Below are 56,405 nucleotides of genomic sequence, written 5' to 3'. Positions count from 1 at the left end.
AAAAACTCTGGTCTCTAATCCGGATGCTTTGACCAACAGCTGCACCAGAAGGGAAGAGCTTGTCACGAAGATCTGGACCAATCACCACAACAGTCTTCGCGCTCAGATCATCCTCGGAACTGATGAATCGACCACGGGCAACCTCAAAACTACGCACCGGTAAAAACGCTGCTGTTACCCCTGAGATCGAGGCGCTCGTACTCCTCGCTCCCGCCTGCACCACTTCATTGGCTGAGATCTGAGGAGCGACCCGTTTGACACTTGGAACTTGAGAAGCAATGGCAGTGGCATCGTCCAGCACCAAGGTTCGCGGAAATGCCACCCCCTGCCTTCGCGTGTCATTGCTCCCAGGAACCACAAACAACACGTTGGCTCCAAGACTGCTGAGCTGATTCTCCGCCAAATTTTGGGCACCTCGACCCACACCAACCAGCGTGATGACGGAGGCATTACCAATCACGATGCCAAGCATCGTGAGCAAACTACGTAAGCGATTTGCCTTGAGTGTGGTGAGAGCCATGCCGACGGTGTCGGCAAGAGGCAGCTTGCTAGCCATGAACGGTTAGGGACCTAACTCAGAGCATGGTGTCTAATTTCATCGCCACGTTGCTGCCGGTACCCCGATGAACCAAACCATCTTTCACGTGCAAGGTGACAACTTCGCCTTCTCTAAGGTCTTGCGTGGCATTGACCACCCCTGTGATCACTGGAACGCCCAGACGTTTGGCGATGACCGCAGCGTGAGAATCCTCTCCAGGTTGTTCTGTGATGACAGCTGCAGCTTCACGAATGCCGTCGAGGTAGTCAGCTGTCGTTTCACGAGCCACAAGGATGTCTCCTGGTTCGAGTCGGGCGCAATCACTTGCAGACATCGCTATGCGTACTTTTCCGCTAACAGAGCCACTTCCAAAGCCCGTACCTCGACCAAGAACAGCACTCACAATCCCCACTTTGATCAAATCTGTAGAGCCACTAATTCCAGCCAGTGTTCCCGCTGTTTGCACGCAAAGATCACCGTCTTTCACCACACCAAGCTCTTGGGCGTAAGCCATCGCCAAGGTGAAGGTCGCGGTGGTGCTCTTCTGGGTTTCAATCAACAGTGGTGACACACCCCAAACCAATTGAAGTTTGCGCGCCACATTGACCTCGCTGGTGATCGCAAGGATGGGAGTAGAGGGCCGGAATTTACTGACGTTATGAGCGGTGGCACCACTTTTGGTTAAGGGCAAAATCGCCGCGGCATTGAGCTGGCGAGCAATGCTGCTCACTGCCCCACTGATCGCATTCGGAATCGTGCTCGGCAGATGGGTATCAATGGGCCGTTGGGGATAATCGCGTTCGATCCGTCTGGCGATCGTCGCCATCGTCTCAACGGCCTCAACAGGAAAGTCACCTACGGCAGTTTCATTGGACAGCATCACGGCATCAGTGCCATCAAGGATGGCGTTGGCAACGTCACTCACCTCGGCACGCGTAGGTCTAGGGCTCGAAGCCATGGAATCGAGCATCTGAGTGGCCGTAATGATCGGAATCCCGAGGCTGTTGGCTTTGTGGATCAGATCTTTTTGAAGAAGAGGAACCTCTTCTGCGGGCATTTCAACCCCTAGATCTCCACGGGCAACCATCACGCCATCACAAAGCGGCAAGATCGCGTCAATTTGATCAATCGCTTCGAACTTTTCGATTTTTGCGACCACAGGAGTGGTGTAACCGTGCTTACGAATCAGTTCTCTGATCTCCTGCATGTCAGAGGGGTTGCGCACGAAGCTCAGCGCGACCCAGTCCACACCCTGCTGAAGACCAAAGGCGAGATCCTGACGATCTTTTGTGGTGAGAGCTCTTACAGAGAGCTGCACATCAGGGAAATTCACCCCTTTGTTGTTGGACAACACGCCAGGAACCGTGACCGAGCAGTGAAGGGTCTGGTCGACAGCATCGACGCGCTCAACCTTCATTTCAACGCGACCGTCATCAAGAAGGATGCGACTTCCAGCAGACACTTCTTCGGCCAGCTTGTCGTAGGTGACCGTTGCAACCGTCTGATTGCAACGCACCTGCTTAGCCGTGAGTGCGAATTGATCACCTTTCGCGAGCGTGATCGGACCTTCTTCGAACCGACCTAAGCGGATCTTTGGACCCTGAAGATCCTGAAGGATGCCGATGTGGGCTCCCAATTCGTGGGCCACCTGTCGAATCGTGGCGATCCTTTCAGCGTGCTCGCTGTGATCTCCATGGGAGAAGTTCAGTCGAAACGTGGTCGCTCCGGCTTGAATCAGTTCACGGATCCTTTCAGGGCTTTCCGTTGCGGGCCCAATGGTGGCCACGATCTTGGTTCTACGGGTTAGATCGATCTGGGCCATCCACAGGTCTTGAAGCTTGCGGAATCTACCGTCTTGCCCTTTTGGACTCGACAACTTGTTGGATGATGACTCTCTTCAACATGTTTCGTATGGACCTGAATGCCTATCAGGCCGCTGCACGGCTCACCGCTCTGTACCCAGATGCTGGCAGCAATCCCATCTATCCAACCCTCGGACTGACTGGTGAGGCGGGGGAGGTCGCAGACAAAGTGAAAAAGGTGCTACGCGATCGAGCAGGACACTTTGACGATGAGGTAAAAGCTGAGATCGCCCTGGAGCTGGGTGATGTGCTCTGGTACGTCGCTCAACTAGCCAGCGAACTTGGGTATGAGCTGGAGGATGTGGCCAACCAAAACCTCAGCAAATTGCGTAATCGTTCAGCGCGTGGGCAGCTGAAAGGGAGCGGCGATCATCGCTGAGGCCCTTGACTCAAATTGTCCATACTCAAAACGCCCTTAGCCGTAGTTGCCAAAGCCACCGGCAAACGCGTAGCTGGCGGACACCAGGAGCTGCTGCATCAAGCTCAGGGCAACGAAGGCGAGAATGGCAGAAAGATCCAGCCCTCCTAGTGGAGGGATCAGGCCCCGAAAGGCATTGAGGTAGGGGTCGGTAATCGAACTCACGGTGCTAAGCACTGGGTTCCCCATATCCACATTCGGGAACCAGGTAAGAAGCACTCGAACGATTAAGACAAACGAATAAATCTGTAGCGTCTGGGCAATGATCTGAAGAAAGGTGGAAACAAAACTCAAATCCATTGGTGCTTCTTAAGCGTGAGTAATAGGAGAACTTTATGCAGCCTGGTCTGGTTCTGAGATCCCTCTATCAGGAAGCACAGAAAATGTGCGATGAAACTTTTCAGAAAGGCTGAGCCAATACGAGCGCCCCTCGCTTTGGCGTTTGCGTTCAATGAAGTTCTGACTGAGCAGCTCTTTGATGTGGTCGTAGGCGCCTGACCCCCTTAATTCAACGAGCTCCGACTGAAGAATTCGTCGTTTCAAGGCAATCGTTGCAAGCGTTCTCAGCGTTGCGGTGGACAGATTGACCGGTAGAAGATTACGAACCAGTTCTCCAAGACCAGCCCGAAGCTGAAGGCTGTAACGTCCGCTGTTTTCATGAATTTCTAAAGCCGTATCCCGTTGGGCATAACCAGCGACCAACGCGAGTAAGCCCTGTTCTGCTTCTTTTTCACTGGCGTCAGCTAGCTCAGCCAACTCCGAAAGGGAGAGGGCTTTTCCCTTCAGGTAGAGGATGGCCTCCAAGCGAGCTGGAAGAGAGAGATTGAACTCCTGCATGTTGCTTCGCTCCAATCCTTGTGCCATTACCTCCCCATACGAACCGGTTTCAAAGTAACGCTGGTGCAGGTTTTAGCCATTCACACCGCCTCATCCACCAAGAAAGAGTTGGTATGCCGGATTACTTGTTTCTTCCCAACTGCTGTAACCAAGGTCACGTAGAAAGGATTGCCAGGCCTTGAGATCATCGGTGCTAACAAGAACACCGACCACAATCCGACCAACATCAGCTCCATGATTTCTGTAGTGGAAAATGCTGATGCTCCAGTCGCGATGCAAGGCCGTCACGAAGCGCATTAAGGCCCCTGGGCGCTCTGGAAACTCAAAGCGATAAAGCAGCTCCTGAACATTGCTGGCCGATGAACTCGCGGGGAGTCGACCTCCAACCATGTGCCGGAGATGCACCTTCGAGAGTTCATCGTCACTGAGATCTAGGCAGGCATAACCGTGCGCTTTGAGATGGTCGATCAAAGACACTCTGTCATCGGGCCCGCTCACCTGAACGCCCATGAAAATGTGGGCCTGATCACCAGCCCCCATTCGATAGGAAAATTCAGTAAGACTCCGGTCTGCCAGCAATTCACATAGGCAGCGAAGACTTCCCGGACGCTCGGGGATTTCTACAGCAAGCATCGCTTCACGTTCCTCACCTAATTCGGCACGCTCAGCAACGAAGCGCAGGCGCGCGAAATTGATGTTCGCTCCACAGGCAACAGCAACAAGGTTTTGATTCTGAAGCGACCGCCGGCTTACATCAGCCTTGAGTCCCGCAATAGCGAGGGCACCTGCCGGTTCGAGAATCGAACGGGTGTCTTCAAAAACATCTTTGATGGCTGCACAAATTTCATCGGTGCTCACCGTGACGATGTCATCAACGTACTTCTGGGCCAAAGCAAAGGTGTGCTCACCCACCTCACGGACAGCGACTCCATCTGCAAATAGACCCACCTGTGGCAATCGAATGCGTTCACCGGCCTCTAACGACAGCGTCATGGCGGCAGCGTCGTGGGGTTCAACACCAATGATTTGAACGTCAGGCCAGAGACTTTTCACGTACACGGCGATTCCGCCGATCAAACCACCACCACCCACAGCCACATAAATCGCATCGGGTGGCTGATGGCACTGTCGGAGGATCTCCATGCCCACCGTTCCCTGTCCAGCAATCACCTCCGGATCGTCAAACGGATGGATAAAGCAAAGTTGTTCCGCTTCGCTGCGTGACCTGGCCTCCGCATAGGCCTCGTCGTAAGTCTCACCATGCAGGACCACCTCTGCTCCCAACTGGCGGACAGCATCAACTTTCACGCCAGGGGTGGTGACCGGCATCACGATCACGGCTCTACAACCGAGGTGAGATGCACTAAGTGCCACTCCTTGTGCATGATTTCCAGCACTTGAGGCGATCACCCCGAGTTTCAGCTCAGCTTCAGAAAGTTGAGCCATTCGGTTGTATGCACCACGCAACTTGAAGGAGAAGACGGGTTGAAGGTCTTCCCGTTTCAACCAAACGCTGTTGCCCAACCTTCGGCTCAGGTTGTTGGCAAGTTCTAAAGGGGTTTCCCTGGCCACGTCATAGACGCGGGCGCGCAGGATCCTCGGCAAATAATGATCCATCACTGCAGTCTGACAACCACTCACCATCGCGAAGGGTCGGGGAGGCTCGTAGATTGACTGAATCGGTCTTGGGATGGGTATGCATCTGAGCGAATTAACCCATCCCAATCAGCTGCACGGACTGTCCGCGGCGCAGCTTGAAGAGGTGGCCAAGCAAATTCGTGAACGCCATTTAGAAGTGGTGTCAAACAGCGGCGGACATCTTGGCCCTGGATTAGGCGTTGTTGAATTAACCCTGGCCCTCTACCAAACCCTTGATCTGGACCAGGACAAAGTGGTTTGGGATGTAGGGCATCAGGCCTATCCACACAAATTAATTACCGGACGCTATGGAAGCTTCGACTCTCTGCGTCAGCAGGGAGGAGTGGCCGGTTATTTAAAACGAACAGAAAGTCGTTTTGACCATTTTGGAGCAGGGCACGCCAGCACATCCATCTCAGCAGCCCTCGGAATGGCCATGGCCCGTGATCGGCAAGGTCTTGATTACAAATGTGTTGCCGTCATTGGTGATGGTGCCTTAACCGGTGGCATGGCCTTGGAAGCGATCAACCATGCCGGTCATCTGCCATCCACCCCACTACTCGTTGTTTTAAACGACAACGACATGTCGATCTCTCCACCGGTTGGAGCGCTGTCGACCTACCTCAACCGGATGCGATTAAGCCCGCCCCTTCAATTTTTGTCTGGAAGCGTTGAAGAAAGCGTGCGCCATCTCCCCTTTATGGGGGGAGAAATTCCACCAGAGCTGAATCGTCTCAAAGAGAGCATGCGCCGCCTCGCTGTTCCCAAAGTCGGTGCCGTTTTTGAAGAGCTTGGATTCACCTATATGGGTCCAATTGATGGTCATGACATTGCTGAAATGACACGATCATTCCAGGCCGCACATCGCGTTGGCGGGCCGGTCATGGTTCATGTTGTTACAAAAAAAGGAAAGGGGTATCCCTACGCAGAAGCCGATCAAGTTGGTTATCACGCACAGTCAGCTTTCAATCTCAGTACTGGTAAAGCAAGACCCAGCAAAACCCCAAAACCACCGAGCTACAGCAAGGTATTTGGACAAACCCTGGTCAAACTCTGCGAACAGAATCCAAAGGTTGTTGGCATCACAGCTGCCATGGCGACTGGAACTGGCCTGGACATCCTGCAAAAAGCACTTCCCGACCAATACATCGATGTTGGCATTGCTGAGCAGCATGCAGTCACCCTCTCCGCTGGCATGGCTTGCGATGGACTCAGGCCAGTGGTGGCCATCTACAGCACGTTTTTACAGAGAGCTTTTGATCAACTGATCCACGATGTTGGCATCCAAAAACTGCCCGTAACCTTTGTTTTGGATCGAGCCGGAATTGTCGGAGCTGATGGTCCAACCCACCAAGGTCAATACGACATCAGCTACATGCGTGCGATTCCTAATTTCACCGTGATGGCTCCCAAAGATGAAGCTGAGCTTCAGAGGATGCTGGTGACCTGTCTCCATCACGATGGCCCTACAGCTCTAAGAATCCCTCGTGGCCCAGGTGAAGGTGTTCCCCTAATGGAGGAAGGCTGGGAAGCTCTTCCCATTGGCTGTGGTGAAGTCGTGCGTGAAGGTAACGATGTATTGATCGTTGCCTACGGCGCCATGGTGCCGAAGGCCGTAGCCACAGCAAAGTGTTTATCTGCAGTTGGCGTTGAGGCAACAGTGATTAATGCACGTTTCTTACGGCCGTTGGATGAAGCACTCATTCATCCCATGGCCCAAAAGATCGGCAAGATCATCACGATGGAAGAGGGAGCGTTGCCAGGTGGCTTCGGTTCGGCTGTTCTTGAATCGCTCCAGGAGAAGGGGTTAGCGATTCCGATGCTGCGCATAGGTATTCCTGACAGGCTTGTGGACCATGCAACTCCTCAACAAAGTTTTGAAGCCCTGGGTTTAACTCCGGATCAGATGGCAGTGAGGATCAAAAATCATTTCGTGCTTCCAACCACGGGTTTCTTAAAAATCGAAGAAAAATCACCAGCTGAAGTCTCATCAGCTGGCTGAGGTTGGTTGATTTGAGGCAGCTGTGCTGCCTCAAATCGAGAACAGCGAAGGGAACTTAAAGCACGCCTCGAGCTGCGAGACCTTGGATTGCGCCAATACCAATCATGTGACCCAGGCTTGTGGTGGCAAGCATGCTGCCGTGACTCATACCTCCAAAGAAATTGGCGCCGGGCAGTTTGAGGCCAACGTTTTGATGCTTAATCGTGGCTTTGCCAATCCCGATGGCGATGACATTGCAGACCACCATCACAAGGGCAACCTTGGGTGACCAGGAAACGGTGGCAGGAGCAATAGCCAGAAGAGGAATAAACATGCAGCGCAACAAGCGACACCTCATCTTCCGATTTCATTGCCCCAAGATCTCCTCCTCGTAAGAGTTATTTACTGGCTGCTGGGATTTGGATCGGAGCAGACCAGCAACAATGCAGGCATTGCTCAGTGTTAGAAACGCTTCAGCCCCACCGTGAAGCCAATCCACAGCCACCAATTCAGAGTCGTAGCGAACCAGCGCAAACACAGCAGCAGCGATGGTGACGGCAACAAACAGAAGCGTGAGCTGAAACCCGAGAACAGTTAATTTTGGAAGCTGCCGGCTTCTCCCAAGGTGATAGAGGAACACCAGGTAAGGAATTAAGGACAGCGCAAAGAGAGGAGCTGGATCAAAGTTGGCCATCATCCTTTCACCGTGGCGTCGCGTTGCAGGTTCCAGGCGGCACAAGCCAACGTGATGTTCCCAAGCAAGGTTGTACTGGCTTGCAGAGTGACGAGCCAACGAAGGCTCTCAGCATTGTCGTACAGGTGCCAAGTGCATGCAGCCATGGCACTGATCAATGCAGGAATCATGGCTGCTGAGAGCCAGATCATGCTCGTCTGAGAGCGGAGTGATCCGCGTTGCGCGATCAACACCATGGCTAACAACCACTCGAAAACAGACGCCACATGAATCCACCATGTACCGAGCGAAAGAGCATGCATGCATCACAACCAAGTGATTCACCAACGTAGGCGCCCTAAGCGCAGATAATGAAGGCCCACATAAGGTCCAAAATGTCTGGAATGCCTCCGTCTTCCTCACCGAGGCGCATTCTCCTCTGTGGCTATTACGGAGAACACAACCTGGGAGATGACGCTCTCCTTGAGGTCTTAAGCGGACAGTTGCCCCAGGGTTGGCAACCATGGATTACGGGCCATGATGCATCAGCTATTCGAGCGATCATTCCAAATGGAAAGGTAGTGAATAGGAGGTCATTGAGAAGTGTTCTGAAAAGCATCAAACAAGTGGAAGTGGTGGTGCTTGGAGGAGGAAGCCTGCTGCAAGACAGCACAAGTTTTCGAAGCCTTGTGTATTACATAATTGTGATTCTGGTGGCGCTAGGCAGACGCAAACCTGTTTTGCTATGGGGGCAAGGACTCGGTCCGTTAAGGCATGCGAGCAGTCGTTTTCTCGTGAGTTGCATTTTGAACGGTGCAACGTCCATTACCTGGAGAGATACTGCATCAATGCAACTAGCCAAACGGATCGGAATCAAAACATTGATGTCGGCAGCCCCTGATCCTGTCTGGACACATCAGATGAATGAATATCAAGGAGGTGGAAATATTGTGCTGTGCTGGCGTCCGACCCGCTTATTGACAACGAACAGTTGGTCACTATTGCTACAAGCCGTTGATCAACTGAGCGAAAGCAGCGGACGATCGGTAACTTGGTTTGCTTTTCATACCAACCAAGATGTTAACTTACTAGAGACCTTAGAGAGAAAAGGATTGGTTCCTAAAAGGCTTGCGTCGAAATCAAACACTATTATCGCTAAAAATATTGACCATGCACAAGAAATTTTTAGTAGTGCTGGCCTCGTTATTGCAATGCGATTGCATGCACTCATATTATCAATCGTAAGTCAATGTCCGACAACGGGACTGAGTTATGACCCAAAAGTTGAGGCAGCAGCAGAAACAGCCAATGTGCCTTGGCTTGACTTAAGCCATCTCCCTAGCCTTGGTAAAGTTTTAGAACAATGGAGAGAATGTATGTCCCAGCCACCATCAGAGAAACGCCTTCAACATATTCAAGAACAAGCCTACGAACATGAACGCATACTCAGGTTAACACTAGCAAGATTAATCAAATAGTTCTATCGAAAACATACAAAAATATCTAAAAACTTTACTTAAAAGTCATATCAACAAACGATATAATGTTTAGGTAACCCTCAGGCCAGATAAAGCATCAAAGCGATGCTCATCGAAAGCATTCCATGACACGTGGATGACTTCAGGAATATCAACAGAAGTCGAACAAGACAATCTAAGAGTACCTTCAGGAGAATCGAGATAAAGAAGCTGCGAGCTACCTAACCATTCACGTGATATTAATTTGCAGGGAAGCCCCTCGTGAGAAAAGAATAGTGACTCTGGCCTTAAAGCACAAATAACACCATTCTTTGGGCGAAAGCAGTTGATCTGAGGACGTCCAATAAATTTGGCAATAAACAAAGTTTCAGGATATTGATAAAGCACTTCTGGAGTAGCAACCTGTTGAATACGTCCGGCATACAAAACGGCAATGCGGTCAGCAATCGCCATAGCCTCATGCTGATCATGAGTCACGTGGATCACGGGTTTGTGCTGGTCAAGTACAAGACGACGAAGCTCAGGCCTTAACTCTTCACGTAGTTGGGCATCTAAATTACTCATGGGTTCATCGAGCAAATAGACATCTGGATCCCTCAGCAAAGCCCTTGCTAAGGCCACCCGTTGCCTTTGACCCCCAGACAACTGAGCCGGTAATACTTCCGCACGATCTTGTAACTGCACAAGTTGAAGCATGGCTTGAATCCGCTGTTGCCGATCGGTTGGACGAACTCCTCGAACATGCAGACCAAGTTCCAAATTGGCAAAGACACTCAAATGTGGAAGTAAGGCATAACTTTGAAACACCATTCCTATAGCTCTAAGAGCTGCCCTGGCATGTGTAACGTTCACCTGATTGAGGATAATCTCACCCTCTGAGACCTTATCAAGCCCAGCAATCAACCTTAGGGTACTACTCTTACCACAGCCAGAGGGACCCACTAATGCAACACATTCTCCATCATTAATTTGAAGGTTTAAATGCCTAACAATCCATTGTTGGCCCAAACGACGACCTAGATTTCGGATATGAAGAGTCATCCCTTTACAGCTCCGCTAGTAAGGCCAGAGATAATTGGTTTTTGAAAGATCAAAACAAGCAGTACCAAGGGGATTGAACCAAGAACTGTTGCTGCAGCATAAGCACCAAAAGGCACAGCAAACACTGATGAGCCGGCAATTCTTGCCATAGCTACAGGCAGTGTCAATTTATTAGAGTCACTGATCCAAGTCAATGCAATGGGGTACTCATTCCAACAAAAAAGAAAGACTAATATTGCAGTACTTGCGGTAGCCGGTGCTATGAGTGGAATCAAAACCCAGCGAAGACGCTGCCAAAGATCGAGGCCCTCAAGCTTTGCTGCATCTTCCAACTCATTAGGAATATTATTAAAAGCACTACTCAACAAAAGGATAGCAAGAGGCTGAGAAAGTGCTGCATAAGGAATGCTTAAAGCTAATAAATTATTGCCTAAGTTAAAATCACGAGCAATCTCTAAGAGCGCTAAAAATAGTAATACATAAGGAAATAGTGCTGCACCTGCTAGCGACAAACGGCTAGCCCAAGCCAATTTTCTGGGTATTAAGTTTAACGCATAAGACGCAGGTATCGCTAATATGAGACAAAGAGCAGTAGAAACAAAACCAACCACAAGACTATTAAACAAGTAAAGCCAAAAAGATGGATTAGCATTTAATATACTTCGATAATGTATTAATGTCCAACGTTGAGAAACAGGTGCAAATGGTTGTACAAGAGCTTGATCAGTACTAAAAGACGTATACAATTGCCAAAACAATGGTCCAAGAGACCAAATCAAAAGCAATACTATTAATAATCGCTTATTCATGATTCAGCTCCAGGCCTGACAACTAAATGCTGCGGAAAGAAAACCTTGACAACGTAATAAGCAAATAGGCAGACGAAACAGATTATAATAAAACTACAAATTATTAGAGTAGAACTGTAGCCAAAATCCAAGAATCGCAGAGCATTTAAATAAGCATATAAAGCAATACTCTCAGTGCTACCAGCTGGACCTCCACCTGTTAAAATCTGTATTAAATCAAACACACCAAAAGCTTGTGCCAATCTAAACAATAGTGCCAACAGAATGTATGGACGTAGTAAAGGCAGTGTGATGCGCTTAAGACAAGTCATTGAGTTAGCACCCTCAAGGTGTATTGCTTCATAAAGATCTGAAGGTATTGTCTGAAGGCCTGCAACGAGTATTAATGCTGCGAAAGGAGTTGTTTTCCAGACATCAGCCAAAACCGTAGCCACCCACGCCAAACTTGGCTCACCAAGAATATTGAGTGATCCAAGGCCAACCAAATTCGTAAAATGGTCTATTGGGCCGAACGGAGTATTAAAGATCCATCGCCAGCCAAGTGCCATAACTGTGGTTGGCAAAGCCCAAGGGATAAGACTTAAGGCACGAACGACATCACGTCCTCGCCAACGTTGATCGAGAAGAAGTGCAATGATCAATGCCAACATCAATTCTAAGCTAACGGAAACGCCAGAGAATCGAAATGTCTGGCTTAAGGCCTGCCAATACCTTTCATCCTGGACTAATCTGCTCCAGTTAGCTCCATAATTAGGTATGGCGACTAAACCTGTAATTACAGAGTCTGCATGAAAGCTTAACCATAAATAGCGAAATAATGGCACAACAAAAACAATAATAAGTAAAAGAAATGATGGTATTAATAAAAACGCAATCATGGTTTCACCCCAGCCGAAATTAAAATCTGTTCTGTATTATTTGTTGCACGGACCATTCCAGTCTCAGGGTTCTGTTGTGTTGTTATGACACTGCTTAATTGGCGTTGTAGTACATCGCTAATTTGGGCATATAGCGGAGTCTCAGGCCTTGGTTTAGTTACATTTAATGCAAGACCAAGCTCACGTATGATTGGGGCCTTTAAGTATAGATCAGTGTCTTCAAAGACACTATTCATTGTTGGTGTATATCCGTATTTGAGAAAGAGAAAATTCTGAGAATCTTCGCTTGTTAGATAGCGTATTGCCTTAATTGTTGAGTCAATATGACGAGAATTCTTCATGACTGTAAGACCCCAGCTTCCTAGTGTAGCTGTTGCATAACCAGGATTAGCAACCATAGTTGTGACTCCCACATTCCCTTTGACCAAACTGTCTTCTTTCTGTAATTCAGCCCAAGCGTAAGGCCAATTTCGCATAAATGCAGAGTCACCAGCTCTGAAACTTTGCAAAGCCTCTTGTTCTGCAAAATTTGTAACAGCCTCAGGGCTAACACCATCCGTTATCAATGATTTTAACCAAGAGGCCGCCTCAACACCTGGTATTTGATCCAAGCCGATGAGGTTACTCTTTGCATTTAACCAATAACCACCAAATCCCTCAATCATTTCTAGAAAAACACAACTCAAACCTTCATATTGTCTCCCTTGCCAAACGTATCCCCATTCCACTTTATTTTCCTTCTGTAGATTCTTACTTATTGAAACTAGTTCATCTGGAGTCTTCGGGGGTACATCCATTAAATCAGTCCTCCAGTAGAGCAAGCCCATATCAGCGACAAGAGGCCAACGATATAAGTGATTGTTAAAGTTATTCCCCTCGCGTGCTCCAGCTGCTAATGAAGACACATCCATGTCATTAAAATATGACTCAAGTGGTTCCAACCACCCAGCCTCAGCATATTTAGGTAACCATGTAACATCCATAAGTAAGCCATCAAATGGGGCTCTACCGAGCAGTAAACTACTAATGGCTAAATCAGACATTGCATCTGTTGCTAATGGACCTCGAATAATTTTAAGATTAATTTTTCCACGATTCTCATGATTAAATTGTTTTGCCAACTCTTTTGTAGAATCAGCGAATGAAGCAGGCATCAATATAGACACTGTTTCAATTCCTTGAGCACGAGAAAAGCCAATTCCAGAACACAAAAGAACAAACACCACCAAAGAAATGAAAACTCTTTTTATAAATGATATATGTTTCATGGTTATTCGCAGATTCATGCTTCTAATGCGTCCATTTGTTCGCTTACCCAATCACTCACGGTAAAGCTTTCAACAGCACTACTCATTCTACTCATTCTTTTAAGTTGTTCATCTTCCGGCATCTCCAATGCACGTTCAATGGCCTCATCCATCTGTCGATGTGAATAAGGGTTGGTCAAGATTGCTCCATCAAGAACAACAGAAGCACCAGTAAACTCAGAGAGAACTAGTACACCACCTCGATCCTTACGAGCTGCTGCATATTCCTTCGCCACTAAGTTCAATCCATCGCGCAGTGGTGTAATCCAACAGATGTCCGAACGAGTAAACCAAGCAACCATTTCTTCATAAGGTATGCGTCGTGTAGAAAAACGAATAGGAACCCAATCAATCAAACTAAATCGTCCGTTAATTCGACCTGCGGTTTCTTCAATGGTGCGTTGTGTTTCTTCGTAGATTTTCATGCCACTTGCAGCGGCAACACAAGCAAGCATAAGAACTACTTTTCCATGCCAATCAGGTCGATGCTCAAGTAGCCGTTCAAAGGCAAGCAAGAGCTCTTCATTGCCCTTGGTGTAATCAACACGGCTAGCAGAAAGGATGAGTTTTCTACCCTTCTTGGTGTCATCATCTATCTGATCGGCTAATTCTTGAACATCAGCACGTGCTGCAAGCTCTTGGATTACATCGGGTGATGTCCCAACAGGAGATGACAAGAGCTGTATCTTTCGTCCCTTGTAATGTAAATAAGGAGTTTCAGATGGCTCTGTTAAAGCGGAACCGGTTGGAGCGAATCTTGAATTGACAGGTATCTTGGATCCTTTCTTTGCACCTAATAAACAATTGGCAGCTCGCGCAAAGTTTTCGGTATAACGCGGAATATGAAACCCCACTACATCGCAACTAAGGAGGCTTTCAAGAATCTGTTCACGCCAAGGTAAAATCGCAAAGACATCATTTCCAGGGAATGGTGTGTGATGGAAAAATGCAATCTTTAGGTCAGGCCTTAATTCTCTGATATAACCAGGAACAAGCCACAAATTGTAGTCATGAACCCATACAGTTGCTGAATCTGCGGCTTGATGACAAGCAGCTTTAGCAAAACGTAGATTAACTTCTTCAAAGATTCCCCAGTCAGCGTTATTAACATTAAAATGGGTTGGAAAGGTATGAAGTATGGGCCAAAAAGATTCTTTTGATGTGACATGATAAAAACTCGATATCTGATTATCTTCTAACGGAATTCTGCACAATGTAAATGGTTTCGGATCAGACATCGCGATACTTTCATCAGCTGAATCCTCAACATTGTCTACTTTTCTCCAAGCAATCCATGTCCCATTTTTTCGCGTACGAAATAAATTTCTAAGCGTTGGGATTATTCCGTTTGGACTTTTCTGATCACACCAAATTCTGTTGCCCTTTTCATCTTTCCCTTCATCAAATGGCGTGCGATGGTACAGAAGAATGAAAGGACTTTGTCCCTTTGTAACCGCCATGCTTCACCTCTCTTTACTAGCTCTGCCGAGCCATGGTCAACATCCCATCTCTAACACGCGCAGAGGACTTACCCGGTTTGTAACTCCTTGAGACGGCTGAGCACCTCGTTGGCATGGCCAACTGGTCGAACTCCTGTCCAAGCAGCTTGAAGCACAGACTGTGGATCGATAAGGAATGTATGGCGCATCGAGTATGGCGCCATCCAAGAGCCGTAAGCCTTGCTTACAACACCATCAGGATCTGAAAGTAAAGGGAACTTCAGCTCCTCAGAACTACAAAAGGATTCATGGTCGCTTACTGAGTCAGCACTGATAGCAACAACCTCTGCTCCTTGCTTTTTGAACTCTGGCAATGCTTTCTGAAAGCCATGGGCTTCGATGGTGCAACCAGAGGTAAAATCTCTCGGATAAAAATAAACGACAAGCCAACGTCCTTGAAGGTTTGTCAAACTCCAGTGGTTTTGATCTGGATTGACACTACTGAAACCCAAAAGATCGAAATCAGGAGCTTTGATTCCGATTTCGGGAGACGTACCACCTAAAGCCCTTACACGAGCGGGTGCCAATAAAAAAATCCCTGCTCCAAGCATTGCTGTCTGGAGAAGGGATCGTCTTTTCATGAAACCTTTATTGATTTCGAAATTCTAGTGAGGCTTCAGAGCTTTCCGAGATCAACGCCCAGTGAACGTGCGTAGGCACCCAACCCTTTCTTCTGGATGGTCTTAAGCGCACGTGTCGTGATGCGGATGTTGATCCAACGCTTTCCCTCAGCCCACCAAAGACGACGCTGCTGCAGATTGGCCTGCTGCAGCTTCTTTGTGCGTATATGCGAGTGACTCACAGCCATGCCGTTGTTGGCGCGAGTACCTGTGAGCTGACACACCCGTGACATAACGGCGTCCTTAAGAAAGCGGTGGCCAATGGCCGAATCAATAGTTTAGCAAAGTGTCTGCTTAGAAACCTCGTTCCATCAATTGCGACATCAGCTTCAAATTTTTGTTTTGGAAGTTTGCAAGCTCCTTGGGATCCAAACCTCCCACTGACAGCTTTGCAGTGTCATAAAGATGTTGAGCAAGGTCACGTGCAAGCATTTCGCTTGGTGATTGCCCCGCATTACCAACAATGACACCCCCGGATTGAAGTCTGAGCAGACCCTCCACAAGGGGGTGCTTTTGATTGACCAACAACACGTGGTAATCGGGTAAACCCGGCAGTCGTTGATCCATTAATGCGCCAATATCGTTCATACGACGCATTTGTTCTGGAAGCAAAATCAGAGCGGCAGGCCCGTTTGATCCAGATTTGAGCGCTTGAACCTGAATGGTGACTTTATCGTTGGACAATGCATCTTTAATCAATTTGCGTAAACTTTCACTCTTCGTTTCCCCATCACCATCACTCAATTCGGGTGTTTCTTCCTTGAGTGATGCATCCAATTCAGCATCAACACGCTGAAATTTCAATTCTTCATGTCGTGATTCAAGCCAGGGGAGGAATTGACTATCAATCACCGTATCGGCGAACAACACTTCACGCTCTTGAGAAGTCCATAGGTTGAGCGCTGCAGATTGTGATATTTCGTCGGTGCAATACAAAATTATTTTTTCATCCTTAGGAAGCCTTCCGCGATACCCATCAAGTGTGGTGAAGTTGCGCTCGTTACCTCCAATTGGATCAGATGTATCGTCAGTGGAGATTGAAGCATTGGTAGCGAACATCACCAGTTCTTCTACCTGTTCAGCAAATTTATCATCTTCAATAGCTCCAATTTTTACGAAAGGCGCAAGAGACTCCCAAGCTTCTGCATAGGCTTGCGGATCTTCTTTTTTAAGACTACGAAGACGGTCAGAGACTTTTTTGGCAACGAAATTACCAATAGAGCGCACACGTCGATCCGTCTGCAGTGCACTTCTGCTTACATTTAATGGGATATCTGGAGAATCAATCACTCCCCTTAATGGTAGAAGATAACGTGGAACAACTTCCTTAATAGAATCGCTCACAAACACTTGATTGCAATAGAGCTTAATTTCTCCTTTCTCCCAATCTGCCCTACCGGTTTGCTTGGGAAAAAAGAGAATTCCTTGTAGGTTATATGGATAATCAGTATTTAGGTGCACCCAAAGCAAGGGGTCGCCTTGAAATGGATAGAGATAATTATAAAGATCAATATAATCTTGATCCGAAAGTTCTCGAGAATTCTTACGCCATGGAGCGACCATTTTGTTAACTGTTTCCCCTTCAAGCTGAACAGGTACTGACATAAAATCGCAGTACGTATTGATGAGTGTCCTAATCCTTGCAGGTTCTATATATTCCAATTCCTCTTCCATAAGATGCAGAATCACATCGGTTCCTGCACCTGAGCGTTCTGCACCTGTGAGATTGAAATTGGGAGACCCGTCGCAGGACCAACGAACGGCCTCATGGTCGGGTTTGGCAGATTGGGTAAGCAATTCAACGCGCTCCGCCACCATGAAGCTCGAATAAAAACCTAAACCAAAATGTCCGATAATGGCATCATCTTCTTGCTTATATTTCTCAAGAAAGTCTTCAGCGCTCGAAAATGCAACCTGATTGATATAGCGCTTTACTTCATCTGCCGTCATACCAATTCCGTTATCGGAAATGGTCAGAGTTTTAGCCTCTCGATCGACGTTAATTTTGATAGTGCCGTTTTCTCCCTCACTACAGTCACCAGCCATTGCGGCCATTCGACGCTTGTTGATGGCATCAACGCCATTGCTAACAAGCTCACGCAGGAATACCTCGTGGCCGGAGTAAACAGCCTTCTTGATAATCGGGAAGATGTTTTCGGTGTGGATCTGAATTTGACCCTGCTCGTCCAACACCGCCATGACAACAACTTTAAAAACCGAATCTTAGAGATAGAACCCATGAGAACACAACAGCCTATTGAGGGGGTTCTCCGAACCTCCGATCAAACACTGTGTTCATTTGGACGCACAAACATTCATCAGACGAGGGATCGTCGCATAGAATCTTCTTCTAAATAATATGAATAACCCGTTAAATCTTCTGAGTGCAAAAATTGATTGTTAGTTGGCTATGATTAAAGATAACAAGTATGTTGAAAGCCTGCAACCCACTAATCTATTGATGAATATAAGTGATTAGCTATCAGCCAGGTAATTGTAGATCTGCCCTCTCTTCTGGAAGGATTGCATTAGCCACGGGGCAAACTTGGAGACAAATACCACAATCAATACAGGTATCGAAGTCAATCCAATAAAAGTCCGTTCCTTTTTTGTTTTTGCCATTCCCTGGATTGATACAGGCAACGGGACAAGCATCAACACAGTCAGCCACGCCCTCGCAGATGTCGGTGACAATGGTGTGTGCCATAGATGTTGGTAACTCTCGCCATCAATCTAGTCAGAGAGCCAGTCGATGGTGTTACAACCAGAAGTCTTGAGACGCTGTTCAGCTTCTTCGCGATTGGAACAAGGCTTGAGATCACATTGAGCGACTTGTCCTTGTGCATGCCAGCTCGTCTGTTTCAAGAGTGCTTTTTCAAGACTTGAGTGATCGCTCCAGCAGATTAAGACTGTGGATTCTAGTTTGGGATTCTCGGAACTCGAGCCAGGTAGATCACGAATATCATCCAGGCAAAAACTAAATCCCACACCCCCAGCATTTGCTTCGCTCTCTCCGCATCGCTCTACTAGTCCGTCATATCGCCCTCCACGGGCAATGACCACCGGAGCTGAAACCCCCTGACAAACGAGCTGAAAGACCAAGCCGTCATACAACTCATGATGAGGGTGAAAGGTTGGATCCAATTGCAGTGTCAGCGATTGTTGTTGAGCAAGGGGACTGAGATGCACAAATAATCGCTTTAATTCATGCAGAACAGGTTGTGAGCCAAAGCTTTCTGCCAATCGATCAAGAATGGTCGCGGGTGTACCACGACAGTCCAAAAGCATCACGAGTCGCGCAAGATCCGTCGCTTCAAGATCCATCGCTTCAAGTCCAAGCCGGTCGTACTGAATTAAGCAGTTGCGGATGTCATCCCGTTTTGGTTGCTCAAATGGTGCCAACACCAATTCCATCAACGCGGTATGGCCTATCAAGAGTTGGGGCTGATGCTCTTCCAGCAGCGAGAGAGCACTCATTGCCTCTATGAGGAGGGTCAAAAGTTCAAGTTCTGCTGCTAGATCTTTCACGCCAAAGAGCTCAACACCGCTGTGCAGTTTTTCTTCGATGCACAGCCCCCCCTCTTCTGCCGCACGGCTTTCGAAAATGGTTCCGCAAGCACAAAGGCGCAGCGGCCTAGGTCGATCCTTCAGTCTTGTGCAGGCTGCTCTAGCAATCGAGGCTGTCATCTCTGGCCGAAGACCCAGCGGGTCATCGGCCACAAGTCGAACCACGTCATGGCTTGCAATGGCACCACCGGCCATGAGTGTGTCGAGCCGTTCCACCTGTGGTGGAGAAACCTCGTCGTATCCCCAGTGGCGATACACCGTCGCCAGCTGCTCCCTTAGATGCTGATTTTGTTGGACTTGCTTCGGATTCAGATCTCGAGCGCCCGTGGCGGGTTGCAGGGCCATCCAGCTAGTCAACAAAACACGAACAACGATCCTATGACTGCCGAACCTCAAGCTCCATAAAGCTTGGGTGGGAAGGCGGTCACGCAAGCAAGCTCTTGCTTCAGTGGGAGGTGAAGTCCTGGTGAAGTCGCAAGAATTCTTCCATTCACCACATCAAACGCAGAGTTTTTGTAGTCACCAACGGAACCACCAGCACAAGCCACCAATGCAGCGCCTGCGGCAAGATCCCAAGGTGCCAAACCACGCTCCCAGTAACCGTCCAGTCGCCCTGTGGCCACAAAAGCAAGATCAACGGCGGCGGCCCCACCGCGACGAACACCACGACAACGATGGGTTAACCAACAAAACTCGGCGTAGTTGTTATCGATAAGCTCGTGCCTGTCGTATGCAAATCCCGTCACAAGAAGGCTGTCTTGCAAGCTGCTGCAGTCACTGACGTGAATCGGGTTGTCGTTGACAAAGCTCCCTTGGTTGGGAGAACACCAATAGGTCTCGTTTAGGAATGGCACTGACACTGAACCCAACAGTGGTTGCCCCTTCCAGATCAAACCAACGGATGTGGCAAAAAAGGGATAACCGTGGGCAAAATTCGTCGTTCCGTCGAGAGGATCCACGCACCAGCAAAGAGCGCCTGGTGTCCCACTGGACCCGGTTTCTTCGGCAAGAATTGCAATGGCCGGAGTCTGTTCTCTCAGATACGCGAGAACGACTTTTTCAGCGGCAAGATCGGCGTTGGTGACCAAGTCGCCTATGCGACCCTTACTTTCGATGCTGCTGAGGCGGCCGTAATGCTGCATGAGCACGGCAGCTCCAAGGTTTGAAGCCGTTTTGGCTACCTCAGCAAGCTGTTTCTGGCTTGATGCGTCGAGGGCAGCATCAAAGGCAACTTTCCGGCAATCAAGTGCTGAAGTCATCATTCCTCATCCAAAGGAAGGCCAGGACGCACCTGACCACGTCCGAAATGTCGTCCGAACTGCAGTTCATAAACCTCATCCTCATCTTGCGTCACCGCTTCGAGAGGACCGATAGCTCTTGCAACACAAAGCAATCCGTAACCCTGTTGTCTGAGCTCTCTTGAGAGTCCCATGGCCTCAGCCTGATCGAGCTGTCCCCGTTGAACTCTCACTGCGCAGGACGTACAGCAACCGTTACGGCAAGAGAAAGGCAGCGGGTCGCCCTGCTGCTCAAAGCTCTGGAGGATGTACTCCCCCTCGGGGACTTGATGGGTGATCGTTCGTCCAGCTTTGGGCCAATGAATTGTGACGGTGTGACTTGGTCTCAAATCAGGTCCTCAGGAAACGCCCTGCTACATTCTCACTTCAGCCACTGGAGAGGTGGCCGAGTGGTCGAAGGCGCAGCACTGGAAATGCTGTATAGGGGCAACTCTATCGAGGGTTCGAATCCCTCCCTCTCCGTTAGCTAACCCTCAAACCCCTGGATCACAAGGGGTTTTTTATTGGAAAGTATTTACCGACAAAGTGATAGGAGCCTAAAATAAACATAGAGTCAGTTTTAGTCGAGCAATTAATACGAATAACACGCACAAATTTCTACACAAAAAACTTAGATGGAATCAGGCTCAAGGCATTAAGTTTTAAGGAGTAACTGCAGAATGATCTGTTCAAACAGGTTGTTTAATTATCCAAAGCGGCCTGAAACGTAATCCCGGGTGGCCTGTTGAGATGGCGCATTAAAAATTTTGTCGGTCTCATTGAATTCAACGAGGTAACCAACTTTTCCTGACCCCCCTTCAACAGCTTCCGCATTAAAGAAAGCTGTCATATCACTCACACGTACGGCCTGCTGCATGTTATGAGTCACAATCACGATTGTGAAACTCTTCTTCAGCTCATGGATGGTTTCTTCGATCTTCAAGGTGGAGATGGGATCAAGTGCAGAACAGGGTTCATCCATCAAAATCACTTCAGGCTCAATGGCAATGGTGCGTGCAATGCAAAGGCGCTGCTGTTGACCACCTGAAAGTGAGTTTCCACTCTCTTTGAGCTTGTCTTTGCATTCATCCCACACAGCTGCCTGACGCAGTGACCGCTCCACTAATTCATCCATATCGCCGTTATAGCCATTAATACGTGCACCAAAGGCGATATTTTCATAAATGCTCTTCGGAAAAGGATTAGGTTGCTGAAAAACCATTCCTATACGACGGCGAACTTCAACTGGATCAACATCAGGAGCATATAAATCAGCACCATCAAAAAGAATTCTTCCCTTAAGAAAACATCCCTCAATAAGATCATTCATCCTATTAATGGCTCGTAAAATTGTGGACTTGCCACAACCTGAAGGCCCAATAAAAGCTGTGACCTGCCCTCTTGGGATGTCACAAAAAACATTTTTTAACGCCTCAAAACCTCCATAGCTAATGGTTGCATTTTGAATAGATAGGCAAATATCTAAATTAGATGGAACTGATTCAGCGGTTGATGTAGCTGTCATGACTGGAGAAAATCAGTGGCGGCAAGAATGGGGATTTACACCTTTGAAGGTGATGATCATTTGCTAGCAAATCGGCCAAGCCAGCGAGCAAGCAGATTAAGAGCTAATATGAATACGACAAGAATGAAGGATGCTGACCAAGCGAGCTGATTTTGAAGATCATAAGGCTGGGCAGCAAAATTATAAATTAAGACCGATAAAGTTGCAATGGGATCAAAGATCCCGTTTGGCCAAAACGGGGAAAATAGTGCAGTAAAAATCAAAGGAGCAGTTTCACCAGCCGCTCTAGCGATTGACAACACCACACCAGTTGCAATTGGGGTAAAAGCCTTAGGAAGAGTGATTTGGCTCACTGTCACGAAACGCGATGCACCCACTCCGAGTGCTGCGCGCCTCAGGTCGTTGGAAACAAGCTTCAAGCCTTCATCAGTTGTCTTAACAACAGTGGGCAGCATCAACACCGAGAGAGCTGTTCCTCCTGCAATCGCACTGAAGGTATTGCCAAAAAGAATACGCGTAGAAACAATCACTCCATAAACGAAAACACCAGCAATGATGGATGGAACGCCAGCAAGAACATTGGTTCCGAAACGAATGAACTGCGAAAAACCACGACCTGTGGAGTATTCGGCTAAGTAAATTCCCCCTCCAACACCAATAGGAATCGCAATTAGCGTCGCAATTGTTGTGACCACAATACTGCCAATAATTGCATTGCCGAAACCACCACCTTCCCCACCTGGAGGTGGTGGAAGTTGAGTAAAAAGATCTAAGCTAAAGGTTGACATTCCTTTTATTAAGATATAAGCAAGAACCGCAACCAGTGGCAAAACACATAGGAATGAAAATACCCCTGCCAATATTGACAAGAGCCGACTAACAAGATTGCGCTTTTCCCAAATTTTATAGCTGAGGTCAGGAATGTTATCTGCCGACCTTGCAAGTGAATGATATTTCATGATTAATACTTAAGACTCAGTCGTTTCACAAGCCACTGCGCAACAACATTAACCAATAAGGTCAGGACCATTAAAACAAAAGCTGCATACATAAGGGAGGAGAGTTGACTTACATCTGCCTCTCCAAACTGATTGGCTAGCATGGCTGAAATGGTATTTCCTGGGGCCAACAATGACCAGCTAAATACATTTGAATTCCCAATAATCATCGTGACAGCCATGGTTTCTCCCATTGCTCTTCCGAGGGCAAGCATCACTCCGCCCACAATTCCCGATATGGCTGCAGGCAAGATGACATTCAAAATAGCTCCCCAACGTGTTGCCCCAACGCCATAAGCAGCTTGGCGAAGTCTCATCGGAACTTGGTTTAACGAATCACGGGCAATGGCAGTAATGATCGGTAAAATCATCACAACCAAAATCAAGATAGCTGGAGCCATTCCGGGACCCAAAGGTTCAGTGCTAAAAATAGGAATCCAACCAAAATCCTCATATAAGAACATAAGGAATGGTCGAATAAGAGGCTCTAAAATAAAGATTGCCCACAATCCTAAAACGACTGAGGGAATAGCCGCCAACAGCTCCACCATCAATCCTATGATATTTCTAACTTTGAGCGGAATAATATTTTCTGTAATGAATATTGCAGTACCTACACCCAAAGGAACAGCAATCACAAGTGCCAATAGAGAGGTCACGAGCGTTCCATAGATCGCCGTGAAGGCACCGTATTCGTCATCAACAGGGTTCCAGTTGGACGTGAACAAAAAATTCAGTCCATAGCGCCCCATCGACTCCAAGGATCCCCAAAACACAACCACAAGGATGGAGATGAGGATCAGCGCAACCATCGAGGCCATGACCACGACCAATTTCTGGAAACTGCCATCAACGAACTTTTCCGCTGGTGGTCTGCTTCGAAGTAGGTATTGAGCCTTGAATTCGGTCACTCTGCAGGCAGACAGATTGCCGAACCGTACCCGTATGCCTGCTGTATTGCATGTAAGCGCAAGAACACCACAGGATTCCTGCACAGAAGAGCTTGGAGATTGGAGTTTGGCCCGTTAGCTTGGAGGCACCAAATACGCGGTTATGGGCCGGATCGTCGGAATCGACCTGGGAACCACGAACTCCGTCGTCGCCGTGCTCGAGGCGGGTCGACCGGTGGTGATTGCCAACGCGGAAGGAACGAGGACAACTCCATCGGTCGTTGGTTACACGAAAGAAGACGAGCTTCTGGTCGGACAGCCCGCTAGGCGCCAACTTGTCCTCAACCCTCGCAACACGTTTTCCAATCTCAAGCGTTTTGTCGGGCGCGCCTGGGATGAACTCGACGACAACACACTCACCGTTCCTTACACGGTGCGTGCAAACAACCAAGGCAACGTTCGTGTTGCTTGTCCGCAAACCGAAAGGGAATATGCCCCTGAAGAGCTTGTCTCGAGCATCCTGCGCAAGCTGGTCGATGACGCCAGTACTTATTTAGGCGAAACGGTCGATGCAGCCGTTCTCACGGTTCCGGCTTACTTCAATGATGCCCAACGTCAGGCCACTCGAGACGCGGGACGTCTTGCGGGCTTGTCGATTGAGCGGATTCTCAATGAGCCCACAGCAGCTGCCCTCGCCTATGGCTTTGATCGCAGTGCTGTTCGTCGGGTCCTTGTGTTCGATCTTGGTGGTGGAACCTTTGATGTCTCGCTCCTTCGGATCGCAAATGGTGTCTTCGATGTGAAGTCCACCAACGGTGATACCCAACTAGGTGGCAATGACTTCGATCAACTCATCGTTGATTGGCTTGCTGATGCCTTTCTCCAGCAACATCAAATTGATCTGCGCAGGGATCGTCAAGCGCTTCAACGTCTCACGGAAGCGGCTGAAAAAGCCAAACAAGAACTCTCAGGCGTTTCCACCACACCGATCTCCCTTCCTTTTATTGCAACCGGTCAGGAAGGCCCTCTTCACATCGAGACCACCCTCGATCGCAAAACATTTGAAAGCCTTTGTCCTGATTTACTTGATCGACTGCTCACTCCCGTTCAGGCTGCATTGCGAGACTCAGGCTGGCTTGCAGAAGACATTGACGACGTTGTGCTCGTAGGTGGTAGCACAAGAATGCCGATGGTGATGCAGCTCGTGAGGACGTTGATTCCTCATGACCCCTGTCAATCCGTTAATCCAGATGAAGTTGTCGCTGTGGGTGCAGCCGTTCAGGCAGGAATCATCACTGGTGAGCTAAGGGATCTGCTGCTGAATGACGTCACACCCCTGTCCCTTGGCTTGGAAACTGTGGGTGGCCTGATGAAAGTGTTAATTCCTCGGAATACCCCGATTCCAGTGCGTCAATCCGACGTGTTCAGCACTTCCGGTGCCAATCAATCGTCTGTGGAAATTCACGTTTGGCAAGGTGAGCGTCAAATGGCTCAAGACAACAAGTCATTAGGCCGTTTCCGTTTATCAGGTATTCCGCCTGCCCCACGTGGTGTGCCTCAGATTCAGGTGGCTTTTGATATCGACGCCAACGGGATTCTTCAAGTCAGTGCGACAGATCGAACCACGGGCCGAAAGCAATCCGTCACGATTCAGGGAGGGTCGAATCTCAATGAAGACGAATTGCAGGCACTCCTCGCCGAAGCGGAAGCGCGCTCTGATGAAGACCGCCGCCGCCGTGCTGCGATTGAGCGGCGCAATTCAGCCCTCACCTTGGTATCGCAAGCGGAGCGACGCTTACGTGATGCTGCCCTTGAGCTCGGTCCCTACGGTGCCGAACGGCAGCAAAGAGCTGTTGAAATGGCCATGCGTGATGTCCAGGATCTTCTTGAACAGGATGATCCTCAGCAATTAGAGATGGGCGTAAGCGGCCTTCAAGAAGCTCTCTTCGGTTTGAACCGCCGCCTTTCAGCAGAACGAAGCAGCGATGCAGGTCCTCTTCAGGGCATTCGCAGCACGCTGGGAACGCTCAAAGACGAACTGTTCGCAGACGATGATTGGGAGGATGACCCCTGGTCCACGGGTAACAGCCGTTCCGACGAACGCATGAGAAGTGGACGTCGCGGAATCGATCCTTGGGATGATGACTTCTATCGCTGAGCCCGATTATTGGGCCCTTCTAGGTCTCGATCCAGGCAGTGACGGGGATTCACTGAAACGTGCGTTCAGGCGTGAAGCAAGGCGCTGGCACCCCGATCTCAACGGAAACGATCGCCAGGCTGAAGAGCGCTTCAAACTCGTCAATGAGGCCTATGCCGTCCTCAGTGATCACGACAGGCGCGTCGCCTGGGAGCGCGGTCGCACCGGTCGAAGTCTTAACCAAGACCCGTTTGCTTCAGGGTTCCCTGATTTCGAGGAGTATCTCGCCGTCGTTCTTGGTATTGGTCATTCTCCAGAGCCTGATCGCCCTGAAGACACCCACGAGGACGATGACTCGCCATCAGAACGCAGACCCACCCCATCTCCCCAACCTCCACCTCCTGTTCGCTCACAAGACAATCTCGAAACAACCGTTGTCTTGACTCCCGACCAGGCCCTTCACGGCACAGCGGTGAATTTGGAGCTCTCCGATGGAACTGTGATCGAGGTGGATACGCCTCCATTCGCAGGGGATGGCTGGCGCCTCCGTTTGGAGGGGGTCGCACCTGGTGGACGTGATCATTTTTTGCAGTTGCAGGTTGTAACCGCTGAAGGCCTCCGCATTGATGGATTGCGCGTGTTGTACCGCTTGGAACTATTTCCGCCCGATGCGGCCCTTGGATGCGCAGTGGATGTTCCAACACTGTCCGGTTCCGTCACCCTTCAAGTGCCTCCAGGGTCATCAAGTGGCCGCCTGCTGCGACTACGAGAACGCGGCCTGGTTTGGAATGACCGACAAGGTGATCAGCTGGTTGAAGTTGTCATCGTGATTCCTGCCCATCTGAACGATGACGAACAAGCCCTCTACCAGAGGCTTCAGGAGCTGAGTCTGGATCAAGGTCGGATCTAAGCAAGGACTTTCGATGAGAGACTGAAAGCGACCTCGAACATCTCATGCTCGTTCACGTCCTTCTTTACGACGCCGGTCAGGACAGTGAGGGCATTCATTCCCTTGAGCTCTCTGGCCAGACCGTGGTTTTGATGTTTGAAAACTGCGACGATGCCGAACGGTATGCAGGCCTGCTAGAGGCCCAGGATTTCCCCACTCCGACTGTTGAGGCTCTCGATCAACACGAGGTGGAACTCTTCTGTACTGAGGCTGGATATGAAGCGCGACTCGTCGAAACTGGCTTCGTACCCAAATCAGATGACGAGCGCTTAATGCTGGCTCCTCCCACTGCCAATCGTGACGTCAGCAATTGGCAAACCGAGGATCAATCACTCGATAGCGTGCAGCCATCAAGCCCAAGTGATGGTCTGGATGACGTCCGTCGTCGCTTGGAAGGTTTGCTATGAATCCATCTGAAAATCGGGGCTACCTCACAACAGAGCAATCGAATCCCCGCAGTGCCGATTTGGACATACTGTCCACAGTCGATCTCGTGAAGCTGTTCATCGATGAAGATCGCAAACCGCAGTTAGCTGTTGAAGGTGCTTCAGAAGCGCTCAGTGCTGCAGTTGATGCCGTAGCAGTGAGATTAAGCAAAGGCGGGAGACTGTTTTACATAGGGGCAGGAACCTCGGGTCGTCTTGGTGTTTTGGATGCCGCTGAATGTCCTCCCACCTTTTGCAGCCCACCAGAACTGGTACAAGGTGTTTTAGCTGGAGGTGCTCCGGCCCTGTTACGCAGTTCAGAGGGTCTTGAAGATCTTGAGACAGCAGGCGTAGACGACCTCAAAGAACATCAATTCGGCGCAAAGGATTGCTTAGTAGGCATTGCCGCTGGAGGCACCACGCCCTATGTACGCGGTGCACTCCAATACGCCGTGGATTTACAGGCCTTGGCTATTGCAATGGCCTGCGTTCCCGCAGAACAAGCACCCATGCCCTGCCATTTGGACATCCGCTTGATCACCGGACCAGAACTGCTGACTGGATCGACGCGTTTGAAGGCGGGAACCGCTACCAAAATGGCTCTCAACATCCTCTCCACCGGGGTGATGGTGAAATTGGGAAAGGTGTATGGCAACCGCATGGTTGATGTCGCTGCTAGCAATAGCAAGCTTGTCGACCGCTCACTGAGAATTTTGACCGATCTCGTTGGCATATCACGCGAGCAAGGCCTTCCCCTACTCAACGAAGCCAAGGGCTCGGTCAAACGAGCCTTAGTGATGGCGGCTGGATCCATGGATCTTCCAGAAGCTCAAACCCTGTTGTCCGATCACAACGGCAACCTACGACTAGCCCTTGGTTCGATCGGAATCACCCTGAATGCAACGCCTCATTGAACTGGAGCGGTTGCGGGTCCCCAATAAGCACTCGTAAATAAATCCAGGCGATGCCTGGTAGCCGCAGGAACAGCATCAGGAGGCGTCATTAGTGCATCTTTGAGAGCGTCATGGGCATGGGAAGAAGGACGTTCACGGCCTAATTTCTCCATGAGAGCGAAGAGGATTGGCCCCGTTGCAGTGGCATTGGCTTTGAGGTTGCCAATAATCATCTCAACGGTCACGGCATCATGTTCTTGATGCCAACAATCAAAATCGGTCACCATGCTCAGGGAGGCATAGGCGATTTCGGCCTCTCTCGCTAAACGGGCTTCCGTGTGATTCGTCATGCCGATCACATCACAACCCCAATGGCGATACAGCTCGCTTTCCGCTCTTGTGGAAAACGCTGGGCCTTCCATGCACAGATAGGTGCCACCACGATGCAGCCGATGTCCGGACGGCATTTCTGTCGATGCTGCAGAGGCAAGCAGATCACTCAACCGCTCGCAAAACGGATCAGCAAGGCTGACGTGGGCAACGCAGCCATCGCCAAAAAAAGATTGAGGCCTCTGCACCGTTCTGTCGATGAACTGGTTTGGAACAACCATGTCGCGGGGGCGAAGATGTTCCTGAAGAGATCCAACGGCTGAAACCGATATCAGCCAGCGAACCCCCAAGGACCTCATGGCCCAGATATTGGCCCGATAGGGAACTTCGCTTGGGAGCAGGTGATGTGAGCGTCCATGGCGGGCAAGAAACACCACCTCAACTCCATTGAGTTGACCGACGCGCAAACAATCAGAAGGAACACCGAATGGCGTGTCCAACGTGACTTCTTCAACAGATTCGAGTCCATCGATCGCATACAAACCACTACCACCGATCACACCAACTCGAGCGTCTTGGAGGGAGGAATGGACTGTGGTCATGGCTTAAAACAGCGCGCATTGACACTCATCTTGCTCGCTTGCCTAAGATCAGTTTTTGCTTTTGGTGCCTTGACGACAGTCCTGATGAAAACGGATGCCGGCCAGATCAAGCTGGAAATGTTCGATCAAGATGCGCCGAACACCGTCGCCAATTTTGTGAAGCTCGCGCGTGAAGGCTTCTACGACGGTCTTGCCTTCCATCGCGTCATCGATGGTTTTATGGCTCAGGGTGGATGCCCAAACAGCCGTGAAGGCGCAAAAGGAATGCCTGGAACAGGCGGTCCTGGCTACACGATTAATTGCGAGATCAATAGTAAGAAGCATGCCCCTGGCATTCTTTCAATGGCCCATGCCGGTAAGAACACGGGCGGAAGCCAGTTCTTCATCGTTCATGAAGCTCAGCCCCACCTCGATGGTGTTCACACGGTGTTTGGACAAACCGGTGACATGGATGTCGTTCTCGCCTTGAAAAATGGCAGTCGCATTGAAAGCGTCACAGTGAGTGATTGATCGGCTAGGACCAGTGAATCAAAATCGGCTGGTCAGCTTGGTCTGTCCAGCCATTTTTTTTGTCGATTAACAAGGAAGCCAAGTCTCTGTCTTCGCGATTGAGTTGCAATGAAGGATGGAGACGCTGTTCTGCTTTCGCCGTTTTCAAGAAGCCAAGCCTTTTTGTTTCCGTCCAAGACGCCAAAGTTTTAAGAAATTGCTCAATTGCGGAATTGTCACCTGAAATAGTCCAAACAAACTGAGGACGCTCCCAAAGTGCAAGCAGTCTTGGTGTTTGTTCTGGTTGCAAACTCAGGTTTAATTCTGAAGCCCACATCTCAGCCCTATTTAAAAGATCTGGGAGCTTCGCGATCAGATCTTCGCCACAATCCCAGGCTAGAGTGACAACATCGTTAGAGCTATTCTCATTGAATAGATGACCTAATTTATCTCTTTTTGTGGCTAGATAATTAGCATTATGATCGCCTGGATTAATGATGAGTGGGATTCGACTCACAACTTCCAAGCCGTACCCCCCGAGTCCTGCAATTTTGCGAGGGTTATTGGTTAAGAGCCTGAGGCGATGAATACCAAGATCACCGAGAATCTGAGCCCCCACTCCGTAATTGCGGAGATCTGCTCCAAATCCCAGCTTTTCATTCGCTTCAACGGTGTCGAGTCCTCCATCTTGAAGGCTGTAAGCCTTCAATTTATTGATCAGACCAATGCCACGCCCTTCTTGCCGTAAATAAACAACAACCCCTTCACCTTCTTGCTCGATTTGCGACAAAGCGGCCTCAAGTTGTGGCCTGCAGTCACAACGAAGAGAACCAAATGCATCTCCCGTCAGGCACTCTGAATGCATCCGAACCAAAACGGGTTCTTGCAGTTGCCCGGGAATACCTTTCACCAGGGCAACATGCTCACTGTTATCAAGTTCATTGCGAAATCCAATCGCCTGAAACTGTCCGAACTGACTAGGCATGACTGCCTGAGCATGACGACGAACAAAACGCTCGTTCTGAAGCCTGTAGCTGATGAGGTCAGCAATGCTGATCAGCCGTAAGCCAAATTGTTTGGCGTAGTCCTGAAGTTCTGGCAGACGAGCCATCGACCCATCGGAATTCTGTATTTCACAAATCACCCCCGAGGGGATGAGTCCGGCGAGCTGGGCGAGATCAACAGCAGCTTCAGTATGTCCAGCACGTTTGAGCACCCCTCCAGAACGGGCTCGTAGCGGAAACACGTGCCCTGGACGCCTTAAATCGGATGGTTTGGCATCGGCCTGAAGCACAACCTGAATCGTTCGAGAGCGGTCTTCTGCTGAAATTCCAGTCGAGACACCATGCTCAGGGCCGGCATCAATACTCACCGTGAAAGCTGTTTGATTTTCATCGGTGTTGCGATCAACCATCAAGGGGAGGTCGAGGGCATCAAGACGATCTCCTTCGATGGCAAGACAGATCAAGCCACGGGCCTCTTTGGCCATGAAATTGATCTGCTCTGGCGTCGCAAACTGCGAAGCACAAATTAAATCTCCTTCGTTTTCACGGCGCTCGTCATCGACGACAACAACGCACTCGCCATTACGAATGGCGTTTAGGGCATCAGGGATGGAATCAAAGATCGGATCCATGTCCTCGGCAGCTGCGGCTGAATGGCTCAGCGTTCTAGGTATCCAACAAGCTCTCATCATGATCGACGCCAGTACGATCAGCCGATCATTCTGCTCAGTGCATGGCGATCAAACGAGTTGCGGTCATCGGAGCATCCGGTTATGGGGGCTTGCAAAGCCTGAGGCTGTTGCAGTCCCATCCAAGTTTTGAGATCAGCCTGCTCGGCGGAGAACGCAGTGCTGGCAAGCGTTGGAGCGAGCTCTGTCCGTTTTTGCCCCTACCGGATGATCCCCTGGTGGAGAGTCCTGAGCCCACAAGAATTGCCGAGCGGGCAGATGTGGCCTTACTCAGCCTCCCCAATGGATTGGCGAGTGGCCTGGTGCCTGGGCTTCTGGATCGAGGCGTTCGCGTTGTCGATCTCTCCGCTGATTACCGCTACCGCTCGCTCGACCAGTGGTCGAGCGTCTACGCCCAGGAGGCTCTCTCGTGCAAGCGCACAGATGCCGATCTTTGTGCTGAAGCCATATACGGATTACCTGAGTGGAATGCTTCTGCTATTGCAACAGCGCGATTGGTAGCTGCGCCCGGCTGCTTTCCCACCGCAAGCTTGCTTCCTTTGTTGCCCTTTCTCAAGCAGGGATTAATCGAACAAGACGGCGTGATTATCGATGCAAAGACGGGCACATCCGGTGGAGGACGCGCAGCAAAAGAACATCTTTTGCTGGCGGAAGCCTCTGAATCCATTAGTCCCTACGGCGTTGTAGGCCATCGCCACACCTCTGAAATTGAGCAGATGGCCAGTGAGGTTGCCGGATGTGGAATCCAGTTGCAGTTCACACCCCATCTGGTTCCCATGGTGCGCGGGCTGCTCTCAACCGTGTATGCCAGATTGCGCGATCCGGGACTCACTGCCGAAGACTGCACCACCGTTTTAGAAAGTTTTTACCGCCATCACACCTGTGTCACGGTGTTGCCGGTGGGAACTTATCCAGCAACCAAATGGGCTAAACACACCAACCGGGCCTTTTTATCCGTCCAAGTCGACAATCGAACCGGACGTCTTGTCCTGATGAGTGCCGTTGACAACTTGATGAAAGGACAGGCCGCACAGGCCATTCAATGCCTCAACCTGATGGCAGGACTATCGGGCGAAACAGGTTTACCTCTCGTGCCCTTTTATCCCTGATCTTTGCTGGAAGGAGGTGCCAAGGTCTGCCGCCATTGCATACCGGCAAGAGCGATAGCCCAGGGCAAGATGCGATGTTCTTGGGCTTGGATACGCAGGGCCAAGGACTCTGGACTGTCATCCTGAAGCACTGGAACAGCCGCCTGGGCGATGACGGGGCCGGTATCCACATCCGCCTGGACAAGATGTGCAGTGCAACCACTGATCCGCACAGACGCTTGAAGAGCTTGACCAACCGCATCGAGGCCTTTGAAGCTGGGTAGAAGTGATGGGTGGATATTGAGCAATCTGTTCGGGAAAGCTTCAATCAGCACTGGAGTCACAATCCTCATCCATCCAGCCATCACAATCAGATCCACATCAGCCTCAAGAAACGCATTCACAAGGGCGTGATCAAGACGTTCTCTCGTCTCAAACTGACGATGATCGAACAACTCACAAGGAATATTCAGACGCTCCGCTCGTTGTTCAGCTCCACAGCCTTGGTTGTTGACCACTAAAAGGCGAATGTCGGCATGCAGCGCTTTGGCAGAAATCGAGCTTTGAATCGCCTCGAAATTGCTTCCGTTGCCAGAAGCCATCACTCCCAATCGCAACGCTGGCTCAAACTGTGGCCATTGCTGAATCGACGGGGAAATCAGCTCGAGACCTGAATCGAGTGAATTCGCAGCACAGTGGCTAAGGTTCAAAGGCGCAGGCATCATGTGCTCATGTCCCATCTGACCATCCTGCCAACCGTCATCACAGACCTCGAGCTTCTTGAGGAAACTCTGTTAGCGGAGCACTACCTCGTCCAACGTCCAGGCCTGATCAAAGCGTTTGGCCAGGATATTTATCCAGCTGAATTGGTAGCCACAGACAGCAGCGGGCTCCAAATGGGCTGGAGGTGGGATGCCGATGGATCGTTGGCGTTGATGCTGGATCTTGGTCAAACCAGAAATTCTGCAGGACACAAAACGCATCTCAAAACCATTTTGCGGGCCTATGCCCTGAGGTCGGCCCTGCGCTCTGCAGATGAAGTCAGCTTGGATCCATCCGTTTCAACAACAGGTCAGCAGGGAGCTGAGCGAGCCATCTGCTGATGGATGGCGTGAGGATTTCGATTGATCTCTGCGAGCCTGCACGTCAGCAACTCAAGGTAAAACTCGAGTGGACACCTCGAGTACACCATCAATCCTGGCTGATGCCGAGTTGGACGCCTGGGTCTTATACCGTTCGCGATCACGCGCAGCATCTGCACAGCCTTCAGCTTCAGCAATCAGGTCGCGCGATTAGATGCAAGCGAGTAGCGCCCTCGGGCTGGACAGCCGAGCTCCTGAACCTCGATCCCGTGTGCTTGACCTACACGCTGGAAGCGCGTCAACTCACGGTGCGTACCAATCATTTAGATCCAGATTTCGCATCCCTGTGCCTCCCCGCGGTGGTCATGCTGATCGATGGGGAACGCTGGAATCCGCATCATCTCCAACTGTGTTTGCCTAACGGTTGGTTAGGACATCTCCCCCTGCCACGTGTTGACGATGGCTATGAAGCAAAAGACTTTGACCATCTCGTTGATGCACCCGTACACGCCGGTCCCTTTGATTCTCGTCCGTTCACAGTTTGTGGGCATCAGCATGAGTTGCTAACAATCGGCGAGCCACCGATGGGTTGGCCTCTCAGCCTTCAAGCCGATATCGAGGCGATCTGTGAAGCAGCTTGCACGCTGATGGGTACCCCACCACCGGCTGGTGATTGTTATCAATTAGTGATTCAGCTGCTCGATCAAGGTTATGGCGGTTTAGAGCATGATCATTCTTCAGTGCTTCAGTTTTCCTGGGAAGCTCTCACTAAAAAAGATGGCTATCGACAGCTCCTACAGCTCATAGGCCACGAATACTTTCACCAATGGAATGTACGTAGACTCCGACCAGGCGCCTACGTTCCCTATCGATACGACAAGGCAGAAATTAGCGATGGACTTTGGTTTGCAGAAGGAATCACCAGTTATTTTGATCTCACCCTGTCGCTTTTAGCGGATAAATCTGATCGACAGACGTTTGTTGAAGACTTAGGGAGAGATATTTCCCATGTCCTTCTAAATCCTGGATGCAACATCCAATCTTTAGCTGATAGCTCGAGAGAAGCATGGCTACGGCTTTATAAACAAACAGCCGCAAATTCTGTTGCTCAAATTAGCTATTACCGACTTGGAACTGTTATTTCTTTTTGCCTTGATGTACAACTTAGACAATCAGGATCGGCCCTTTCCTGTGTTGTTCGAGACCTTTGGCAACGCTTAGGCCGCTATGGCAAGGGATATGAGCCAACAGACTTGATTCAAGCTGTGGCAGGCCACAACATGGCACTAGCCGAGCTTTTGCCAACCTGGCTTGAAACCACAATGGCAGCTCCTATTCACGAAAGCCTGAGCGCTCTTGGCTTGCAAGCGGTTGCAATTCACGCAAAGCACCCAAACGTAGGACTACAACTTTCCAAACAAAAAGGTCGTTTCATCATCAACAAGGTGAGTCCAAATGGTCCTGCTGAACACGCAGGACTTGTCCCAGGGGACGAACTGATCGGGGCTCATGATTGGCGTCTAAAGGGTCTTGATCATTGGCAAGCACTCCTTCAAGGGCCAGAGCAGATTCCTGTTCTTTATGGGCGTCGTGGTCGTCTTAGCTCGACAATCCTGAAGAAAAGCGATCCAATTGTTGAGCAATGGGAAATCAGCTGGGACCCTAGAGCATCCTCATCACAAAAAGACTTACGTGATCGATGGTTTTCAATCGTTTAACTCAAATCTGGAAGCGACTGAAGTCTCAGGTATCGCATCGTGGTGCAACGGTCATCCTCTGTAGCGGCACTGTCGTTTTGGGCATGGGTGCATTGGCCTGGCTGAGCAATGATCAAAGTGGTGCACTGAAAGCGAGTGGTCCGTCTCTCCTCGATCTTCTTGATGAAGTGGGCAGTGAAGCAAAACGAGAGCGTAAAAATGTTGAGCCAACCAAGCAACCGCTCCCTCCTAGGGCGATCTCCTGGTCTTCACCCTTATCGAAACAATGTTCTGGGTTCGACTCCAAGCTCAAAAATCGGCTGGAAGCTCAACAACGCACGCTGAAGGATCGTCGTGTATCGGTAGCAACAGATCCAACAAATTATGGAGAACGCTTCAGAATTAATCCCTGGGGTGCAGCTCTCAATCCGGATCCCCGTGTTGTTGTCCTCCATGAAACGGTGTACTCGCTCCAGTCGGCTGTGAATACCTTTTTGACGCCCCACCCCAGAGATGCAGACCAAGTGAGTTACCACACAGTGATTGGTCTTAACGGGAAAATTGTTGATCTTGTTGATCCACATAATCGCGCCTACGGTGCTGGTTATTCAGCTTTTTTAGGTGAATGGGCCGTAACCAATCCAAAAATAAGGGGCTCCGTTAATAATTTTGCGCTTCACTTAAGCCTGGAAACACCAGGGGATGGAGCCAACAGCAGATCTATCCATAGCGGATACTCATCTGCCCAATACGACTCTCTTGCACTTGTCTTAACAGACTGGATCAATCGTTTTGGATTCACACCAGCGGCCATTACCACCCATCGTCATGTTGATCTTGGTGGAGAACGTGCCGATCCAAGAAGTTTTGACTGGGATGAACTTCAAACCCGACTCGCTGCATTAAAAATTCTATGCCCTTAACGCTATAGAAAAACTAATGTATAGGCGATGATTGTTGAAAACGTGATTCAAATGATTAACTTCTATCAGTATTCAAACCAACGGCTGAGTAATTGGACGACGTTCAGAAAAGATTAGGCCATGCAACTCAGTGTCTTGCATGTATCGCAACACACGCCTGGGATAATCAAGTTTGCCATTATGGAGATAAGCCAGGGTTGCGATCGCTTTGGCATCAACATACGAGCGACTCGCAATTAAAACTTGATCGGGAGAGAGGCCTAACTCTTTTTTTAGTCGAGCTATCTTTGCTGCAAGTAATTCAACATTGGCCTCGGAATTCATCAAAAGATTTCTAGCTTCAGCGATTTCAACTTTTGATGGTTGCATGGGAAGTCGACCTTGATGAATCAACTCACTAATTCCAAGCTGAGCAGGTCCATGCGTTGACACAAGTCCGGAATGGACAACAAAAGGCAGATCTTCTCCCGGCTTGGAATGCTGTATTTCATCAAACAAGATGGCCGTAACCAGCATCGGATTCACCCGATAACGTCTCGATTCCCGCTTAATCACGGGCTTGAGTTCTTGAAGTCGATTGACCGTTTGCGTTCGCAGAGGTTGGAATTGGTCCATACCCCGGGTGAACAATTGAGCAAGTTGCGTTTGTGGTCCATGCACACCAAAACGACGCTGCAGCAGCAAAAGCTCTTCTGGGCTGAAGACACTCGGATCTCCATGCAGAGGCTGCGTCTGGATCTCAGCATCGACTAGTGGCAGTTTCGCGGTGCTGCGAAGGTGAGCAACGGACAAACAGATGAAGCCCAGAACTCCCGTTATGGCAACAATCTGACGTCCAAGCACACGCACAAAACACAGACCACGTTTCCGCCGAGAGAATAACCGTGATATTCCAATTCGTGGGCATCTCGGACAATCACGGATAGGTTCAGGGATGAAGGTTCTCCGCAAGAGATGAGCTTCCCGGATTTCAGCGCCATCGATAGCCAGACCCAGTGGCAACGCTTTTGCGATTTGCTTTGGTATCACGACGATCTCGGGCTCTGGCTTGATGTCAGTCGCATGCATCTCAATAGTTCTGCTCTCGAGGCGCTCACTCCCCGCCTGGAACAAGCGTTCAAGGCGATGGAAGAACTCGAGGGGGGTGCGATCGCCAACGCCGATGAGCAGCGTCAAGTTGGCCACTATTGGTTACGCCAGCCGCACCTAGCACCGGATCCACAGGTTGGGGCGAGCATCTCTGCTGAAATTGATGCCATCGATCAATTCGGTCAATCAATTCTTGCTGGATCCATTCAGGCACCTAACGGACAGCCCTTTACTGATGTCCTTTGGATCGGGATTGGAGGGAGTGCTCTCGGTCCTTTGCTCATGGTTCGCGCTCTTCAGGACCATGCCGTAGGCCTGCCGTTCCACTTTTTCGACAACGTGGATCCCAATGGCATAAGCCTGGTTCTTGCAAGCCTGGGGGAACGTCTCCGTACAACGTTGGTGATCACGGTGAGCAAATCGGGGGGAACACCCGAACCTCACCTCGGCATGGAACAAGCCAGACATCGCCTCGAAGCCCATGGAGGCAGTTGGCCAGGGCAAGCGGTCGTGGTCACCATGGCGGGTAGCAAGCTTGATCAGCAGGCTGAAAAAGAAAACTGGCTCCAGCGTTTCGACATGTTCGACTGGATTGGTGGTCGAACCAGCATCACGAGTGCTGTTGGTTTAATACCAGGCGCCTTGATCGGTTGCGATATCCGTGGCTTCTTGGCAGGTGCAGCCCAAATGGATGAAGCCACGCGCTGTCCAGATGTGCGTCGCAATCCAGCAGCACTGATGGCCGCAGCCTGGTATGCCGCAGGCGAAGGCAAAGGCAAACGCGACATGGTCGTACTTCCTTATCGGGATCGACTAGAGGTTTTTAGTCGTTACCTCCAACAGCTGGTAATGGAATCACTTGGTAAACACCTCGATCGCGATGGGAAAGAAGTGCATCAAGGCATTGCCGTGTATGGAAATAAGGGATCAACAGACCAACATGCCTACGTTCAGCAATTGCGTGACGGAATCGATAATTTTTTCGTGACCTTCATCGAAGTCCTGCGTGATGTGGATGACATCCCTTCGATCGAAGGGGAGCGTCCTGGTGACTTCCTCGATGGGTTTCTGCAAGGAACGCGCTCAGCACTCACGGAAGGAGGACGCCAAAGCTTGAGTATCAGCATGCGTAGCTTTGATGCGCGCCGTCTCGGAGCACTGATCGCTTTGTTTGAGAGGGCCGTTGGTTTGTATGGGGAATTGGTCAATGTGAATGCCTATCACCAACCAGGTGTCGAAGCAGGAAAAAAAGCCGCAGCCGCCATTCTCAATCTGCAAAAGCAAGTAGAAGATGTCTTATCCGACGGAGTGTCCAGATCTGCAGCCGACATCCAGAAGGCCATTGGATCAGGCACCGAAGAAGCCATTTTCTGGATCCTGCGTCATCTCACGGGCAACGATCGTGGATATATGGCACAGGGAAGCTGGGACAGTCCAGCCTCACTGCGCTTTAGCAAAGGTTGATCGGTTAGGTGCTTGGCACCAGGTTGACGAGCTTTCCGGGAACCACAATCACGCGTCTGGGGGGCTTGCCTTCCAGCCAGCGTTGAGCCACGTCACTGGCAAGAGCCAAGCGCTCTAGCTCTTCCTTGCTGCAATCAACGGCAACGGACATCGATCCCCGCACCTTCCCTTTGACTTGAATCACCACTTCAATGGAGTCCATGACCAGGGCATCAGGGTCGTGGTCTGGCCATGGCTGACGGTGGACACTGTCTTGACCACCGAGTCGTTGCCAAAACTCCTCGGCTAGGTGAGGTGCAAATGGCGCAAGTAAGCGCACGAGAGCAGACATCGCTTCTTGGCGCACACCCGTAGAGGCTTGAGAGAAGCCAGAGGAGAGGGCATTGCTCAGCTTCATCAGCTCCGAAATCGCCGTATTGAACTGAAAATCATCACTGAGATCCTCGCTAACAGCCTTGATGGCTTGGTGCACGGCCCGACGCATCTCACTGTCTGATTCACCTGTTGCAGGGGAGGCAGCGTCATGACTAACCTCCGCATCCACCAGCCGCCAAAGACGCTGCAAGAAACGGAATTGACCCTCTACATCCGCGTCGTCCCATTCCAAATCTTTTTCTGGAGGAGCTTTAAACAGAATGAACATCCGAGCGGTATCAGCGCCGTAGCGATCAATCACAGCAGCAGGATCCACACCGTTGTGCTTCGACTTGGACATTTTCTCGAATAAAACCTCTAACGGTCCACCGTCATCTGGATCGAGGGGATTGGATTCATCCGTCACCACCGCTGGAGAGACATAACGCCCTGTTCTCGGATTGCGGTAGGTCGTGCCTTGCACCATGCCTTGCGTTAGCAAGCGTTCAAAAGGTTCATTTGTCTCGAGTAAATCACGATCATTCAGTGCCTTAGTAAAAAAGCGTGCATACAATAAGTGCAGAATTGCATGTTCAATCCCCCCCACATACTGCTTAACCGGTAACCAACGATTAACCGAGGTTGCATCAAATGGAAGATCTCGATTATGAGGATCTGCAAATCGCAAGTAATACCACGATGAACACATAAAGGTATCCATCGTGTCGGTTTCGCGTCGAGCTGGTTTACCGCACTTAGGACAGCTCACACTGACCCAATCCTCGGCACGAGCGAGGGGAGATCCGCCTGACCCATTGAGATCAATTCCAGTTGGCAATTCAACAGGAAGCTGATCACGGGGAACTGGAACAGCACCACAATCATCACAATGAATGATTGGGATTGGGCATCCCCAATACCGTTGACGGGAAATCAACCAATCTCGAAGCCTGTATTGACGTTTAGCCCGAGCCCAACCTTTCTCTGCCCCATGATTAGTAATCGCAGTTTTAGCCTCTTCATTTGTTAATCCACTAAAACTTGCACTGTGAATCAAGGTGCCTGGTCCTGTCCAAGCTTCCCCATCATTGAGATGTTCATTGGTTCCTGCAACTTCAATGACCCGTTGAACAGGCAGTTCATGTTGCCGAGCGAATGAAAAATCTCGAACATCATGGGCCGGCACTCCCATGACAGCGCCAGTTCCATAATCAGCCAGCACGTAATCGGCAATCCAAATGGGAATCGATTCACCATTCGCTGGATTAATCGCTACTGCACCGGTGGGAACCCCACGTTTTGGTTGATCATCAGACGTCCTCTCCTCTTGACTCAGTTCAGCCATGAGATCCCGGAACGCAGTAACTGAAATGCGTTCATCGCTTGTGGTGAGTTGATCAACAAGAGCGTGATCGGGAGCCAAAACGAGATAACTCACTCCAAACAACGTGTCTGGACGCGTTGTAAAAACAGTGATTGAAGTCTCTGGATGAGCTTCAACTTCAAAATCGATCTCCGCACCAATAGAACGGCCGATCCAATTAGCCTGCATGGTGCGGACGCGTTCAGGCCAACCCTGAAGTTGGTCAAGATCATCCAGCAGGGCATCGGCATAATCGGTGATGCGTAAAAACCATTGACGCAAGTCCCGCTTTTCCACCAACGCTCCAGAGCGCCAGGAGCGTCCATCAGCATCCACTTGCTCATTGGCAAGCACCGTTTGATCAACAGGATCCCAATTGACAGTGGCGTCCTTTTGGTAAGCAAGCCCGCCGGCATGAAGTTCCAGGAACAGCCACTGCGTCCAGCGGTAGTAATCGCTGTGACAGGTCGCTACCTCCCGATCCCAGTCAATCGATAATCCCAGGCGACCCAACTGGCCTCGCATCTGAGCAATGTTGCTATCTGTCCAAACGCCTGGTTCGATCTTCCGTTCAATGGCGGCATTTTCAGCTGGTAAGCCAAAAGCATCCCAACCCATGGGATGAAGCACCGCATCACCCCGCATGCGTTGCACCCGAGCAATCACATCCGTAATCACATAATTACGGACATGCCCCATGTGAAGCGTTCCCGAGGGATACGGAAACATCGACAAGGCATAAAAAGCGCGCTGACCTGGCTTCGGGTCCTGCGTTTCATAGAGGCGCTGCTCCTTCCAAAGCTCTTGCCAGTGCTCTTCGAGCGCGAGGGGTTGATACCGATCAGCCGCCGAAGAGGCTGGGCTGGCGGATGGGGACGAGGAAGCCGTCACGACAAGAGACCATTTGGACAGATCGTGACACAAATGCAGTTTTTTAAAGGCCCCTGGGCAACGGCCGGACCAGGAGCATGCCGGCACGACTGATCAAAACCGGGTCGTCAGAATCCGTTGGTTGAAGCGCCAAACAGTGTTGGTCTTGCCAGATCAGCACTCCAATCAGCCGACGCCCATCGGTTAATTCAAGACTGAGGATTTTGCGTTCACGAATCCAGGTCTGCAGCAAGCGAATGCTGGGCAAGCTCGGATCGAAGGAACTTGGCTCCATAGGATCAGAGAGGGATTGGACATTTCATGCTGCAATTCAGCAAGATCCGAAGCTTAAGGCATGACAAGCCAGATAGGGCTTCATAACTGGCAAGTCAGCTGATGCTGGGCTTACATTGTGGGCATACAACACAACAGAAGCAAGCCCGTGTCTACCCGAAATCAATACCTAACCAGACGGCAGGGGAGAGATGGTTGGTATTTCCAACGCAGGGTGCCTCCAAAGCTTTCCGGTGCCATTGGCTGTGCCATGTGGAGGAGAAAGGCAGGGAACACCATTGGTGAGGCAAAGAGAAACGCTCTGGTCTTCCTTGAGGAGACCGATGAGCTGATTAGGAAAGCAAAGGGAGAGCAACTGGACCCTGAGCAGCAGATCCTGTCGTTGATGCCAGATAGGGAACAGTTGAAAAAAGATATGGATAGGGAGGGAATCGATCTGCATGAGGTGATCGGAGGATTCACCAGGGAGCCCATGTATCTGGATGACATAGGCACACCTAACCATCGCTATGTGGAATTGCATGAGCTAGCCACAGGAGTGCTGGATGGGACAGCAAAGCCACCCAAGACAGCTGATGACCTAATCACCCTTGCAACGCTCCTGAAGGGTCCAGCAGTGAGCACAAGGAAGGAGTGGGAGAGGCACCTAGAGAAGCTCATGGAACACAGCCAGCGGCAGTTCATCACCGCTCTGACTCGTGAGGATGCCTTGGCCTATAGACAGCACCTCCTGAGCACCACAGCAGCCAGCACCACAAAGACCAGGCTGAGGTTTCTCTCTGGGTTGTTCAACGTTGCTGTTGATGAAGGGTGGATAGATACCAACCCCTTTGAAGGACTAACCAAAAGGATCAGGAGTAAGGCAACGGTTAAGGAGGTGGTGAGACTTGATGAAGCAGATAAGAACTGGTACAAGCTGCCTAAGCACCATCAACTCCTATGGCACATCTTGAGGTGGTCAGGTAGTCATGCTTCAGAAGCGGCAGGATTGAGGTGGGAAGATATAGATCTAGACAATGGAACAATCAGCTTTAAGGCACACGAAACAAGGCCACTAAAGAATGTATTTAGAGAGAGAGTTATTCCTATCCATCCCAAGCTCATGGAGATCTTTAAGGGAGTAGATGGAGATTCATCTGGCCTCATCTTCCCTTGGGCTTACAACCCAAAGAGAGCTAGGTGGGCAGAAGGAATGCATTGGAATGACATCCTCGGTGTATCACCAAAAGCCACGAGAGATTGGGCTGCAAGCTGCTTACGAATGAAGGACGTTAATGAAAGAACCATTGGCAAACTATTTGGTCACAGCCCATCAAAGACAAGCATCACAGGTGTGTATGGTTCTGTTGATATTGAGACCATGAGAAGGGCTCTGGACCAGTTGGAATAAAAGATAAGACAAGGGATAAGTATTAATACCTGAACCAAAGGAATTGATTACTTCTCTTTAGTTTCATTCACAATGTGATCCTCACAGAGGTTGCGAAGGTAAGCGCCTAACGGTCTGCGATCTTTCTTAGCTAGGGCGTCTAACTCCTTGCGTGTTTCATGGCTAACAACGAACACGATCCTTACGTTTTTGGTTTCGTCTATTGGCATTACAAGGAAGCCCTCTCATAAAGACGATCCTATGACACCGGGTATGAACCAATGGTACAACTGGCACCTAAGAGTTATCAATGGCTATTACCCAAGGCCAAACTGGTTAAGACGGGCAAGAGAGGAAAAGCAAACCTCTCCTCTAACCACTGCTCACCCCCAAAGGACTGACGCAAAGCACTGTGCTGATGGACCGAGACGCCTCACCCCAAAGAAACGGGTGACGGACTTGGAAGCCAACACAGGGAAGCCAGGAGGGATTGAGCGAAAGCCTTTTTATTTGCCAATGGGGTATGCACTACGCATCCCCAAAGCAATACCAACAACAACAATGACTAAAGAACAAATCAAGCAAGCCCTAAAGCTTGTTGCCCTACTGGAGAAAGATCTCGAAGGTCAAGCCAATTGCAGCATCTACGGCAACTGGTTGGCTCACTTGATTGATCACCTTTCTGGTGAAGTTATTGAGGAGGAATGCTGATCATGACTGCTTGTGCAATGGCTTGGGTAGCAGCCTTGGTGCTGCTCCCTGTGCTGGTGATCCTCTGGCTAACGGAAAGCAAGAGCACCCGTATTAATCGCCTTAAGAAGAACGGTGCAACTTGGAAACAGATAGGAGACCGCTATGCAGTTAGTGCTTCAACAGCACGTAGATGGTCGATGGTGCAGTCCTAATTAAATCATTCTTTCTAGATATCAAAACCTGAACCAAACCAATTCATGAACTATCAACGCTACCAAAGAGATCCACGAGAGTTAATCTCTCAGCGCAAGGCCCTCCTCCAAGCCGTAACCGTGTTATGGGAGAACGATCACCAGGAGCTAGCTCAAAGGCTTTGGGATGTGGGGTATCAGCTAAAACCGGAAGCGTGTTGTTGCTCTGGTGAGTACTTGAGAGATGCCTGAGGGCATTTTTTGATTGGAAAATTGATTATTGATTTGGCGTGTTCTGCTGCTAATGGGATGCCCTGTGGGGTTCTGGCGTAAGCAAGCGCTTAAGGGTGCGGTTGTACTCAGCGGAGCGACAATGGTCCCAATAGTGCATGAATTCAGTTAAAGGTTCATCCATTTGCTACTGATCACAACGTGAAGAGGACATACTAAGAAAAATTTGGATTGCTTAAATGTCTACTGACTTAAACGACAATTTAGTGTCCGTTCAAGAAAAGTTGGAGTGGGTCACCCCGAAGATTTCGTTGATGGATGCGGAAGATACTGAGGGGTCAGGCAAGACGCTTGTGCAGTCGTTTGCGGAGGGGCAGTGTACAAAGAACGCTGGTGCTTGCGCCGGAAATTTAGGTGCCTTTTTTGGTCCTTCCTGACCAATTTTACCTGACATCCCGCCACACTTACAAAACCAGTCATCACAAAGGGGCTGTAAAGACCCTTTTTTATTGAGTTGCGGTCATTTGAGGCGTTGATTACCTGGCACGGTTACTACTGTTTTTAGATTGGGCGGCAGGTCTGAGGGCGCTATTGATGTTTTCTTTGCCAGTAGATAGATAATTTGCCGCAGCAAAGCAATTGCGATAATAAGCGTCACAAGATAACTGCTTGGCGGTCTATTTATAAGTTTATTTTTCCTCCAATACAGCATTCTGTGCCCTAACTGCTATTCAGGTATTCATCATCTCTCAAGAGTGGTGAGAACCTATCGAGATACCTACTAAAGATATAAGGCTCACATTCACATCCTTGCCGGTACGTTGATTGATCAAGGCTGGCCAATGAAGACAGTTCAGGAGGCGATTAGGAAGGCTGCCGATCTACTGCCACTACTTGAGAGCAAGAACGAAGACGAAGGCGACAACGACAACGATGAAGCGATTTGGACGGTCTAAACGCTTCAAGGAATTGCTAAGGCCAGAAACCTTGTCGTATCAATGGATTCCACTATTGGAGTCAATTAAGAAGAAGACACCTGAAGCCATTGGCGTCATGTATGCAAGAGAAGTATTACTACGGGTGCTTAGATTTCGCTGTAATCCGTTGCGTTGGTGTTGATCTCAGATACTGCCGCCACTATGGAAGAGGACAGCTAATTCCATTGAAGTCACTTAAGCAAGAGAGGTAGCCACAGAGGCAATCTGCTTTTGGCTGAAACGACTGCGCTGGAATGGATCCAGCCATTGGAGTTAATTAAGCAAGGCGACAGCTAATTCCATTGGCGTCACCTAAGCAAGGCGACAGGGGCCAAGACTGGCTGTTGTGTTGACCCTTAATAACTAATTGAACTGATCCATAGGCTTTGAAAATATCAACAGCTTTGGTTTCAGTTTCTAATTAATAAATCCTTGGCAGTAGCTTTTTGCTATGTAAGCCCTAAGAGGGAGGTACTTAATCGTGCTTCCCTTTTGTATTGACCAAATCTGACTGAACAATTACTAATTAACCATGCTATTTGAAAACTTTCTTTGTGATGAATGCGACCTAACTCATTATCACATCACTGTATCTACAGAAGAATGCTATGTAAGTAGGCAAGAGATCACTGTCGAATTAGATAGAGATAGAATGGAAAACTTAATGGAAGAAATCCAAAGACAGTTGCTTCAAACACCTGTTCATTCACACGCTAACTAATTACTAAAGCAGCATGAGCCAACACGTAATTGAGTCACTCCTTGATTATCAGAATCAACAAAAGGAAGTGATCCAGCAGCTTAAGCGTCAGCTGTCCAACGCAAAAGGACAGATCACCAAACTCAAAAATAAAAATGAGGAAAACTCAAATGACTAAGACCAATACCAAGACAACATTAAAGACTGAACCAACCACAGTCGAAGAGCATCAGATCTTTATCGATGCTCGTAAACGTGCCTTGATCTGCTTAGAGAACTGTTTGGCTAAGTCCTACACATTGTCCCTTGCATCAGCGGAGAACATGTGGAAGGAAGCCAAAGCACTATCAGCAGAAATCAGAGCATTAGAGGCCCAGCAGGAGGCCACTCAGGGCCAATCAAAAACTACTAAAGGAAACTGATCCAAATGGCACGAACTCAATCAAGACCAAAAGCAGGAGCTATGCGAGAGACGATCTTCAGCAGAGTCTCCTTAGCTGACATGCAACAGCTACAAGAGCAATCACTAAAGCTAGATCGTCCTATCTCCTGGATTGTCAGGAAAGCTCTTATTGAATCAGGTTATTTAGAAGAAGGCAAATGATCCCATCCAGAGTTTATAACGGCCTTGATGATAACCAGCAAAATGAACTGAACCTGATGAGGATTCAACACCTTCAGTGGGTAAAGGATTGGTCACCAGAAGTAGCAAGGATTGCCTCTGAACGGATTACCTCTGTTTATCAGAAGAACCCAGAACTGAACATTCAAAGGAGCATCCTTGAGTCTTATATGGTTCTAGCTATGTGCTACAAATCAGGTGAAACAGAATTAACTGAACAACAATTTGATTCTATTAAGTCTGTGCTTGATCACTATGGCGTTACCTAAATCAACTATTTAATTTTGAATACAACTACCACCACATGGATAACATTAATTCAAACAAACCTGCAAACTATGTAGCACCTACACGGGAACAACTAGCAGCACAGCTAGAACGTGAGAAGCAAGCCTCAGCTATGGGTAGGCTCAAAGCGAAGGAGAAGCTACAGAAACAAAAAGAAGGGATGGACTACAGCAGATCTCAGGGTGGCTCAGTGATCCTGGATCGCTGTTTGGAATTCACGGGAGTAGTGATCCAGCAAGCTATGGAGAAAACCCTTCAAGGTGCTGGCTTAGGTTCTGCATTGATTGGTCCAGTCTTTAAGGATCTATCAAACAAACAACTGATCAACCTTCCAAAGCTTGATAAGGACGGCAAACCAACAGGTGAGCTAGCAAGGATTAATGAGAAGTTCGTTAATCTTTGGGACTCAGATGAAATTGCTTTTATTGTTCTACTGACAATGATTGATACTTGCAGAATGCCTTTGCTCGGTTCAATCGACAAGGTATCTGGATCTGGTAAGCGTTATGGCACCAGACCAAACGTTTATAAGCTAGAAAGTCTTATTTCTGATCGTATCAATGACCACTTGTGTCATAAATACATACGAGAATGCACAAAAAACACAGGTCAGGACAAGCTTATTGATTTCATATTAGCTGATGCGTATGATAATAAAGCTGGCTGGTCGCAAAAGAAAACTAACACCAGACTCAAAAGGAAAGGTGTTGCTCAAGAATTCATTGATGACGACCTGACTCCATTCGCCAAGGTTCTCCAGTGGAAGCCTTTCTCTAATCGCCTTGGTCATGCATTAGCTGCAAAATTAATCAGCTATGCAGAAAAGGGCTGTGAACTGGTCCTAGAGTATCAGGTGTTTAAAACAGTTGATCGATTCAATGAACAATTCTACGGGCTAACTGAGCCGGCTGAGATCTTTGTTGATCGACTGGACCTAGCACGAATTGGGAAAACTTTTGTTCCTGATGTAATGGTTTGCCCGCCTAGATTGCACTCTGCTAGACAAGCTGGTGGTTACGTTGGTGTGGCTCAGTCTCTAATGAAGAGATCATTTACTGGTGGTTTCAAAGGGGAATTTATTCCTAGCCCTCAGCACTTGAGATTCATTAACGGACAGCAGTCTGTTCCATTCAAGATCAATAAACAGATCTTGGAGGTGATGAACGCTCTTGAACAGCAACCTCACCAGGACTGGAGAGAACAAGCCAACTTTATTCCTGCCCCTCACAGAGATCATTATCTGAAGTGTGCTGAGATTGGACCACCCCCTGTAGATATGTCTGAACAGCAAAAAGCTGACAGAGATGCATTGAGGAAAGTCCGTAAAAAGGAGTGGAGTGTCTATCAGCAGAAGCGATCTGAATCAGAAGCTTCATTAACTGTTGACACCCTTGAACTTGCTAACCGTGTAGCTCCTCTAGAACGCTTCTGGCTGCCTGTACAAGGTGGATTCAGAGGCCGTGCCTACTGTGCCAATCATCTGCTTAATAGCCAAGGCATGAGCTACCAGCGGGCTCTCCTGCTGTTTGCTAACGAAGTACCTGTTGATCACCTAACACAGACTCATCTTGAATGGTCTTTAGCAGGATTTGCAGGCCAAGATAAGAAATCTTGGGAGCAACGTAGCCAATGGTTCATTCAGCATAAAGCTGAGATTATGGACTCTATAAGGGACTTGGATTCTATTACTGGACCAGACTCATTCTGGAGAACATACTCTGAAATGGATGACTGTTGGGCTTTCCTAGCCTGTGCTCTTGAGTACAAAAGGTTGTTCTTATCTTCTGAACGTCCATTAACTACTGGGATCATTATCCATGTGGATGCGACTTGTTCAGGTGGACAACTCATTGCCGGTTTGACTGGTAGTGGGGAAACAGCTAAGGCAACAAATTGTCTTCCAGGTCCAGTTCCTTTTGACATTTACAAAAGTGTCAAGGAAAAGATGCAGGAGATGATCAAGGCTGACAACTACAGGGTTCCTCTACGTGATGTACGTGGGGAAGTGAAAAGAGCAGTAGATGGTTCAGTTCTCTATATGGCTGAGAAGAGAGTCCGTTATCTCTTCACAACTGACCCTGCCAAGAGTCAGGCTGTAAGGAAAGGAATCAAAGGTGGTTTTCTACCTCGCCTTTATGGAGCTGGTATCAACAGAACCATTCAGGGGATGCGTGAGAAGTGGAAATTTATCCACCTCCACAGCAAAGAGAAGAAACTGAGCCTTGATGAGGCAAGGGGCCTAGCACCCTTCTTTGAAGCTGGTCTGAACCACGCCGTACCTGCGCTGACTGCTTACGTCGAATGGGCAAGGAATGTGGCTGATCTTGCTTTACGGGTACAGGTCTAGAACCCAATGACTAAAGCTGGTAAGCCAGCAAAGAAAGCTCAATACACCCCACGCCTAAACGATGAAGGCGATCCAGTACTAGAGCTACGGGCTCCAATGCCTAATGGGTCTGTGATGATCCAGCGATACCCAAAAACAAGGGCCAAGGCGCTTCGGATTGATCACCTGACAACCCACAGCATCTTTAACCCAATCACGGACTTCAGAGATCAACAGCTCCATGAGCCAACCCCTGAGGTGTGCTTTAAGGATGTAAGTAAGGCAACTGCGCCAAACTTGATTCACGCTGCTGATGCTGCTGTGTTCGCTGAGATGGTTGACGGGTATGAGGGTTCTTACTCTCTCATTCACGACTCCATTGGTTGTAGCCCAGGTGCTCAGAGAAACGAATTAATCCAACGCTTTCAACAGAGCTACGAGAAGGTCACGACCTTTGACTACCTGAACGGAATCCTGGACGAAAACAACATCGACAGACAACACAACCCTGTTCCTGCATTCGGTACGTTCAAGCCAGCAGACAGCAAAGGGTCTGCATACATGGTCTGTTGAAAACAAATAGAGGGCGAGGTTCAGTTCCCTTACCCTCTTTCAATTCATTAATTACTCAGCCCCTCCAGAATCATCTGTAAGGGGCCTTAAATCTTATTTACTTACAATGCCACTAAACAGACGACAAGAACTCACACAGGCCCATACATGGCTGTCTGAGGACGATATAAGTTTAATGCTGGTCCACAAGTATCAAAAGTATTCAGACGAGTACGAACCAAGCAATGTTCAGCCAATGCTGGACAACTTTACCAAGATCGCTTGTAGGTTACCTGAGCAAGCTTTACGTGACCTATTGAGTCGTGTACAAGAGTTTGCTGTGATTTAGGGAGATTCAACTGAACCAAATCTCGTTGCGCAAAAGGTTCTGCTGGGTGATTTTATAGGGGTAAATGTATTGGTACAACAGGCTTTACCTCCTCAGTACTAATAGAGAAAGATAAAAACAATCTTCTCTGCCCTTTGTACGGACTTGATAGGGGTCGTTCCCGTGCATCGCAGCTACTCCGAAATGAAACTTTCATTTGGAACTGGAGCTGAACACACTTCCTTTATCACTCGATTTCATTGCGGAATTTGGGGGATAAAGGGGGTGCGTTCATGCCTTTCAGATCCAAATTAAGGATATACCTTATACCCTACATTAGACTGTTTAGATGCGAAGCATTAATAACAGTTGTATGTAATGACTATGGTTCAGTTATATTATTATTAATTATACACTAAAGACTTAGTAATAGTATTTATAAGTTATAAGACTGAACCATAACCTGTTGTATTACTGCTCTGATGCTTAAGCATTACTAGCAGTTGTTTAACAAGCGTGGGGTCCAGTTAAAAAGAAATCCATTAACAACAACAACTATGACACCACAACAATGCAAAGACTATCAAGAATATCTTGCTGACTTTGATCCTTCGCCTATTGGCAATGGAGATGATTATCTTTATCCTCTTTCTGCCGACCAATGGCTTGAGGAGTATTTAGATGATCAAGATAGTTGTTGTTGTTGATTAGGTTAACTGAACCATAAATTGTTGTGGTCCAGTTTACTGATCTGCTAAGTGAATAGTTAAAGCTAATACTTAGCTACTAATTAACGTTGGCTCTAGTTGAGCGTACACAAGGGTGCAAATCTCTTGTCAATGATTTTGCTATGTACGGCATTTACGTTAAGTAAAACTAACTAAATCAAATGAATAACACGTCAAGTGTCACAAAGACCACTAGAACATCTTCATCTAATGACACCACTAGACCACTACTGGAAAAACAATCAAGTTACCCGAACCAAATCAGGCAAGGGGATTGTATCTATCTGGATTCATGCGGACTATCTCAAGGACTATTGGAAGATAAAGAAGCCTTCCAGAGTCGTACAGGTGTCTTAGATAAGGCTCCTGTTTGTGTCTCTGCTGTTGCTGCTACTTGTGGGGTGGTCCAGTGAAGCACAATCAAGAGTTTATTGATTACAAATCGACACTGCCTAAGGGTAGAGGTGGTATTGCCTGGACCATTGAATCATTCTCAACTGCTGTAAAGCTATTAGCTCCCGGCTTTGTTGTTGAGGATGGTCAGGAGTGGGTAAGTTACATGCAGCCTATGTGGCTTGTGTGTCCAGTACATGGGAGATACAAGGTAACCCCTAATGACTTCCTAAAACAATGTAATGGCTCAGGCTGTGCGAAATGTCATGCTCAGAAGAACTCTGATTCTGCTGGAATAGTTCGTAAACCTAGAGCATCAGAAGCTGAGAAGGAAAAGCACGAAAGCTTTACTCTGAACTCGGTAACTATGCTGAGATTGCAAGGATTACTAGCAGAACTAGATCAACAATCCAACGTTGGTGTGATCCTGAGCAAGCTGAATGGCAAAGACTGAATTCTACTAAGTGGCAAGATGAAAACCGAGATCAACACAACGCTAACAACAAACGCTACAAATCAGAGTTCCTACATGGTCGTGTCAAGCAATCACAAGCAAGTGCTATGAGACGTGGAATTTACCGTGACTACGATGAAGATGGAAACATCATTTATCAAGAGTTGGAAACCTACAGTGCTGAAGATGAGATCGCTATGCGAAAGCATCAAGCACGTTTAAAGGAGTTGAACGATACCAACTACATGGGTATCAAGTGGTCAGAAGAACATCTACTACCACTTAGCCAAGGTGGTGAACATAATTGGTGGAATTTATCAATCACACCTCTTGAAGATAACATCTCTAAGAACGACAAGATTGTTCCATCTCACATAGCTCTAAGAGTACATAAGATTGCTCGTATGTTCCATAACGTTGCTTAGTTCAGTTAATTCTATTTCTCTGAACTGGACCATCACAGCGCCCACCCAAGAGGCGCTTTACAAATATCTAGGGCAAGTTCTGTGGTGGTTCTTGTATTCCCTCTTGAGGTCAGTACTGTTCACACTGGCCTCATACGTACTCACAGGTGTCAATTAGAGCTGGTTCAATTCCAGCAGAGTGCTTTCGGTGTTTGTATCCCCTCAGGCGTTGTCCTGTGGGAATACATTCACCACACAATTTAAAGTGATTAAATTAAATACTAATTATCGTATTAGCTGCAGTCTTGTTAGTGGTTCATTAATAGAGATGCAATCATTCAAGGATCGTATGACTGGTTGTTTTCAATTGGTTGTACAGCCTTGGGATATGGACCTTAAAGATCAACTGAACAGGGTCTTTGAGGAGAATGCTGGGCCTAACGTAAAGTTGGATACATCAGAAGCTTTTGGTGCAAAAAATACTTTGATCCTTGAGAGTGTTATCAAGCCTTACGCTCCTGATTTCACAGAAACTGAGAAGGAACTACTCCAGGAAGAAACAAGCCTGGAAGTAACCATTCAGCCAGAATCGAAAGGTGAGGGTGAGATGTTGTTCCCTCAGCTTACTATTATCTTCGTGGATCCATACTTTGATGCTGACGAACACCAGACTGAAGAGTACTGGAACAACGTAGGTAACCCTGATCATGACTTCTAATTTTCTAGGGTTCAGTTGAATACCTTTTATTAATATTGAACTGGTCCTAATAAACTTTTAATTAGGAGTTAGCTTATTAAACCTTGGAGACCTTACTGCCAGAGAATGTTTGTCCCTTCTACGGAAGACAAGGCAAACACTATCAAAGTGTTGGGAACATGTTCCTTCACTCATTGGAATGGGAAGCCCAGAGGCGCTTGGTCTCTTGGGGTTAATTGATTGAACACTTGGCGACCCTCCGCCTTTTAGACTGTGGTGGTGCTAATAAATAGATCAAGGGAATCGAAGGACAAGCGTAGATGGGAGTTTTAATCTGCTCAACTGTCTCCACGTTGCAATACGTGGTCTTCAATTATTGTTGTCCTGGAGTATGACGTTAAAATGCTTTAAATCTAGAAAAGTGGTGCTTTCCAGTGTGGATAATGCGGCTTGGGAGAGCAGTTAATTCTGTTCTCCCGCCCATTCATCTTTCATCTTTTTTTGGTTTTCTATAAAAGGTGGTTTGTAGTTTTTTGTTGTTATTGCCATTGTCTAAGGATCGCGGTGATAACTACTGACGTTTACTTGTATTAGGGCTTAATCTACACTTTTCTTATTTCTATTACTTGCAGTTCTATTTGTTTATTAGTATTGCAACCTAATTTCTCTGATCTCTTTAGATAGGGTGATCCTGTAGATCGAATCTACCAGAGAGAATTGAACTTAACCAACTATATGTTGTGACCCGTCTACTTATGACGTGGGTGTTCATACAAAACCTTATTTGTATTGTCTCCGATCCTTATTGATCGTGTATTAAATTTATGTCTTATAGAGTAGAACCTCAGGATTATCTTCCTGAGTTAGCTAACGAAACCAAAGAAGTATCAGCACAAGAACAAGCTGACTTCAATCAGAAGGTTGCTTTTGAAAACACAGCTAATGACCTTGCTGCACGTAAGAACCGCATCTCTGATGTTGGTGTTGGTACTGATGAAGTTGTATCCCTAGGAAAGGCCAAAGCGGAAGCTCGCTTACAGGCCGTTCAACAGGAACTCTTTCACTGTACAGATCCAACTCAAAGCTCAATCTTGCAAGTAGAAGCACAGCAATTAGCTGAGATGCTTACTACAGGTGGTTCAGTCCATTCCTCTAACGAGAAAGCTCCCGAACCTAATGAGGAAGTAGAAGAAGATGAATGCATCACTAATGCTCTTATCTCACAGTACGGTAAAGAACGTGTTGATGAAACTCTTTCTTGGGCCAGCCAATCTCTTGGTGAGTCAACGAGTCGTGCCCTTAATACTGCCTTTGAAGGTGAAGAAGCTTCCCTAGCTTTCTCAACACTCGACACCCTTAAGTCAAACCCAGATCTCATCCAATCAGAACATACAGCTTTTAATGAGTTAGAAGCTTCTCAACTGATCGAACAGTTTGGTGAACATGGTTCTGATTTAGTTACCCTCAACACAATGTTGTCTGAAGGTAAGATTTCTAAAGGAGATGTGTTGAGTCAGATTATGTCTTCCTCAGAACTTATGAGAACTGCATACCAAGCAGCTCAAGCTGGTTTGATGAAATTTAGTGTATAGGAATTATGTCTATCAATAATCTTCCCATTGGTGTCACTCAAGAGATGATCGATGTTGCTGTTGCTAACCCGGGTGTTGCTGTATCCAACGGTGATCTAGCTACGGCTAGAACCCCAGTGAACAGTATTGCTATTCGTGGTGCTGGTAAGGATCTACGACCCAATGTTGCCGGTAATAGGCCACAGGAAGGACTTGTAGATGGTCCTTCTCCCAAGTTTGCTAAGGGTCTTGCCTCCTCTGCTCAAGCTGACGCTAAGGCTCAGATGGAAGCCCTAGAGAAACAACATAAAGAGAAGGAATCTCTATCTAATCAAGCTTTACGGCGAGACGTTTCTGCACTTACACGCATTGTGAAGCGTCTTGAGAAACAAGTTAAAGAACTAACAACACAATGACCTCCCCTATGCAATGGAGTGGTGACGGCAAGCGTCCCTGGATGCAGAACGATCCCATCACTTCTTATGACCGTGATCAAGGTGGATCTACCTCTAAGAAGGTGATCTATCCACTAGGTGGATCTACCTCTAATACTCCTCCTTCAGGCACTCTTTACTGCAAACAACAACCCGATGATGACAGTTATTACTGTGCTCTCAGTGATGGTGATGCTTCTAATGGTGTTAATGGAAGGCTTTATCCCTCATTACCTAGTGGTGCAGTTGTAGTTACTAGAGAGGCTCCATATGAAAGCCCCTAAGAAACTAAATAAGTCTGACCTGAAGCATCCTGCTGATAAGAGATCGTCATTTAATGGTGATCGACGTAAATCTGATGCAGATAACGGCTTCATGAAAGCCAAACGTGTATTCTCAGTGGAGGGAACAACACCTCCAAGGAACACAAAAGGTGTTGATATTGCTTCCCTAGATAGTGCTCCTGGTGCTTCTACACGGGATGTAACAGGATGTAAGCCTATTCCACACGGACATAGGTTTACACCTGCCTTCCAGCGTGATCTGAAGCCTCTCACAGAGAATCAGAAGCGTATTAAGTGGAAGAAGTAGCACCAAGTTATTATTATTTATCTATTCTATCAATGTCTAATCAAATCGATCTTGCTGGTGGGTCATATACATCAGCTGAGATCTTTCAAGCAATTGCTGAAAGTAATGATCCAGCACCGGTAGATCTTACTGATGTAACTTCCAAACTGGACCTTATCTCTGCTCGCCTTTCTGCTATTGAAGGCCGCCTAGCTTCTCTGCCTACTAACTGGTCTTTTTCTTGATTTATTAACTGGACCTTCTGGTTCAGTTCATTACTTATTAACATTTAATATTATGTCTAAATCAAAAGCCAAAGGCACCATCACCGGTGTTTCCTCCGATCAGGCAGCTTTGATCCATGAACTCCTTGGTGAATGCTTTGAAACCTCCCTTCGCCAACAACTGATGGCTGGTGAATTCAATGCAGCAATCCTAGGCAAAGTCCTTGAGTATCTCAAGCACAACAACATCTCAGTTGTAGAAGAAGCTGATTCCCACCTTGCATCCCTAGCAGCCGCTTTTCGAGCTGATAGCAATAGCAATGACAGCGATGACTATAACTTCTTTGCCAGTATCAACGCTTCAGAAATCTAATAGTTAATGGGACTAGCTCCCTTTTAGATAACCAACAACACAAATGACTTTCCTACAACTGCTTCAGCAACCTATGTACGCATGGGATCTAGAAGAGATCGAGAGTAATAACTGGACCTCGCCTAAGGGCTTTTCTACCAACGGTCTAGATCAGATCGACACAGTTGACGACCTAATGGCTTACCAAATGCTGGCTGAGCATCATCAAGTTGTTCTTGAGATTAGGCAATACATTCAAAATAATGATAATCAATGGATAATTCCACGACACAAACCTTCTACTTGAGATGTAGTGAATGCAAAGCTGAGGCTACGCTTACTGCTACTGAAGTGATGGCTACTAAACTTCTTACTCGTTGCCCTTCCTGGTGTCGTTGTAGTTCACCAAGTCATACAAAGATGATTCCAGGGAAACTTAAAACTATGGCTGGTGGTGTTTAGATGGTTATTGTTTGGTTTGGTTCAGTTCTATATCCTTTTCTAAGAGTCCTGTAGGGCTCTCTGATGGCTCTTAACTTGTGTTTAGTTGTATCTAGCATGATTGATAGTTAAGACTGTTCTGGGGGCATATGAAGGGAGCCAAAATAAAATAAAATAATTGTCTGAAACCTATTCGTAGGGGCCAGGATTTCCTTTTACCCCCATAGGGCCTCCGAGCCACGAGAGTTTGAAGTCCACCCACTAGTTCTCTAGTACACAGGA

Annotated in this window: 59 protein-coding genes and 1 tRNA gene (1 of these 60 running past the window's edge); 31 read left to right on the top strand and 29 right to left on the bottom strand. The window is 48.4% G+C overall.

Going from position 1 to position 56,405, the window contains the following annotated elements:
- A protein-coding gene (locus tag SynSYN20_RS07620; protein WP_186522721.1) for an ABC transporter permease crosses the window boundary here: on the bottom strand, positions 1 to 556 show its beginning. It extends 674 nt beyond the left edge of the window; 556 of the gene's 1,230 nt are visible here — the first part of the coding sequence; the start codon lies at positions 554 to 556; its stop codon lies off the left edge, out of view.
- Between the two features lie 19 nt (positions 557 to 575).
- Positions 576 to 2,360, bottom strand: coding sequence for a pyruvate kinase (pyk, locus tag SynSYN20_RS07615; protein ID WP_186522719.1), 1,785 nt, complete (start codon positions 2,358 to 2,360; stop codon positions 576 to 578).
- Positions 2,361 to 2,449: 89 nt separating this feature from the next.
- Between pyk and SynSYN20_RS07610 the strand changes: the two genes are divergently transcribed.
- The gene (locus tag SynSYN20_RS07610) at positions 2,450 to 2,779 is read left to right on the top strand and encodes a nucleoside triphosphate pyrophosphohydrolase family protein (protein ID WP_186525519.1); all 330 of its coding nucleotides are present in this window, start codon (positions 2,450 to 2,452) and stop codon (positions 2,777 to 2,779) included.
- 36 nt (positions 2,780 to 2,815) lie between these two features.
- Here SynSYN20_RS07610 and SynSYN20_RS07605 read toward each other — a convergent pair whose 3' ends face one another.
- From SynSYN20_RS07605 to ilvA, 3 genes are all read right to left on the bottom strand, one after another.
- A complete protein-coding gene (locus tag SynSYN20_RS07605) occupies positions 2,816 to 3,118 on the bottom strand; it encodes a YggT family protein (RefSeq protein WP_006852627.1) in 303 nt (100 codons plus the stop codon).
- A gap of 33 nt (positions 3,119 to 3,151) precedes the next feature.
- Positions 3,152 to 3,682: an SMC-Scp complex subunit ScpB gene (scpB, locus tag SynSYN20_RS07600; RefSeq protein WP_255476198.1), complete on the bottom strand. Its 531-nt coding sequence runs from the start codon at positions 3,680 to 3,682 to the stop codon at positions 3,152 to 3,154.
- A gap of 63 nt (positions 3,683 to 3,745) precedes the next feature.
- Complete coding sequence (gene ilvA, locus SynSYN20_RS07595; protein WP_186522715.1) at positions 3,746 to 5,272, bottom strand: threonine ammonia-lyase, biosynthetic; 1,527 nt, start codon at positions 5,270 to 5,272, stop codon at positions 3,746 to 3,748.
- A gap of 79 nt (positions 5,273 to 5,351) precedes the next feature.
- On the opposite strand from ilvA, the gene dxs reads away from it, so the two are divergent.
- Positions 5,352 to 7,295: a 1-deoxy-D-xylulose-5-phosphate synthase gene (gene dxs, locus SynSYN20_RS07590; protein WP_186522713.1), complete on the top strand. Its 1,944-nt coding sequence runs from the start codon at positions 5,352 to 5,354 to the stop codon at positions 7,293 to 7,295.
- A 55-nt stretch (positions 7,296 to 7,350) separates the two neighbouring features.
- Here dxs and psaK read toward each other — a convergent pair whose 3' ends face one another.
- The 3 genes from psaK to SynSYN20_RS07575 are packed head-to-tail and all read right to left on the bottom strand — an operon-like array spanning position 7,351 to position 8,270.
- Positions 7,351 to 7,608: a photosystem I reaction center subunit PsaK gene (gene psaK / locus SynSYN20_RS07585; protein ID WP_186522711.1), complete on the bottom strand. Its 258-nt coding sequence runs from the start codon at positions 7,606 to 7,608 to the stop codon at positions 7,351 to 7,353.
- Positions 7,609 to 7,641: 33 nt separating this feature from the next.
- Positions 7,642 to 7,971 (bottom strand): DUF3593 domain-containing protein, encoded by a 330-nt coding sequence (locus tag SynSYN20_RS07580; protein ID WP_186522710.1) that lies wholly within the window; start codon positions 7,969 to 7,971, stop codon positions 7,642 to 7,644.
- Positions 7,968 to 8,270 carry a DUF2499 domain-containing protein gene (locus SynSYN20_RS07575; RefSeq protein ID WP_186522709.1) on the bottom strand — a complete coding sequence of 101 codons (303 nt, stop codon included), beginning with the start codon at positions 8,268 to 8,270 and terminating at the stop codon, positions 7,968 to 7,970. Before SynSYN20_RS07575 ends, SynSYN20_RS07580 begins: the two co-directional genes overlap by 4 nt.
- 48 nt (positions 8,271 to 8,318) lie before the next feature.
- Here SynSYN20_RS07575 and csaB point away from each other — a divergent pair, with 48 nt between their 5' ends.
- Entirely contained in the window at positions 8,319 to 9,425 is a 1,107-nt protein-coding gene (gene csaB, locus SynSYN20_RS07570) for a polysaccharide pyruvyl transferase CsaB (RefSeq protein ID WP_255476197.1), read from the top strand.
- Between the two features lie 69 nt (positions 9,426 to 9,494).
- Here csaB and SynSYN20_RS07565 read toward each other — a convergent pair whose 3' ends face one another.
- The 12 genes from SynSYN20_RS07565 to SynSYN20_RS07510 form a co-directional block, all read right to left on the bottom strand.
- Complete coding sequence (locus SynSYN20_RS07565) at positions 9,495 to 10,466, bottom strand: ABC transporter ATP-binding protein (protein WP_186522707.1); 972 nt, start codon at positions 10,464 to 10,466, stop codon at positions 9,495 to 9,497.
- Positions 10,463 to 11,275, bottom strand: coding sequence for a carbohydrate ABC transporter permease (locus tag SynSYN20_RS07560; RefSeq protein ID WP_186522706.1), 813 nt, complete (start codon positions 11,273 to 11,275; stop codon positions 10,463 to 10,465). The genes SynSYN20_RS07565 and SynSYN20_RS07560 overlap by 4 nt, the downstream gene beginning before the upstream one ends.
- Complete coding sequence (locus tag SynSYN20_RS07555; protein ID WP_186522705.1) at positions 11,272 to 12,153, bottom strand: carbohydrate ABC transporter permease; 882 nt, start codon at positions 12,151 to 12,153, stop codon at positions 11,272 to 11,274. Before SynSYN20_RS07555 ends, SynSYN20_RS07560 begins: the two co-directional genes overlap by 4 nt.
- Positions 12,150 to 13,421: an ABC transporter substrate-binding protein gene (locus tag SynSYN20_RS07550; protein WP_255476196.1), complete on the bottom strand. Its 1,272-nt coding sequence runs from the start codon at positions 13,419 to 13,421 to the stop codon at positions 12,150 to 12,152. The genes SynSYN20_RS07555 and SynSYN20_RS07550 overlap by 4 nt, the downstream gene beginning before the upstream one ends.
- Before the next feature lie 14 nt (positions 13,422 to 13,435).
- Positions 13,436 to 14,920, bottom strand: coding sequence for a glucosylglycerol-phosphate synthase (gene ggpS, locus SynSYN20_RS07545; RefSeq protein WP_186522703.1), 1,485 nt, complete (start codon positions 14,918 to 14,920; stop codon positions 13,436 to 13,438).
- 68 nt (positions 14,921 to 14,988) lie between these two features.
- Positions 14,989 to 15,540: a peroxiredoxin gene (locus SynSYN20_RS07540; protein WP_186522702.1), complete on the bottom strand. Its 552-nt coding sequence runs from the start codon at positions 15,538 to 15,540 to the stop codon at positions 14,989 to 14,991.
- 35 nt (positions 15,541 to 15,575) lie between these two features.
- Positions 15,576 to 15,812: a 50S ribosomal protein L28 gene (gene rpmB, locus SynSYN20_RS07535; RefSeq protein ID WP_186522701.1), complete on the bottom strand. Its 237-nt coding sequence runs from the start codon at positions 15,810 to 15,812 to the stop codon at positions 15,576 to 15,578.
- A gap of 61 nt (positions 15,813 to 15,873) precedes the next feature.
- On the bottom strand, positions 15,874 to 17,778 hold the full coding sequence (htpG, locus tag SynSYN20_RS07530; protein WP_186522700.1) for a molecular chaperone HtpG: 1,905 nt from the start codon (positions 17,776 to 17,778) through the stop codon (positions 15,874 to 15,876).
- A gap of 283 nt (positions 17,779 to 18,061) precedes the next feature.
- Positions 18,062 to 18,286 carry a ferredoxin family protein gene (locus tag SynSYN20_RS07525; RefSeq protein WP_186522699.1) on the bottom strand — a complete coding sequence of 75 codons (225 nt, stop codon included), beginning with the start codon at positions 18,284 to 18,286 and terminating at the stop codon, positions 18,062 to 18,064.
- A gap of 26 nt (positions 18,287 to 18,312) precedes the next feature.
- Positions 18,313 to 19,491: an ATP phosphoribosyltransferase regulatory subunit gene (locus tag SynSYN20_RS07520; RefSeq protein WP_186522698.1), complete on the bottom strand. Its 1,179-nt coding sequence runs from the start codon at positions 19,489 to 19,491 to the stop codon at positions 18,313 to 18,315.
- Between the two features lie 47 nt (positions 19,492 to 19,538).
- The gene (locus SynSYN20_RS07515) at positions 19,539 to 20,405 is read right to left on the bottom strand and encodes an inositol monophosphatase family protein (protein WP_186522697.1); all 867 of its coding nucleotides are present in this window, start codon (positions 20,403 to 20,405) and stop codon (positions 19,539 to 19,541) included.
- Positions 20,405 to 20,773, bottom strand: a complete 369-nt coding sequence (locus SynSYN20_RS07510; RefSeq protein WP_186522695.1) for a 2Fe-2S iron-sulfur cluster-binding protein — start codon at positions 20,771 to 20,773, stop codon at positions 20,405 to 20,407. Before SynSYN20_RS07510 ends, SynSYN20_RS07515 begins: the two co-directional genes overlap by 1 nt.
- Positions 20,774 to 20,819: 46 nt before the next feature.
- Here SynSYN20_RS07510 and SynSYN20_RS07505 point away from each other — a divergent pair.
- Positions 20,820 to 20,906: transfer RNA gene (locus SynSYN20_RS07505), tRNA-Ser, on the top strand.
- A gap of 223 nt (positions 20,907 to 21,129) precedes the next feature.
- Here the strand turns inward: SynSYN20_RS07505 and pstB are convergent.
- Genes pstB through pstC form a run of 3 tightly spaced genes read right to left on the bottom strand, consistent with a single transcriptional unit; the run spans position 21,130 to position 23,857 of the window.
- Positions 21,130 to 21,948 (bottom strand): phosphate ABC transporter ATP-binding protein PstB, encoded by an 819-nt coding sequence (pstB, locus tag SynSYN20_RS07500; protein ID WP_186522693.1) that lies wholly within the window; start codon positions 21,946 to 21,948, stop codon positions 21,130 to 21,132.
- A 56-nt stretch (positions 21,949 to 22,004) separates the two neighbouring features.
- The gene (pstA, locus tag SynSYN20_RS07495) at positions 22,005 to 22,907 is read right to left on the bottom strand and encodes a phosphate ABC transporter permease PstA (protein WP_186522691.1); all 903 of its coding nucleotides are present in this window, start codon (positions 22,905 to 22,907) and stop codon (positions 22,005 to 22,007) included.
- Between the two features lie 2 nt (positions 22,908 to 22,909).
- Entirely contained in the window at positions 22,910 to 23,857 is a 948-nt protein-coding gene (pstC, locus tag SynSYN20_RS07490) for a phosphate ABC transporter permease subunit PstC (protein WP_186522689.1), read from the bottom strand.
- A 142-nt stretch (positions 23,858 to 23,999) separates the two neighbouring features.
- Here pstC and dnaK point away from each other — a divergent pair, with 142 nt between their 5' ends.
- Genes dnaK through murQ form a run of 4 tightly spaced genes read left to right on the top strand, consistent with a single transcriptional unit; the run spans position 24,000 to position 28,261 of the window.
- A complete protein-coding gene (dnaK, locus tag SynSYN20_RS07485) occupies positions 24,000 to 25,994 on the top strand; it encodes a molecular chaperone DnaK (protein ID WP_186522687.1) in 1,995 nt (664 codons plus the stop codon).
- Positions 25,978 to 26,883, top strand: a complete 906-nt coding sequence (locus tag SynSYN20_RS07480) for a DnaJ C-terminal domain-containing protein (RefSeq protein ID WP_186522685.1) — start codon at positions 25,978 to 25,980, stop codon at positions 26,881 to 26,883. The genes dnaK and SynSYN20_RS07480 overlap by 17 nt, the downstream gene beginning before the upstream one ends.
- Before the next feature lie 44 nt (positions 26,884 to 26,927).
- Positions 26,928 to 27,329 carry a DUF3110 domain-containing protein gene (locus SynSYN20_RS07475; RefSeq protein ID WP_186522683.1) on the top strand — a complete coding sequence of 134 codons (402 nt, stop codon included), beginning with the start codon at positions 26,928 to 26,930 and terminating at the stop codon, positions 27,327 to 27,329.
- Entirely contained in the window at positions 27,326 to 28,261 is a 936-nt protein-coding gene (gene murQ, locus SynSYN20_RS07470; RefSeq protein ID WP_186522681.1) for an N-acetylmuramic acid 6-phosphate etherase, read from the top strand. The genes SynSYN20_RS07475 and murQ overlap by 4 nt, the downstream gene beginning before the upstream one ends.
- On the opposite strand, the gene mtnP is transcribed toward murQ, so the two are convergent.
- Entirely contained in the window at positions 28,255 to 29,172 is a 918-nt protein-coding gene (mtnP, locus tag SynSYN20_RS07465) for an S-methyl-5'-thioadenosine phosphorylase (protein WP_186522679.1), read from the bottom strand. The two genes, murQ and mtnP, sit on opposite strands and share 7 nt — an antisense overlap.
- 84 nt (positions 29,173 to 29,256) lie before the next feature.
- Here mtnP and SynSYN20_RS07460 point away from each other — a divergent pair, with 84 nt between their 5' ends.
- Positions 29,257 to 29,682: a peptidylprolyl isomerase gene (locus SynSYN20_RS07460; protein WP_186525518.1), complete on the top strand. Its 426-nt coding sequence runs from the start codon at positions 29,257 to 29,259 to the stop codon at positions 29,680 to 29,682.
- 4 nt (positions 29,683 to 29,686) lie between these two features.
- On the opposite strand, the gene ribBA is transcribed toward SynSYN20_RS07460, so the two are convergent.
- Entirely contained in the window at positions 29,687 to 31,297 is a 1,611-nt protein-coding gene (gene ribBA, locus SynSYN20_RS07455; protein WP_186522677.1) for a bifunctional 3,4-dihydroxy-2-butanone-4-phosphate synthase/GTP cyclohydrolase II, read from the bottom strand.
- A gap of 101 nt (positions 31,298 to 31,398) precedes the next feature.
- Here ribBA and argC point away from each other — a divergent pair, with 101 nt between their 5' ends.
- Positions 31,399 to 32,463, top strand: coding sequence for an N-acetyl-gamma-glutamyl-phosphate reductase (gene argC / locus SynSYN20_RS07450; protein ID WP_186522676.1), 1,065 nt, complete (start codon positions 31,399 to 31,401; stop codon positions 32,461 to 32,463).
- Here the strand turns inward: argC and purN are convergent.
- Complete coding sequence (gene purN, locus SynSYN20_RS07445) at positions 32,454 to 33,164, bottom strand: phosphoribosylglycinamide formyltransferase (protein WP_186525517.1); 711 nt, start codon at positions 33,162 to 33,164, stop codon at positions 32,454 to 32,456. The two genes, argC and purN, sit on opposite strands and share 10 nt — an antisense overlap.
- 9 nt (positions 33,165 to 33,173) lie before the next feature.
- On the opposite strand from purN, the gene SynSYN20_RS07440 reads away from it, so the two are divergent.
- From SynSYN20_RS07440 to SynSYN20_RS07430, 3 genes are read left to right on the top strand one after another with little or no spacing between them, the layout of a single operon-like run.
- Positions 33,174 to 33,545, top strand: a complete 372-nt coding sequence (locus SynSYN20_RS07440; protein WP_186522674.1) for a DUF1257 domain-containing protein — start codon at positions 33,174 to 33,176, stop codon at positions 33,543 to 33,545.
- Positions 33,545 to 35,242 (top strand): PDZ domain-containing protein, encoded by a 1,698-nt coding sequence (locus SynSYN20_RS07435; RefSeq protein ID WP_186522672.1) that lies wholly within the window; start codon positions 33,545 to 33,547, stop codon positions 35,240 to 35,242. The genes SynSYN20_RS07440 and SynSYN20_RS07435 overlap by 1 nt, the downstream gene beginning before the upstream one ends.
- Complete coding sequence (locus SynSYN20_RS07430; RefSeq protein ID WP_186522670.1) at positions 35,224 to 36,144, top strand: N-acetylmuramoyl-L-alanine amidase; 921 nt, start codon at positions 35,224 to 35,226, stop codon at positions 36,142 to 36,144. Before SynSYN20_RS07435 ends, SynSYN20_RS07430 begins: the two co-directional genes overlap by 19 nt.
- 72 nt (positions 36,145 to 36,216) lie before the next feature.
- Here the strand turns inward: SynSYN20_RS07430 and SynSYN20_RS07425 are convergent, their stop codons facing one another.
- A complete protein-coding gene (locus SynSYN20_RS07425) occupies positions 36,217 to 36,993 on the bottom strand; it encodes a helicase DnaB (RefSeq protein WP_186522668.1) in 777 nt (258 codons plus the stop codon).
- Between the two features lie 105 nt (positions 36,994 to 37,098).
- Here SynSYN20_RS07425 and SynSYN20_RS07420 point away from each other — a divergent pair, with 105 nt between their 5' ends.
- Positions 37,099 to 38,697 carry a glucose-6-phosphate isomerase gene (locus tag SynSYN20_RS07420; RefSeq protein WP_186522666.1) on the top strand — a complete coding sequence of 533 codons (1,599 nt, stop codon included), beginning with the start codon at positions 37,099 to 37,101 and terminating at the stop codon, positions 38,695 to 38,697.
- A gap of 4 nt (positions 38,698 to 38,701) precedes the next feature.
- On the opposite strand, the gene leuS is transcribed toward SynSYN20_RS07420, so the two are convergent.
- Both leuS and SynSYN20_RS07410 read right to left on the bottom strand, forming a co-directional pair.
- Positions 38,702 to 41,305, bottom strand: a complete 2,604-nt coding sequence (gene leuS / locus SynSYN20_RS07415) for a leucine--tRNA ligase (RefSeq protein WP_186522664.1) — start codon at positions 41,303 to 41,305, stop codon at positions 38,702 to 38,704.
- Between the two features lie 43 nt (positions 41,306 to 41,348).
- A complete protein-coding gene (locus SynSYN20_RS07410; protein WP_186522661.1) occupies positions 41,349 to 41,579 on the bottom strand; it encodes a hypothetical protein in 231 nt (76 codons plus the stop codon).
- Between the two features lie 213 nt (positions 41,580 to 41,792).
- Here SynSYN20_RS07410 and SynSYN20_RS07405 point away from each other — a divergent pair, with 213 nt between their 5' ends.
- The 17 genes from SynSYN20_RS07405 (at position 41,793) to SynSYN20_RS07325 (ending at position 55,703) form a co-directional block, all read left to right on the top strand.
- Positions 41,793 to 42,968 carry a site-specific integrase gene (locus SynSYN20_RS07405; protein WP_255476195.1) on the top strand — a complete coding sequence of 392 codons (1,176 nt, stop codon included), beginning with the start codon at positions 41,793 to 41,795 and terminating at the stop codon, positions 42,966 to 42,968.
- A gap of 240 nt (positions 42,969 to 43,208) precedes the next feature.
- The gene (locus SynSYN20_RS07400; RefSeq protein WP_186522659.1) at positions 43,209 to 43,658 is read left to right on the top strand and encodes a hypothetical protein; all 450 of its coding nucleotides are present in this window, start codon (positions 43,209 to 43,211) and stop codon (positions 43,656 to 43,658) included.
- 17 nt (positions 43,659 to 43,675) lie between these two features.
- Positions 43,676 to 43,852 (top strand): hypothetical protein, encoded by a 177-nt coding sequence (locus tag SynSYN20_RS07395; protein WP_186522657.1) that lies wholly within the window; start codon positions 43,676 to 43,678, stop codon positions 43,850 to 43,852.
- Between the two features lie 45 nt (positions 43,853 to 43,897).
- On the top strand, positions 43,898 to 44,083 hold the full coding sequence (locus tag SynSYN20_RS07390) for a hypothetical protein (protein WP_186522655.1): 186 nt from the start codon (positions 43,898 to 43,900) through the stop codon (positions 44,081 to 44,083).
- A 1,826-nt stretch (positions 44,084 to 45,909) separates the two neighbouring features.
- On the top strand, positions 45,910 to 46,161 hold the full coding sequence (locus SynSYN20_RS07385; RefSeq protein ID WP_186522653.1) for a hypothetical protein: 252 nt from the start codon (positions 45,910 to 45,912) through the stop codon (positions 46,159 to 46,161).
- 178 nt (positions 46,162 to 46,339) lie between these two features.
- Positions 46,340 to 46,630, top strand: a complete 291-nt coding sequence (locus SynSYN20_RS07380; protein ID WP_186522651.1) for a hypothetical protein — start codon at positions 46,340 to 46,342, stop codon at positions 46,628 to 46,630.
- Positions 46,631 to 46,665: 35 nt separating this feature from the next.
- Complete coding sequence (locus SynSYN20_RS07375; RefSeq protein ID WP_186522649.1) at positions 46,666 to 48,996, top strand: DNA-directed RNA polymerase; 2,331 nt, start codon at positions 46,666 to 46,668, stop codon at positions 48,994 to 48,996.
- A gap of 6 nt (positions 48,997 to 49,002) precedes the next feature.
- The gene (locus tag SynSYN20_RS07370; protein WP_186522647.1) at positions 49,003 to 49,548 is read left to right on the top strand and encodes a hypothetical protein; all 546 of its coding nucleotides are present in this window, start codon (positions 49,003 to 49,005) and stop codon (positions 49,546 to 49,548) included.
- Positions 49,549 to 50,412: 864 nt separating this feature from the next.
- Positions 50,413 to 50,562, top strand: coding sequence for a hypothetical protein (locus tag SynSYN20_RS07365; RefSeq protein WP_186522646.1), 150 nt, complete (start codon positions 50,413 to 50,415; stop codon positions 50,560 to 50,562).
- Positions 50,563 to 50,992: 430 nt separating this feature from the next.
- Entirely contained in the window at positions 50,993 to 51,430 is a 438-nt protein-coding gene (locus SynSYN20_RS07360; RefSeq protein WP_186522643.1) for a hypothetical protein, read from the top strand.
- Positions 51,431 to 51,537: 107 nt separating this feature from the next.
- Positions 51,538 to 51,855 (top strand): hypothetical protein, encoded by a 318-nt coding sequence (locus SynSYN20_RS07355; RefSeq protein WP_186522642.1) that lies wholly within the window; start codon positions 51,538 to 51,540, stop codon positions 51,853 to 51,855.
- A gap of 307 nt (positions 51,856 to 52,162) precedes the next feature.
- Complete coding sequence (locus SynSYN20_RS07350) at positions 52,163 to 52,552, top strand: hypothetical protein (RefSeq protein WP_222929736.1); 390 nt, start codon at positions 52,163 to 52,165, stop codon at positions 52,550 to 52,552.
- An 803-nt stretch (positions 52,553 to 53,355) separates the two neighbouring features.
- Positions 53,356 to 54,123, top strand: a complete 768-nt coding sequence (locus SynSYN20_RS07345; protein ID WP_186522633.1) for a hypothetical protein — start codon at positions 53,356 to 53,358, stop codon at positions 54,121 to 54,123.
- Positions 54,124 to 54,128: 5 nt separating this feature from the next.
- Positions 54,129 to 54,518: a hypothetical protein gene (locus SynSYN20_RS07340; RefSeq protein ID WP_186522631.1), complete on the top strand. Its 390-nt coding sequence runs from the start codon at positions 54,129 to 54,131 to the stop codon at positions 54,516 to 54,518.
- Entirely contained in the window at positions 54,515 to 54,820 is a 306-nt protein-coding gene (locus tag SynSYN20_RS07335; RefSeq protein ID WP_186522629.1) for a hypothetical protein, read from the top strand. Before SynSYN20_RS07340 ends, SynSYN20_RS07335 begins: the two co-directional genes overlap by 4 nt.
- Positions 54,821 to 55,114: 294 nt before the next feature.
- A complete protein-coding gene (locus SynSYN20_RS07330) occupies positions 55,115 to 55,351 on the top strand; it encodes a hypothetical protein (protein WP_186522627.1) in 237 nt (78 codons plus the stop codon).
- 52 nt (positions 55,352 to 55,403) lie between these two features.
- Positions 55,404 to 55,703 (top strand): hypothetical protein, encoded by a 300-nt coding sequence (locus tag SynSYN20_RS07325; protein WP_186522625.1) that lies wholly within the window; start codon positions 55,404 to 55,406, stop codon positions 55,701 to 55,703.
- The last annotated feature ends 702 nt before the right edge of the window (positions 55,704 to 56,405 follow it).

The sequence above is a fragment of the Synechococcus sp. SYN20 genome, from assembly GCF_014279555.1.
Classification (GTDB): Bacteria; Cyanobacteriota; Cyanobacteriia; order PCC-6307; family Cyanobiaceae; genus Synechococcus_C.
The sequence above is the reverse complement of the archived record's forward strand: the minus strand, read 5'-3'. Positions and strand labels throughout refer to the sequence as shown.

Excerpts from the sequence above, each read along its gene's own strand:
- pyk (WP_186522719.1), bottom strand. The coding sequence starts at position 2,360 with ATGGCCCAGATCGATCTAACCCGTAGAACCAAGATCGTGGCCACCATT.
- SynSYN20_RS07610 (WP_186525519.1), top strand. The coding sequence starts at position 2,450 with ATGGACCTGAATGCCTATCAGGCCGCTGCACGGCTCACCGCTCTGTAC.
- SynSYN20_RS07605 (WP_006852627.1), bottom strand. The coding sequence starts at position 3,118 with ATGGATTTGAGTTTTGTTTCCACCTTTCTTCAGATCATTGCCCAGACG.
- scpB (WP_255476198.1), bottom strand. The coding sequence starts at position 3,682 with ATGGCACAAGGATTGGAGCGAAGCAACATGCAGGAGTTCAATCTCTCT.
- ilvA (WP_186522715.1), bottom strand. The coding sequence starts at position 5,272 with ATGGATCATTATTTGCCGAGGATCCTGCGCGCCCGCGTCTATGACGTG.
- dxs (WP_186522713.1), top strand. The coding sequence starts at position 5,352 with ATGCATCTGAGCGAATTAACCCATCCCAATCAGCTGCACGGACTGTCC.
- psaK (WP_186522711.1), bottom strand. The coding sequence starts at position 7,608 with ATGTTTATTCCTCTTCTGGCTATTGCTCCTGCCACCGTTTCCTGGTCA.
- SynSYN20_RS07580 (WP_186522710.1), bottom strand. The coding sequence starts at position 7,971 with ATGATGGCCAACTTTGATCCAGCTCCTCTCTTTGCGCTGTCCTTAATT.
- SynSYN20_RS07575 (WP_186522709.1), bottom strand. The coding sequence starts at position 8,270 with ATGCATGCTCTTTCGCTCGGTACATGGTGGATTCATGTGGCGTCTGTT.
- csaB (WP_255476197.1), top strand. The coding sequence starts at position 8,319 with ATGAAGGCCCACATAAGGTCCAAAATGTCTGGAATGCCTCCGTCTTCC.
- SynSYN20_RS07565 (WP_186522707.1), bottom strand. The coding sequence starts at position 10,466 with ATGACTCTTCATATCCGAAATCTAGGTCGTCGTTTGGGCCAACAATGG.
- SynSYN20_RS07560 (WP_186522706.1), bottom strand. The coding sequence starts at position 11,275 with ATGAATAAGCGATTATTAATAGTATTGCTTTTGATTTGGTCTCTTGGA.
- SynSYN20_RS07555 (WP_186522705.1), bottom strand. The coding sequence starts at position 12,153 with ATGATTGCGTTTTTATTAATACCATCATTTCTTTTACTTATTATTGTT.
- SynSYN20_RS07550 (WP_255476196.1), bottom strand. The coding sequence starts at position 13,421 with ATGAAACATATATCATTTATAAAAAGAGTTTTCATTTCTTTGGTGGTG.
- ggpS (WP_186522703.1), bottom strand. The coding sequence starts at position 14,920 with ATGGCGGTTACAAAGGGACAAAGTCCTTTCATTCTTCTGTACCATCGC.
- SynSYN20_RS07540 (WP_186522702.1), bottom strand. The coding sequence starts at position 15,540 with ATGAAAAGACGATCCCTTCTCCAGACAGCAATGCTTGGAGCAGGGATT.
- rpmB (WP_186522701.1), bottom strand. The coding sequence starts at position 15,812 with ATGTCACGGGTGTGTCAGCTCACAGGTACTCGCGCCAACAACGGCATG.
- htpG (WP_186522700.1), bottom strand. The coding sequence starts at position 17,778 with ATGGCGGTGTTGGACGAGCAGGGTCAAATTCAGATCCACACCGAAAAC.
- SynSYN20_RS07525 (WP_186522699.1), bottom strand. The coding sequence starts at position 18,286 with ATGGCACACACCATTGTCACCGACATCTGCGAGGGCGTGGCTGACTGT.
- SynSYN20_RS07520 (WP_186522698.1), bottom strand. The coding sequence starts at position 19,491 with ATGGCCCTGCAACCCGCCACGGGCGCTCGAGATCTGAATCCGAAGCAA.
- SynSYN20_RS07515 (WP_186522697.1), bottom strand. The coding sequence starts at position 20,405 with ATGACTTCAGCACTTGATTGCCGGAAAGTTGCCTTTGATGCTGCCCTC.
- pstB (WP_186522693.1), bottom strand. The coding sequence starts at position 21,948 with ATGACAGCTACATCAACCGCTGAATCAGTTCCATCTAATTTAGATATT.
- pstA (WP_186522691.1), bottom strand. The coding sequence starts at position 22,907 with ATGAAATATCATTCACTTGCAAGGTCGGCAGATAACATTCCTGACCTC.
- dnaK (WP_186522687.1), top strand. The coding sequence starts at position 24,000 with ATGGGCCGGATCGTCGGAATCGACCTGGGAACCACGAACTCCGTCGTC.
- SynSYN20_RS07480 (WP_186522685.1), top strand. The coding sequence starts at position 25,978 with ATGACTTCTATCGCTGAGCCCGATTATTGGGCCCTTCTAGGTCTCGAT.
- SynSYN20_RS07475 (WP_186522683.1), top strand. The coding sequence starts at position 26,928 with ATGCTCGTTCACGTCCTTCTTTACGACGCCGGTCAGGACAGTGAGGGC.
- murQ (WP_186522681.1), top strand. The coding sequence starts at position 27,326 with ATGAATCCATCTGAAAATCGGGGCTACCTCACAACAGAGCAATCGAAT.
- mtnP (WP_186522679.1), bottom strand. The coding sequence starts at position 29,172 with ATGACCACAGTCCATTCCTCCCTCCAAGACGCTCGAGTTGGTGTGATC.
- SynSYN20_RS07460 (WP_186525518.1), top strand. The coding sequence starts at position 29,257 with ATGAAAACGGATGCCGGCCAGATCAAGCTGGAAATGTTCGATCAAGAT.
- ribBA (WP_186522677.1), bottom strand. The coding sequence starts at position 31,297 with ATGGATCCGATCTTTGATTCCATCCCTGATGCCCTAAACGCCATTCGT.
- argC (WP_186522676.1), top strand. The coding sequence starts at position 31,399 with ATGGCGATCAAACGAGTTGCGGTCATCGGAGCATCCGGTTATGGGGGC.
- purN (WP_186525517.1), bottom strand. The coding sequence starts at position 33,164 with ATGCCTGCGCCTTTGAACCTTAGCCACTGTGCTGCGAATTCACTCGAT.
- SynSYN20_RS07440 (WP_186522674.1), top strand. The coding sequence starts at position 33,174 with ATGTCCCATCTGACCATCCTGCCAACCGTCATCACAGACCTCGAGCTT.
- SynSYN20_RS07435 (WP_186522672.1), top strand. The coding sequence starts at position 33,545 with ATGGATGGCGTGAGGATTTCGATTGATCTCTGCGAGCCTGCACGTCAG.
- SynSYN20_RS07430 (WP_186522670.1), top strand. The coding sequence starts at position 35,224 with ATGGTTTTCAATCGTTTAACTCAAATCTGGAAGCGACTGAAGTCTCAG.
- SynSYN20_RS07420 (WP_186522666.1), top strand. The coding sequence starts at position 37,099 with ATGAGCTTCCCGGATTTCAGCGCCATCGATAGCCAGACCCAGTGGCAA.
- SynSYN20_RS07410 (WP_186522661.1), bottom strand. The coding sequence starts at position 41,579 with ATGGAGCCAAGTTCCTTCGATCCGAGCTTGCCCAGCATTCGCTTGCTG.
- SynSYN20_RS07400 (WP_186522659.1), top strand. The coding sequence starts at position 43,209 with ATGACACCGGGTATGAACCAATGGTACAACTGGCACCTAAGAGTTATC.
- SynSYN20_RS07395 (WP_186522657.1), top strand. The coding sequence starts at position 43,676 with ATGGCTTGGGTAGCAGCCTTGGTGCTGCTCCCTGTGCTGGTGATCCTC.
- SynSYN20_RS07390 (WP_186522655.1), top strand. The coding sequence starts at position 43,898 with ATGAACTATCAACGCTACCAAAGAGATCCACGAGAGTTAATCTCTCAG.
- SynSYN20_RS07385 (WP_186522653.1), top strand. The coding sequence starts at position 45,910 with ATGACTAAGACCAATACCAAGACAACATTAAAGACTGAACCAACCACA.
- SynSYN20_RS07380 (WP_186522651.1), top strand. The coding sequence starts at position 46,340 with ATGATCCCATCCAGAGTTTATAACGGCCTTGATGATAACCAGCAAAAT.
- SynSYN20_RS07375 (WP_186522649.1), top strand. The coding sequence starts at position 46,666 with ATGGATAACATTAATTCAAACAAACCTGCAAACTATGTAGCACCTACA.
- SynSYN20_RS07370 (WP_186522647.1), top strand. The coding sequence starts at position 49,003 with ATGACTAAAGCTGGTAAGCCAGCAAAGAAAGCTCAATACACCCCACGC.
- SynSYN20_RS07365 (WP_186522646.1), top strand. The coding sequence starts at position 50,413 with ATGACACCACAACAATGCAAAGACTATCAAGAATATCTTGCTGACTTT.
- SynSYN20_RS07355 (WP_186522642.1), top strand. The coding sequence starts at position 51,538 with ATGAGACGTGGAATTTACCGTGACTACGATGAAGATGGAAACATCATT.
- SynSYN20_RS07350 (WP_222929736.1), top strand. The coding sequence starts at position 52,163 with ATGCAATCATTCAAGGATCGTATGACTGGTTGTTTTCAATTGGTTGTA.
- SynSYN20_RS07345 (WP_186522633.1), top strand. The coding sequence starts at position 53,356 with ATGTCTTATAGAGTAGAACCTCAGGATTATCTTCCTGAGTTAGCTAAC.
- SynSYN20_RS07340 (WP_186522631.1), top strand. The coding sequence starts at position 54,129 with ATGTCTATCAATAATCTTCCCATTGGTGTCACTCAAGAGATGATCGAT.
- SynSYN20_RS07335 (WP_186522629.1), top strand. The coding sequence starts at position 54,515 with ATGACCTCCCCTATGCAATGGAGTGGTGACGGCAAGCGTCCCTGGATG.
- SynSYN20_RS07325 (WP_186522625.1), top strand. The coding sequence starts at position 55,404 with ATGTCTAAATCAAAAGCCAAAGGCACCATCACCGGTGTTTCCTCCGAT.